This window comes from Vibrio sp. 10N.222.55.A1 (assembly GCF_041473835.1).
Lineage (GTDB): Bacteria > Pseudomonadota > Gammaproteobacteria > Enterobacterales > Vibrionaceae > Vibrio > Vibrio crassostreae_C.
Genome location: NZ_JBFRSX010000067.1, coordinates 87,196 through 141,197, shown reverse-complemented (window position 1 = coordinate 141,197; position 54,002 = coordinate 87,196). Strand labels below are relative to the sequence as shown.

General features: G+C 45.2%; 39 protein-coding genes. 14 read left to right on the top strand and 25 right to left on the bottom strand.

Going from position 1 to position 54,002, the window contains the following annotated elements:
- Positions 1-331 precede the first annotated feature (331 nt).
- The 7 genes from pheT to AB4493_RS19010 form a co-directional block, all read right to left on the bottom strand.
- Positions 332-2,755 carry a phenylalanine--tRNA ligase subunit beta gene (gene pheT / locus AB4493_RS19040; RefSeq protein ID WP_372155604.1) on the bottom strand — a complete coding sequence of 808 codons (2,424 nt, stop codon included), beginning with the start codon at positions 2,753-2,755 and terminating at the stop codon, positions 332-334.
- Positions 2,756-2,773: 18 nt separating this feature from the next.
- Positions 2,774-3,757 (bottom strand): phenylalanine--tRNA ligase subunit alpha, encoded by a 984-nt coding sequence (gene pheS, locus AB4493_RS19035; RefSeq protein WP_004734764.1) that lies wholly within the window; start codon positions 3,755-3,757, stop codon positions 2,774-2,776.
- A gap of 218 nt (positions 3,758-3,975) precedes the next feature.
- Entirely contained in the window at positions 3,976-5,085 is a 1,110-nt protein-coding gene (locus AB4493_RS19030) for a GGDEF domain-containing protein (protein WP_029236452.1), read from the bottom strand.
- A 202-nt stretch (positions 5,086-5,287) separates the two neighbouring features.
- On the bottom strand, positions 5,288-6,496 hold the full coding sequence (locus AB4493_RS19025) for a hypothetical protein (protein ID WP_017060449.1): 1,209 nt from the start codon (positions 6,494-6,496) through the stop codon (positions 5,288-5,290).
- Between the two features lie 9 nt (positions 6,497-6,505).
- Complete coding sequence (locus tag AB4493_RS19020) at positions 6,506-7,312, bottom strand: outer membrane lipoprotein-sorting protein (RefSeq protein ID WP_372112970.1); 807 nt, start codon at positions 7,310-7,312, stop codon at positions 6,506-6,508.
- Positions 7,313-7,356: 44 nt separating this feature from the next.
- Entirely contained in the window at positions 7,357-9,819 is a 2,463-nt protein-coding gene (locus AB4493_RS19015) for an RND family transporter (protein ID WP_372155603.1), read from the bottom strand.
- A 171-nt stretch (positions 9,820-9,990) separates the two neighbouring features.
- On the bottom strand, positions 9,991-10,776 hold the full coding sequence (locus tag AB4493_RS19010) for a TetR/AcrR family transcriptional regulator (protein WP_004741595.1): 786 nt from the start codon (positions 10,774-10,776) through the stop codon (positions 9,991-9,993).
- A 545-nt stretch (positions 10,777-11,321) separates the two neighbouring features.
- Between AB4493_RS19010 and AB4493_RS19005 the strand changes: the two genes are divergently transcribed.
- Positions 11,322-12,113, top strand: coding sequence for a hypothetical protein (locus AB4493_RS19005; RefSeq protein WP_102321034.1), 792 nt, complete (start codon positions 11,322-11,324; stop codon positions 12,111-12,113).
- Positions 12,034-12,816 (top strand): hypothetical protein, encoded by a 783-nt coding sequence (locus tag AB4493_RS19000; protein WP_136974838.1) that lies wholly within the window; start codon positions 12,034-12,036, stop codon positions 12,814-12,816. The genes AB4493_RS19005 and AB4493_RS19000 overlap by 80 nt, the downstream gene beginning before the upstream one ends.
- 154 nt (positions 12,817-12,970) lie before the next feature.
- On the opposite strand, the gene AB4493_RS18995 is transcribed toward AB4493_RS19000, so the two are convergent.
- The 3 genes from AB4493_RS18995 to AB4493_RS18985 all read right to left on the bottom strand — a co-directional run bounded on the left by AB4493_RS18995 (position 12,971) and on the right by AB4493_RS18985 (position 19,179).
- Positions 12,971-13,465 (bottom strand): outer membrane beta-barrel protein, encoded by a 495-nt coding sequence (locus tag AB4493_RS18995; protein WP_017060444.1) that lies wholly within the window; start codon positions 13,463-13,465, stop codon positions 12,971-12,973.
- Between the two features lie 143 nt (positions 13,466-13,608).
- A complete protein-coding gene (gene hrpA, locus AB4493_RS18990) occupies positions 13,609-17,652 on the bottom strand; it encodes an ATP-dependent RNA helicase HrpA (protein ID WP_136974815.1) in 4,044 nt (1,347 codons plus the stop codon).
- A gap of 198 nt (positions 17,653-17,850) precedes the next feature.
- The gene (locus tag AB4493_RS18985; protein WP_372155602.1) at positions 17,851-19,179 is read right to left on the bottom strand and encodes a MipA/OmpV family protein; all 1,329 of its coding nucleotides are present in this window, start codon (positions 19,177-19,179) and stop codon (positions 17,851-17,853) included.
- Positions 19,180-19,259: 80 nt separating this feature from the next.
- Here AB4493_RS18985 and AB4493_RS18980 point away from each other — a divergent pair, with 80 nt between their 5' ends.
- From AB4493_RS18980 to AB4493_RS18970, 3 genes are all read left to right on the top strand, one after another.
- A complete protein-coding gene (locus tag AB4493_RS18980; RefSeq protein ID WP_136974816.1) occupies positions 19,260-19,790 on the top strand; it encodes a hypothetical protein in 531 nt (176 codons plus the stop codon).
- A gap of 24 nt (positions 19,791-19,814) precedes the next feature.
- The gene (locus AB4493_RS18975) at positions 19,815-21,824 is read left to right on the top strand and encodes an alkaline phosphatase family protein (RefSeq protein WP_372155601.1); all 2,010 of its coding nucleotides are present in this window, start codon (positions 19,815-19,817) and stop codon (positions 21,822-21,824) included.
- Between the two features lie 153 nt (positions 21,825-21,977).
- Complete coding sequence (locus AB4493_RS18970) at positions 21,978-22,427, top strand: TerB family tellurite resistance protein (protein WP_017060439.1); 450 nt, start codon at positions 21,978-21,980, stop codon at positions 22,425-22,427.
- 122 nt (positions 22,428-22,549) lie between these two features.
- Here the strand turns inward: AB4493_RS18970 and AB4493_RS18965 are convergent, their stop codons facing one another.
- Together AB4493_RS18965 and AB4493_RS18960 are read right to left on the bottom strand one after the other, a co-directional pair.
- Entirely contained in the window at positions 22,550-23,080 is a 531-nt protein-coding gene (locus tag AB4493_RS18965) for a 3'-5' exonuclease (protein WP_017068784.1), read from the bottom strand.
- Between the two features lie 87 nt (positions 23,081-23,167).
- Positions 23,168-24,706 (bottom strand): sensor domain-containing diguanylate cyclase, encoded by a 1,539-nt coding sequence (locus tag AB4493_RS18960; protein ID WP_136974818.1) that lies wholly within the window; start codon positions 24,704-24,706, stop codon positions 23,168-23,170.
- A 348-nt stretch (positions 24,707-25,054) separates the two neighbouring features.
- Here AB4493_RS18960 and AB4493_RS18955 point away from each other — a divergent pair, with 348 nt between their 5' ends.
- The 3 genes from AB4493_RS18955 (at position 25,055) to AB4493_RS18945 (ending at position 30,648) form a co-directional block, all read left to right on the top strand.
- Positions 25,055-25,687, top strand: a complete 633-nt coding sequence (locus AB4493_RS18955; protein ID WP_017060436.1) for a DUF2760 domain-containing protein — start codon at positions 25,055-25,057, stop codon at positions 25,685-25,687.
- Positions 25,687-27,654 carry an Hsp70 family protein gene (locus AB4493_RS18950; protein WP_372155600.1) on the top strand — a complete coding sequence of 656 codons (1,968 nt, stop codon included), beginning with the start codon at positions 25,687-25,689 and terminating at the stop codon, positions 27,652-27,654. The genes AB4493_RS18955 and AB4493_RS18950 overlap by 1 nt, the downstream gene beginning before the upstream one ends.
- Positions 27,655-27,807: 153 nt before the next feature.
- Positions 27,808-30,648: an Hsp70 family protein gene (locus AB4493_RS18945; RefSeq protein ID WP_017067721.1), complete on the top strand. Its 2,841-nt coding sequence runs from the start codon at positions 27,808-27,810 to the stop codon at positions 30,646-30,648.
- A 171-nt stretch (positions 30,649-30,819) separates the two neighbouring features.
- Here the strand turns inward: AB4493_RS18945 and AB4493_RS18940 are convergent, their stop codons facing one another.
- The 8 genes from AB4493_RS18940 to AB4493_RS18905 all read right to left on the bottom strand — a co-directional run bounded on the left by AB4493_RS18940 (position 30,820) and on the right by AB4493_RS18905 (position 38,723).
- Positions 30,820-31,035, bottom strand: coding sequence for a hypothetical protein (locus AB4493_RS18940; RefSeq protein ID WP_012604204.1), 216 nt, complete (start codon positions 31,033-31,035; stop codon positions 30,820-30,822).
- A 268-nt stretch (positions 31,036-31,303) separates the two neighbouring features.
- Complete coding sequence (locus tag AB4493_RS18935) at positions 31,304-31,777, bottom strand: DUF2947 domain-containing protein (RefSeq protein ID WP_017060433.1); 474 nt, start codon at positions 31,775-31,777, stop codon at positions 31,304-31,306.
- Between the two features lie 164 nt (positions 31,778-31,941).
- Complete coding sequence (gene rimJ, locus AB4493_RS18930) at positions 31,942-32,529, bottom strand: ribosomal protein S5-alanine N-acetyltransferase (RefSeq protein ID WP_017065430.1); 588 nt, start codon at positions 32,527-32,529, stop codon at positions 31,942-31,944.
- An 18-nt stretch (positions 32,530-32,547) separates the two neighbouring features.
- Positions 32,548-34,092 (bottom strand): transcriptional regulator TyrR, encoded by a 1,545-nt coding sequence (gene tyrR, locus AB4493_RS18925; protein WP_229647229.1) that lies wholly within the window; start codon positions 34,090-34,092, stop codon positions 32,548-32,550.
- Positions 34,093-34,215: 123 nt separating this feature from the next.
- Positions 34,216-35,268: a YcjF family protein gene (locus AB4493_RS18920; RefSeq protein ID WP_372155599.1), complete on the bottom strand. Its 1,053-nt coding sequence runs from the start codon at positions 35,266-35,268 to the stop codon at positions 34,216-34,218.
- A gap of 14 nt (positions 35,269-35,282) precedes the next feature.
- Complete coding sequence (locus AB4493_RS18915) at positions 35,283-36,656, bottom strand: YcjX family protein (protein ID WP_017067718.1); 1,374 nt, start codon at positions 36,654-36,656, stop codon at positions 35,283-35,285.
- Positions 36,657-36,855: 199 nt separating this feature from the next.
- On the bottom strand, positions 36,856-37,041 hold the full coding sequence (locus AB4493_RS18910; RefSeq protein ID WP_004734731.1) for a hypothetical protein: 186 nt from the start codon (positions 37,039-37,041) through the stop codon (positions 36,856-36,858).
- Between the two features lie 164 nt (positions 37,042-37,205).
- The gene (locus AB4493_RS18905; protein WP_372155598.1) at positions 37,206-38,723 is read right to left on the bottom strand and encodes a fumarate hydratase; all 1,518 of its coding nucleotides are present in this window, start codon (positions 38,721-38,723) and stop codon (positions 37,206-37,208) included.
- A 254-nt stretch (positions 38,724-38,977) separates the two neighbouring features.
- Here AB4493_RS18905 and pabB point away from each other — a divergent pair, with 254 nt between their 5' ends.
- A complete protein-coding gene (gene pabB, locus AB4493_RS18900) occupies positions 38,978-40,357 on the top strand; it encodes an aminodeoxychorismate synthase component I (RefSeq protein ID WP_017065426.1) in 1,380 nt (459 codons plus the stop codon).
- Positions 40,358-40,519: 162 nt separating this feature from the next.
- On the opposite strand, the gene AB4493_RS18895 is transcribed toward pabB, so the two are convergent.
- Together AB4493_RS18895 and AB4493_RS18890 are read right to left on the bottom strand one after the other, a co-directional pair.
- Positions 40,520-42,238, bottom strand: a complete 1,719-nt coding sequence (locus AB4493_RS18895) for an ATP-binding protein (RefSeq protein WP_102428579.1) — start codon at positions 42,236-42,238, stop codon at positions 40,520-40,522.
- 1 nt (position 42,239) lies between these two features.
- Positions 42,240-42,782: a heme NO-binding domain-containing protein gene (locus tag AB4493_RS18890; protein WP_065584176.1), complete on the bottom strand. Its 543-nt coding sequence runs from the start codon at positions 42,780-42,782 to the stop codon at positions 42,240-42,242.
- A gap of 303 nt (positions 42,783-43,085) precedes the next feature.
- On the opposite strand from AB4493_RS18890, the gene AB4493_RS18885 reads away from it, so the two are divergent.
- The 3 genes from AB4493_RS18885 to AB4493_RS18875 all read left to right on the top strand — a co-directional run bounded on the left by AB4493_RS18885 (position 43,086) and on the right by AB4493_RS18875 (position 46,730).
- Positions 43,086-43,685, top strand: a complete 600-nt coding sequence (locus AB4493_RS18885; RefSeq protein ID WP_017060422.1) for a CoA pyrophosphatase — start codon at positions 43,086-43,088, stop codon at positions 43,683-43,685.
- Positions 43,686-43,994: 309 nt separating this feature from the next.
- Positions 43,995-45,248 (top strand): aromatic amino acid transport family protein, encoded by a 1,254-nt coding sequence (locus tag AB4493_RS18880; RefSeq protein ID WP_372155597.1) that lies wholly within the window; start codon positions 43,995-43,997, stop codon positions 45,246-45,248.
- 120 nt (positions 45,249-45,368) lie between these two features.
- Positions 45,369-46,730 (top strand): L-serine ammonia-lyase, encoded by a 1,362-nt coding sequence (locus AB4493_RS18875; RefSeq protein ID WP_017060420.1) that lies wholly within the window; start codon positions 45,369-45,371, stop codon positions 46,728-46,730.
- 118 nt (positions 46,731-46,848) lie between these two features.
- Here the strand turns inward: AB4493_RS18875 and AB4493_RS18870 are convergent, their stop codons facing one another.
- Positions 46,849-47,991: an amino acid permease gene (locus tag AB4493_RS18870; RefSeq protein WP_017065421.1), complete on the bottom strand. Its 1,143-nt coding sequence runs from the start codon at positions 47,989-47,991 to the stop codon at positions 46,849-46,851.
- Positions 47,992-48,072: 81 nt separating this feature from the next.
- Complete coding sequence (locus AB4493_RS18865) at positions 48,073-48,270, bottom strand: hypothetical protein (RefSeq protein WP_372155596.1); 198 nt, start codon at positions 48,268-48,270, stop codon at positions 48,073-48,075.
- A gap of 501 nt (positions 48,271-48,771) precedes the next feature.
- Here AB4493_RS18865 and AB4493_RS18860 point away from each other — a divergent pair.
- Positions 48,772-50,394 (top strand): methyl-accepting chemotaxis protein, encoded by a 1,623-nt coding sequence (locus AB4493_RS18860; protein WP_017068771.1) that lies wholly within the window; start codon positions 48,772-48,774, stop codon positions 50,392-50,394.
- A gap of 110 nt (positions 50,395-50,504) precedes the next feature.
- Here AB4493_RS18860 and AB4493_RS18855 read toward each other — a convergent pair whose 3' ends face one another.
- Entirely contained in the window at positions 50,505-51,995 is a 1,491-nt protein-coding gene (locus AB4493_RS18855; RefSeq protein ID WP_372155595.1) for a SulP family inorganic anion transporter, read from the bottom strand.
- A gap of 558 nt (positions 51,996-52,553) precedes the next feature.
- Between AB4493_RS18855 and asnS the strand changes: the two genes are divergently transcribed.
- Complete coding sequence (gene asnS / locus AB4493_RS18850; protein WP_017060416.1) at positions 52,554-53,954, top strand: asparagine--tRNA ligase; 1,401 nt, start codon at positions 52,554-52,556, stop codon at positions 53,952-53,954.
- The last annotated feature ends 48 nt before the right edge of the window (positions 53,955-54,002 follow it).

The following is a 54,002-nucleotide window of genomic DNA, read 5'->3' as shown; positions in this document are numbered from 1 at the left end:
AGGATAATATATTTTTGATTCTTACAGACTTAAGCGCCATCTCTACTTGATCTCAATTTTTTCAATAGTTTATTTTACAGTAAACAAGTCACCGTTAGAGTGTTATCTTTATTTTATTGTCATATACATAGAACCACTACCATTATCAGGTATTGAATCGATTAAAAACCAGCACAAACTAACATTTTGATAAGTTAATTGGCACATCTCTAATCTATCAAAGTTACCCATATATGAAATATTTGATAGACGACCAAATTAACAATGTTTCTAGAGACAAAAAAAAGGCCTCGCAATGCGAGGCCTTTGGTTTTCTATCTATCAGAAGAGATTAGTCGCGAAGTGCTGCGCCGAATTTCTCTGAAATTGAAGCTACGATAGCATCTACTGAACCAGCGATGTCTGCATCTTCAAGTGTGCGCTCTACAGACTGTAGGTTAAGCGCGATTGCTAGGCTCTTCTTACCTTCTTCAACGCCTTGACCAACGTATACGTCGAACAGTTTAGCGCCTGTTAGGAATTCGCCACCCGCTGCGATACACGCTTCTACGATGTCGCCAGAAGCTACTGCTTCGTCAACAACAACAGCGATATCACGACGGTTTGCAGGGAACTTAGATACTGCTACTGCTTCTGGAAGCACGCGAGTGTTGATAGCTGCCCATTCGATTTCGAATACGATAGTGCGGCCGTTAAGACCAAACTTACGCTCTAGTTCTGGGTGAACAGTACCAATGATACCCACTTCTTTACCGTTAGCCATAATCATTGCTGACTGACCTGGGTGAAGTGCTGGGTTGCGCTCTTTTGCTTCTGAAGAAAGAGATTTGAAGCTGTATGCGATTTCGTTTGCAGAAAGCTCAAGAACGGCTTCTAGGTCACCTTTAAGATCGAAGAAATCTACAGTGTTAGTTGCAATGTCCCAGTGCTCTTCGCCACGAGTACCAGAGATAACGCCCGCAAGCATCATTTCTTGGCGCATGCCGTTTTCAGCAGTTGCTTCAGGGATGAAACGTAGGCCTGATTCGAATAGACGAACGCGAGACTGTTGACGCTTCTGGTTGTGAACAACTGTGTTTAAAAGACCTTGGATTAGGCCAAGACGCATTGCTGACATGTCCGCAGAGATTGGGAATGGCAGGATTAGCGGCTCAACACCAGGTACAACAAGTTTTTGCTGTTCTGGTTCTACGAAGCTGTATGTGATTGCTTCGTGGTAGCCACGGTCTACAAGAAGGTCACGAACGCGCTTAAGCGGTTGGTTAGCTTCTTTGTGGTCATTCATTTTAAGTGCCGCTTTAGGCGCTTGGTTTGGAATGTTATCGTAACCGTAGATACGACCTACTTCTTCAATTAGGTCTTGCTCAATTGCGATATCAAAACGCCAAGATGGAGACGTTGCCGTCCAACCTGAATCAGTCGTTTCAACGTTACAACCTAGGCGAGTAAGAATTTCCACTACGTCTGTAGATGGGATTTCGTGACCTAGTAGGCTGTCTAGCTTAGCGCGACGTAGAGCAACTACGTTTGCTTTAGGAAGTGAGGCTTCAGATTCGCTGCCGTTTACTGGCGCAACTTCACCACCACAGATTTCAACTAGAAGCTGTGTTGCACGCTCCATTGCTGCTGCTTGAAGTGTTGAATCAACACCACGTTCGAAACGTAGAGAAGAATCAGTGTGAAGACCGTAAGCACGTGCGCGACCACGGATGTGATCCGGTGCGAAGAATGCTGCTTCAAGAAGTACGTCTGTTGTTTCAGTAGTAACACCTGAATCTTGACCGCCAAAGATACCAGCGATTGCTAGTGCTTTGTTTTGGTCAGCGATAACAAGCGTGTTGCTGTTTAGTTCAGCTTCGTTGCCATCTAGAAGTGTTAGCTTTTCGCCCTGCTCTGCTAGACGAACCACGATACCGCCTTCGATCTTAGCTAGATCAAATGCGTGCATTGGTTGGCCTTGCTCTAGCATCACGTAGTTTGTGATGTCTACAACTGGGTCGATTGAACGGATACCACAACGGCGCAGTTTTTCTTGCATCCAGATTGGAGATTCCGCTTTCACGTTTACGTTCTTAACCACACGGCCAAGGTAACGTGGACAAGCATCAGTTGCTTTGATTTCAACAGATACTGTGTCTTCAATGCTTGTTGCAACAGCGTCAACTGTTGGCTCTGTAACGTCTGCGCGGTTTAGTACGCCAACTTCACGAGCAAGGCCACGGATGCTGAAGCAGTCTGCGCGGTTTGCTGTTAGGTCTACGTCGATAGTTACGTCGTTAAGCTCAAGAAGCTCACGTACGTCCATGCCTAGCGTTGTGCCTTCTGGTAGCTCAAGGATGCCGTCAGACTCTACGTCGATACCTAGCTCAGAGAAAGAACAAAGCATGCCGTGCGATGGAACGCCACGTAGTTTTGCTTTCTTGATTTTGAAGTTACCAGGCAGTACTGCGCCAACTGTTGCTACTGCTACAGTTAGGCCAAGACGACAGTTAGATGCACCACATACGATGTCTAACAGCTGTTTATTTCCATCAAGATCGGCTTCACCGATATCAATTTTTGTAACTTGTAGTTTGTCTGCGTCTGGGTGCTGACCGCACTCAACCACTTTACCTACTTTAACGCCGGTGAAAACACCCGCAACAGGTTCTACATCGTCAACTTCCAAACCAGCCATAGTGATTTGGTGAGCTAGCTCTTCGCTGTTAATTGCAGGTTTAACCCACTCGCGTAGCCAAGATTCACTGAATTTCATAGTTTTGACTGCCCCGGATTACTTGAATTGTTTAAGGAAACGAAGGTCGTTCTCGAAGAACGCACGAAGGTCATTTACGCCGTAACGAAGCATCGTTAGACGCTCTACACCCATACCGAATGCAAAACCAGAGTATTTCTCAGGGTCGATGCCAACAGAGCGAAGTACGTTAGGGTGAACCATGCCACAGCCTAGAACTTCTAGCCATTTGCCATCTTTACGTTTCACGTCAACTTCAGCTGAAGGCTCTGTGAACGGGAAGAATGAAGGACGGAAACGCACTTCAACTTCTTCTTCAAAGAAGTTACAAAGGAAATCGTTAAGAATGCCTTTAAGTTGTGCGAAGTTTACGTTCTCATCAACTAACATACCTTCCACTTGGTGGAACATTGGCGTGTGAGTTTGATCGTAGTCGTTACGGTAAACACGACCCGGAGCAATGAAGCGGAATGGCGGTTTGCCGTTTTCCATCGTACGGATTTGAACACCAGAAGTGTGCGTACGTAGCATTAGATCAGGGTTGAAGAAGAAAGTATCGTGATCAGTACGAGCTGGGTGATCGTCTGCGATGTTTAGTGCATCAAAGTTGTGGAATGCATCTTCGATCTCAGGGCCAGACTCAGTGCTAAAGCCAAGCTCACCAAAGAACTGTTCGATACGCTCAACAGTGCGAGTAACTGGGTGAAGACCACCGTTCTCAATGCGACGACCTGGTAGGCTCACATCGATAGTTTCTTCAGCTAGTTTCGCTTCAAGCTCTGCACGTTGTAGTGCGTCTTTGCGAGCTGCGATCGCTTGTTGAACAGCACCTTTCGCTTTGTTGATCTCTTGACCAGCAGTGCGACGCTCTTCAGGTGGAAGTTTACCTAGGCTTTGTAGTTGAAGAGTTAGTTCACCCTTCTTACCTAAATACTGAACTCGCACTTCATCAAGTGCGACTAACGAATCTGCTGTATCAATAGCAGTCGTTGCATTAGCAATGATCTCTTCTAGATGTTGCATCATTTCCTCATCTACCATTTGGTAGTGTCCGTATCGGATGATTAGTTTTTTTAGATAGCTACACATAGTAATCAAACACGCAACCAATGCCAAATTGAATCGCTAAAAGAACAAGTTATTGCCTAAAAACACGGCAAATTTAACAGGATATTAATGAGGAGTAGGAAGAAGTGGAACAATTACAGGTTCCACTTCTTAATTTGGAAATGACCTGAAGGCTAGATCTGAATAGAACAAACGCTGTTCTTCCCTGCGTTTTTTGCTAAATAGACGGACTCATCCGCCGCTTTAATCAATTCGTTCATGGTTTCGAATTCTTGGGTCATTTCAGCGACACCGACACTAATACTGCCAATCCAAACTTGATGACTGGTTTCAACCTCTAATTCAGACACTTTCTGTCGAGCGGTTTCCGCGATGTACATCCCACCTTTAAGGTCGGTGTTTGGGCAAATAACCAAGAACTCATCGCCACCTAACCGGCAAACAATATCATCATTACGGAACGTGTTTTTCAGTTCACGCGAGAGGGTTTGTAGCACCAAGTCGCCTGCATCATGGCCGCTGGTGTCATTAATGCGCTTGAAGTGGTCGGCATCAATCATAATACACACTAAAGGCATGCCCAGTTCTTTGGAGTCTTGCCAATGCAGCGCTAACTGTTTAAAAGCACTACGACGGTTATGCAAATTAGTAAGAGAGTCGGTTAATGACAGTTCTTCAAGTCTCTTATTCGCTCGTTTTAATTCTGCCGTACGTTCCTCAACTTTATCTTCGAGTAACTGGTTGAAGCGTAACAACTGTTTGTTTCGTTCAGAGACTTGTTCAAACAGGCCGTTAAGCGCAGCCAACAGCGGGACAGTCGCAGAATCTTGCTGCTTTTCTTCCGCTTCAAAGGCTTGCAGAGGTGTCGCGCCCTCTTCTATCGCGGTCATTTGTCGCGCCATGTTTTGGTCGATGCCGAGGATGTGGTAAGCAAGCCAGTGGATCAATAAATCAAGTAACTGCCGTGCTGACGACTGTTCTTCTTCCATGATGAAAGCTTGCATACTGTAGATATCTTGCATAAATACACGATGCACTTTGATATGCTCTTCAATGTGTCGCTCATACACACCGCAATCTCTCATCAAAGATTCTTCTTCTTTAAAGTGAAATTCGGCATAGCATGTGAGATCGAGTAAAGCGACGTTTATGTCGTCGATAGAGATAGTGTTCTCTGACAACAGATTTCCGTAGTGGTTGATAATACCAACAAGATATTGATGCTGTTCATCTACAACACCAATGCCTGTTTCAAAGTTTTTATCCCAATTAAATGAATTCATAAATCCCTTAAGGCCGATACCACCAGCACGATTTACATGCATATTCGGAGGTTATAGATACTGAAAAAATATAACCATTTTACCTGTAGGTTTATTCGATTGTTTGATCCACTTTATAAAAAGACGACTTTGAACATTCTAAATATGGCTCATCTTAAATTTGAGACGTCCCCCCCAACAGGAACGCCCCACGAAGCTAACACTAGAAATAATATTCCAACGCCATCTCAACAAAGTCATCCTTGCGTGCGAAGAACAACAAGTCCTCTGGGGTTTCGTTCTCAAACAACCAAGCATTCAGTCGCCACTTGAGATTGTTGTTAATACGGCTCGATGCCTCTAGCTTGGCACTGTAGACATCACTGTTATCTAAGTCTTGAGTGATACCAGTAAGCACTTCGGTGCCGTCTTCATCGTTCAAAGCGAAACGGGCGCCAAGGAACACATCATTTTGGCCGATGGTTTGGGCATTGTTGCCTCGGCTGTCATACAGGTATTCAGCGATGAAGCCGATGTCCCAGTACGATTCAAGCGCCCCTACCCAAGTGTATTCAAAGCCTGTCGCCACGCCGGTATGGTTGTCGTAGCTGTCGCGATAAATGCTTTCCAGCTTCCATAACCAGTCACCGATAATGCCTTGAACATCCAATCCGAAGTGTTGCATTTGGGCGTAGTATGGCTTGAGTTGATTGCCTTCCACACGGTAATAAGGGTCGCGGTTTGTGCCGCCTAAGTAGCTTAAACCGACATCCCAATCACCGTACATTTGGCTGTAACGCAATGCCACATCAACGTGTTTTTCTTCTCGTGAAGATTCGTAAAGCGCATCGTCCGATACTGGCACGGTTGGCCTTAATCGACCGTCTTCGCCTGCGAAGGTACGCTCACGAAAATACGGCAGTAACATGGCGTCTATGGTGCCCCACTCTTTTATCGAGGTGAAGTGCACCATAGGCTGACCTAACTTGGATTCGCCATCGACCGATTCAATGGCATCGGTCTGGTTTACCACATCCACTAAATGCGCCGATTCGGTTACGCCCCAAAATACCTTTCCAACACCCGCTCGCAGTTCGTAATCATCCCAATAGGTTAAATACAAGGCTTCGCGAATATCACCATGAGTTCGTTCGTCGTCTTCACTGTCTAGGCGATAAAACGGGGTGAAGGTAATGCTGCCGTTGCCCTCTTGTTGCTCCCAGTAAAACTCTGGCTGCAACACCAGTGAGCTTTGTCCTTTGTCTTGCCCTTGTAAGCCGTCGCTAAAGAACTGCCTATGTTCAAGGTTAACCTGCCCTGCGATATCAGGACTAAAGCCTGCCGCCACACAAGGCAACGACACCTGCATAAGCCCGACGGTCGCCGCCAAGGTTAAGGATAATTGGGTTCCTGTTGCCACAATCCTTTTCATCTTCCTGCCTTATTTCGCACGTTTTAGTGTGTTCTTTTGGAAATCCTTGTCTTTAAGACCGGTCTGGAACACTAAATCTGTCGTGGTTAATACGGTGCTTTTGCCTGTTTGATGGTTTTGCATCGCCATGGTGTGTGCGCGCCAGTATTGGTTTAGGTACTGTTTGTAATCTTGGAACGATAGAGTTTTAAGCAGTGCGCCTTTGCGGTCGTAAAACTCGACTTTCATTGGGCGGTAGTGCTGTTGGTCTAGCCATACCTTTTGCATGGTGTAGCCTGAGTTTTTATCGGTCGGTACTTGCTCTAAAACAAAGGTGTCTACGCCTTCCAGTTTCGCGTCTTCAATGTAGTTGAAGGTGTACTTTTCAAGTTCAAACGAGCTTAAGTCCTCATACGCAAATTCACTGCCCATAAACGGGCCAGATTTGTTGCGTGAAGAGATGCGTTTTACACGCTTGAGTGCAGGAAGATACAACCACTGGTCATCGGATTTGGTGATGTGCGAATGGTTTAGGAAAGCCGTGCCTTTTACGTCGCGTGGTTCATCAAAAATGGTTAAGCCTTTGTCGCCATCGTCATCGACTTCCAAAGATTTCAATCGCATCAGACGTGTACTGCTTTCGCCCTGTTTGTTGCGAAGTAGCATTTCCATGGTTGCGACAGAATCGCCCCACCCGACATCGGCGGCTTTGCGTTGTTCGGCAATTTCTAAGCCTTTCGCTGGGTCTGCTAATGCTGGGAAAGCGGCGAATGTGCTCAGTGCCAACGAGCTAACAGTAAGTAATGTAGTAGCGAATGTTTGTTTAACGCTTTTCATAAATATCTCCTTGAGTCAGCCCACCGCAGCAGGCCGACGTTTCCTTATTTGGTCGAAGTAGTCAGTTCGGCTGTCGATCTAGGCTGCGACTTGGTATCTGGCTTTGATTCGTGCTGAGTTTTAGCTGAATAGTGGGTCTGTTTGTCGAAGATCATCAGTAAGCTTGGTAGCAAGATGAAATCGACCACCAGCGCAATGAAAATCACAATCGCGCTGAGTAAGCCCATGTCGGAGTTGAGTCTGAAGCTCGACATCGCCAGTACAGAGAAACCGGCCACTAGCACAACAGTGGTGATCCACAAAGCGCGACCTACGGTGTGGAAAGCGTATCGAACCGCTTCTTCTGCTGATTTCCCTTCGATTCTTGCGCGCTGGTATTTACTCAAGAAGTGCACCGCATCATCAACCACGATACCCAACGTGAGCGTGACCACGACTGACAAACCGAGGTTGATTTCACCTGAGATAAGCGCCCATAAACCAAAGCCAATGATCGCAGGCGCAATGTTGGGCACTAGGCTGATCATGCCTAAGCGAACCGAGCGCAATGCAAAGATCATCAAGCCAGAGATAAGCACTAGGGTGATAGGCAAAGTTGATAGCATGCTCGCCATGTTGGTTTCGCCAATATGAGCAAACATCAGTGACGGGCTCGAAGCCACCACTTCATATTGCGGTGCATTGGCTGCAAACCATGAGTAAATGCGCTCTTCGAGTTCGACTAGCTCAACGCTGCCAAGGTTATCGACGGTGAGTACCATTTTGATCGATGATTTATCGACATTGATTTGGTTGTTCAAGTCCAAACCGTACGGCAATGACATCTCGTAAAGCAGTAAGTATTGCGCGGCTAACTCTCGGTTAAGTGGCAGTTGGTAGTAACTGTTATCATCGCCGTGCATGTTCTTATTCAAACGCATGTAAACATCGGAAAGCGTGGCCACGTGGTCGGTTTCTGGTTGTACGCGTAGCCAATCAGTAAAGTCACCAATCGCTTGCAAGAACACAGGATCGGCAATCGCTTGAGACTCATTGGTTTTCACCGCAATACTGATGGTCGTCATGCCACTTACGGTCTGTTCCATGAAATCGGCTGCTTGTCTGAATTCGCTTGAGGTATCGAAATACTTCACCGATTCATCATTCACTTTGTTCAACGGAATTAACGCGGCTGCACCAACAATCACTAGAGTCGAAATAGGCAGCAGAGCTTTGCGGTTGGTCACCACAAAGTCGCCCAGTTTATCCATGAAGGTCACTTTGTTTTGTGCGGCCTCATTGGCTGGCAAGGTCTTCACTGGCAAGAGCTTTAACAGCGCAGGAAGCATGGTCACAGAGAGGAAACACGCGATGATCACGCCCAATGCCGACAAGTTACCGAAGTCTCGCAATACGGGAGAATCCGACATGTTCATCATCAAGAAGCCAATCGCGGTGGTGACAGAAGTAATCAGAATCGGCATCGCATTGAGCTTGATGCTGTATTGAATGGCTTGTGCTTTCTCCATACCGCGCTGCATCGCTTGTCTCATGGTCACAATCACGTGAACACAATCAGCCACCGCCAAAGTTAAAACCAAGGTTGGCACATTCACGGTTGCGGTACTCAAGAACATCCCTGCCCAACCAGACAATCCCATGGTGGCAACAATCGAAGAGATGATCACAATGAGCGTCGCCACCACACTAAAGAACGAGCGCAGCATAAAGGTCAGGAACACCAGTACCACCAACAGCATCAAGGGAACGAGCGTTGAGCTGTCTTCTTGAGCCGAAGTCATAAACGCGTTGTTCATGGCTATGATGCCCGCTTTAAGGAATTCGACATTAGGATACTGAGCTTGGTACTTGCCGATCATGGTATTGATTGCCGCAATCACCTCTTGCACTTCTGCGGTTTTGTCCACTTCTGGCAGTTGCACGGTGACGTTCACAATCGTCACATCGCCAGAGGCCGACACCAAGGCATTCTTAAGCAACGGTTCGTTAAGGGCGATCTGTTTTACTTTGGCGATGCGTTCTGGTGTGTGTTCGTACTCTTCATACAGCAAGTCTTCTACCAAAAGATCATCTTCAATGGCTTCGGTGTGCTGATAATTAGCAAGGGAATCGACACGGCTTGAATACGGGATCTGCCACGCATCAACCGTGAGATTTTGAATCAGGGTGAGAGTTTCAGGGGTGAAGACATTGCCATCTTCAGGTGCGACAACAATCGCAAGGTTGTCGGTTTTTGCAAAGGTGGTTTGGATTTCATCGAACGCCATCAACTGCTTGTTGGTGCCTTCGAAGAAGATGTTGTAGTCCCCTCTAAAGTAGAGGTTCTTAGCCCCTAATGCAGAGAGAATGATGATTGAAAACACCACCAGCAGAACGATAAACGAACGCTTGGTAGGTATTGAGTGCCAACTGTTTAGATCTGTGTTTGCGCTATCAGCATTAGGGTTATCTCGGTTTTGCTGATCGAACGTGGGCTTCTGGCTGTCATGTTTCATCACAGTCTCCATTTGTGACGATTCGTCATATTTGTGTCATAAAAAGCCTGCCGAAGCTGACAAAAGACACAATGCTTAGTCAAACACTCAAGAAAACAGCAACCACAGTCGGTCAGTCTCAAGTTTGTGACGAATCGTCAAAAATGGTTATTAATAAACCCACATGTGTGGGCTTAACGGAAGCTATCGACCTACAGACTCTAAGTAAGCGATCTCTTCACTGAACAGTTCTTGTTCTACACGACGCCAAGTTTTGCGGTAATCCCAGTCACTAGAAAGGGGCTGCCAATTGAGGCCGTCTAGAATCATGTTCGCGTTGTGTAATACTGAATACGGGTCTTGTAACCGCTTAATACAATGACTGTTTGATGCATTCTGTGACAAAGCATTTGAACCAAATGCGATTGACCAGTTAGCAAAAACGATGGCATCTGAGCCAACGCCAGAAGAGAACTTTAGGTCACCCGCTTCTACCGCTTGGTTAACCATAGAGTCGCATTGTTCAATCACCAACTCTTCCAGTTCATTCATCTCGGCGACGCGTGCACTAGACGCTTTCTCTAGTACCCACGGGCTTTTAGCCATGATCGCACAGGTTGATAGTACCGGTTCCATGCGAGCATAGATTCGGTAAGCAACGTGCAATGCGACGATCTTTTCACGTGTGTTGCCTTCAAACTCTCCAGAGCGAGCAAACATCATTGCTTCTGTCTTGAGAGAGTGAATACATAACGCTAAAACGACGTCTTCTTTGCTGCAAAAGTGATTGTATATCGTACCTTTAGAATAAGAGCTCGCTGCCGTTAGCTTGTCCATCGTGAGGTTTCCGAACCCTTGTTCTCGAACCAGATCTTTTGCTAACAACATCAACTCTACTTCTCGGTCTGCAATAGACTGCTGCTTTTTAGACAACACGCCTTTGCAACCAAAGATACCTTGTTTATCGCCTTTACAACCAAAGCCAAACATAATTTTTTAGTCCGTATATGAGCTTAGCCGTTATCTAAGCTTCGCCAGTATTTAAAACACTCCTATCCAATATATTAACACGAATAGTAAATTCATGTAGTTAACCATTTTGTGACGCTTCGTCATTTCTGACTTATCGTCATAATAGCGCAAATATTGATCATATCAAGGGGTTTTATAAATTAAATACATTTTGTGAATGGAAAGAGAATAAATGGGATATAGCTAAGAAAATCATCAATAGTTGACCTAAAGAGAAGACTTTAAAAGAAGACCTGTATTGTGACCAACAGAATGTGGACGCGAATTGGGCATTCTTAACCTAACAAAGAATGTCGGCACTTTAAGCTGCTATGCGTATTCATGCCCAATGATTCCTAGCTTAAACCACAAGAATGAATGACTGTAGGCTTACTTTATGGGGCAGACGTCTCCTTATGGTCAATATTTGGCTTACTAATGCCGTTTTCTGTTAAGTTGCTATAAATTCGGTAAGGGGTGACTTACAATAGTGACAACGACTTACCTTTTTTGAGAACACGATATTGAGCGCCAAATATTCTTATTTAGCTTGGCAAGTGAATACTTCTAGCCCTGCAGAAAAGCTGGTTTTATTGATGCTTGCAGACGGTGCTGACGAATTCGGCTACACCAATGTGTGCCTACAAACAGCAGGTCAACTTTGTGCTCTCTCTACGTTTGGTTTAGCCGACTGTCTTAAGTGTTTAGTCGACCAAGGTTTTCTCGATAAGGTAAAAGTAGATTATCGGGATAAAAAAGAGATTCACGTTTTCAAAATGCTCATTGAGCAAGAGCAAACTGCGGCGCACGTTGAGGTTCAACCGACCAATAGTATTCCGGTCTACTCTACGGCACCTGCACCTGCACCTGCACCTGCACCTGCACCTGCACCTAAGTTTCAGCCTGCTCCGGCACCAATGCAACATATGCAGCAGGCCCCTCGCCCACAAGGTCGAGGCTCAATGAACAGCAACACCGTCTCTACTCATGATCTCAACGAAGAAGAGATACCATCATGGGCAGAACGTGCGTTTAAATTCTCCGGTTTGACCGGTGACCATAGTTTAGTATGGAAGAAATTTGTCCTCTGGTATAAAGCCAAAGCCAATGAATTAATGCCATTATCTCGGATTGAATCCAAGCTGCAGTACTGGCTAGTTAACGAGAAGCAAAATGAAAGACAACAACAGCAGAAGACCTCTCAATATTCAGGAAATGCAGGACAAGCTCAAGGAAATGGGTATAGACAAAAGCTTAGCCCATCTGAACGCTTCAGGCAGCAGCTCATTCAAAAAGGCAAAAAGCCAACCTTCTGAGCCAGCTCAACCTGTTGTACCTGACGCTACAGGTCCATTAGTACCTGAAGTGATTGAAGCGCAAAGTACCGAAGTGAAAGTAGCGGCTGCACAAGCTGCGGATTCTGGTGCGTCTCAACAAGTACCTGTTGTTGATCAAGATCCTGCAGAGCTGGAACTAACCGATTGGTGTATTCACGTGTTCGGCTCTTTCTTGAGCGTGTACGAAACGCAGTGGGAATATCAGTACGGTAGTGAGCCAAGCGGTAAGTTCATTGAGTTTGCCAACTCTGTTGATTCAGACGGCCTTAACCGCGTTTTAATGCACTGCCACGAACGTATTCAGCTTGGCAACAGCTGGCCGCCGCAAATGGGTGAGCTGTGGATCCTGAAAGATTCTTTAACTGAAGAAGAGTTGCTGGATAGCCGTATCCGTGTGTTGTCTCGCACCGCTGCCAACAAAATTGAAAAATGGCTGATTCAGAACAAACTGTATGACTTGAAGCGTACGGCTGAAAACAAGCTGGATGGTCTGTTTAAGAAGTACTACTTGGAAGCAAAACGTTTAGATGAGAAAGGCATGCTGGAAACGGAGTTGCCGCAATTCCTGCTTGCCGCTAACTCAGTGAAAAACCTAAACGATTTAAAACGTGAAGAGTACGAAAGCCAGCACGGCAAAGCGATTAACCCAAGAATCCAGCGTATTCTGAACAGTAAAAAGTAACCGTCTACCCGCTGCCTGTTAGAAGAAAACAGAGTTGCAATTACACGGTTAACAGATACAAAAATGCCAGCTATTAAGCTGGCATTTTTTATTGAGTTCTTACGAACTCTTTAGCGACTAACCGACCGTTATTTACGATCGTCTTACTGATTAATTACAGTAGGTGGATAGTTGCGTTTAGAGAGAAAACGCCAGAGTCGTCATCTTTCATTTTGAAGTTTTGGTAGCTAGCGCCTACAGATAGTGGACCAAAGATAAAGTATTCAGCGCCTACAGCGTACATTACGTCTACATCGTCTTGCTTGAAGTTATCGCCTTTCACTTCGTATGAGTGAAGACCACCCTTCGCGTATACGTGAAGAGGACCGAAGTCGATGCTTGGTTTGATCGCTAGGTAAGCAGTGCTTACGTCAACACCTTGTTTAGCACGGTTGCCGTAGCTAACGTTGTCGAAAGAACCTAGATCCCAGTAACCCGCTTCAACACCGATTAGTGGAAGGATACCTGTACCTACGTGGATGCCCACCGCGTTTTCATCTTCACCAGCGAATGAGTTTTGACCACCCATTACACCGCCGTACAACCAAGAATCAGCCATTGCTGTTGAAGATGCACCTAGTAGTGCTAGTGCCAATAACGTTTTTTTCATATTCGACCTTTTTCGTCCTAGTGGCAGGCCTTGAGTGGTAATAAATTGCCACCAAGTCGCCCTGTATGTAATAACTATTCAATTAGTAATGCAATAAGCAAGATTTATACCCAAACCTTGCCATTGCGTCTAGCTTTATTCCTTTAGCAAGCATCAATCGCGTTTTTAACACGCTTATCTGATACTGGGTAAGGCGTACCGAGCTGCTGTGCGAAGAAGCTTACACGAAGCTCTTCTATCATCCAACGCACCTCTTTTACATTTTCTGGAACCGCGATCCCTTTTGGAATTTTATTCAGCAGTTCTTTGTAATCATTCATTACTGACTCAACTTTGATCATGTGAAGACGATCTTTGTTCGGGTCAATTGGCAGTTTTTCCATGCGGCGTTCAATCGCTCTCATATAGCGTAGAATATCCGGCAAGCGTTTCCACCCACATTCTGTGGCAAAACCCTTAAAAATCAAACCTTCTACTTGAGCTTTTATGTCAGAAAGTGCGAATGCCATAGAAAGATCCACGCGTCCTTTCAGCTTTTTACTGATGCTGAATGCCGTGGTTAGGATGGTTTCAACCTGTTGAGCAATCTCTACTACGGTATCACCCAGCTCTGCACGTACGTGTTCTTTCAGAGCTTCAAACTGCTCTGGTTCCCAAACCAAACCGCCCTTCTCTTCAATCAGCTTATCAATACCACAAGCGATACAGTCATCGATAAGATCGAGTACCTGTCCGTATGGGTTGAAGTACAAGCCAAGTTTCGATTTGTTCGGCAGGTTCGAGTGCAAGTATTTGATCGGTGATGGCACGTTCAACAAGATTAAACGACGCTGACCCGATTTCATTGCCGAGATTTGCTCTTGCTCGGTTTCGAACAGTTTGATCTCTACGCTGTCTTTAGAATCCACCAGCGCTGGGAAGGCTTTAACATCGTAGCCGCCGCGTTTCTGCTGATACACTTTTGGTAACTCACCAAAGCTCCAGGTATGCAGGTTCTGTTGTTCAATATCGTCGTCAGCAACCTTAGAAAGCGTTTCTTGAACCTTGTCTTTCAGACTTTCTTTTAGCTCATGCAGGTCTTTCTGTTCTTTCAGCTTACGCTTGCGATGATCTACAGCGCGGAATGTTACCTTTAAGTGCTCTGGAATCTGGTCTAACTTCCAGTCATCACGTACCACTTCCACACCCGTCATGCGGCGTAGCTCTTTCTCAAGAGAATCCAGTAACGGTGCTTCAAGCGGTGTCACACGTGCCAAGAATGCATCTGCGTAGTTTGGCGCAGGTACAAAGTTACGGCGTAGCGTTTTAGGTAGTGACTTAATTAGGCTAATCACCAGTTCCTGACGCAGGCCTGGGATCTGCCAATCAAAACCGTTTTGGTCAATTTGGTTCAAGATAGGCAGCGGAATGTGTACCGTTACACCATCGTTATCGTCGCCCGGCTCAAATTGGTAACTCAGCTTGAGCTTGATACCGTTTTGGTGCCAGAAGTTCGGGTAATCCAGATCGGTAACGTGGCTAGCATCACCGCGGAACAGCATCGATTTTTCAAAGTTAAGCAGCTCAGGGGTTTTCTGACTGGTCTTCTTCCACCATGTATCAAAGTGACGGCCAGAAACCGCCTCTTCACCAACACGCTGGTCATAGAAATCGAACAGTTCATCATCGTCGATCAAGATGTCACGACGACGCGATTTATGCTCGAGCTCTTCGACTTCTTGTAGAAGCTTACGGTTCTGCTTGAAGAAAGCGTGTTTGGTTTCCCACTCACCTTCTACTAATGCACTACGTACAAACAACTCACGGCTGACGGTGGCATCAATCGCGCCGTAGTTCACAAGGCGCTTAGGTACGATTGGGATTCCGTAAAGCATCACTTTTTCGTGTGCCATTACCGCTGCTTGTTTCTTCGACCAATGTGGTTCGCTGTAACTGCGTTTAATCAGGTGTTTCGCTAGCGGTTCAATCCATTCAGGTTGAATCTTCGCGATAACACGGCCCCAAAGTTTTGAGGTTTCTACCAGCTCCGCAGACATGATCCACTTAGGCTGTTTCTTAAATAGGCCAGACGCAGGGAAGATGTGGAAGCGTGCATTACGTGCACCTTGATACTCATTCTTCTCTTGGTCTTTCATACCGATGTGCGAAAGCAGACCTGATAGCAGTGACATGTGAATGCCATCGTAGCTGCCCGGTTCTGTATTCAACTTAGTATCTAGCTCACGCATTGCTTGGTGAATTTGGAAGTACACATCTTGCCATTCACGGATACGTAAATAGTTGAGGTAATCTTGCTTACACTGTTTGCGGAACTGGTTACTCGACAATGCTTTTTGCTGCTGCTTGATGTAATCCCATAAGTTCACAAACGTGATGAAGTCAGACTCTTTATCGAAGAAACGCTTGTGCTTGTCATCAGACGATTGTTGCTTATCTGATGGACGCTCACGCGGATCTTGAATCGACAACGCAGACGCGATCACCATCACTTCGTGTAGGCATCGGTTACGTGGCGCTTCAATTACCATACGCGCTAAACGTGGATCGATAGGCAGTTTTGCCAGCTTACGACCAATCGCGGTTAGCTTCTTCTTGTCGTCGCCGTGGTTCTTGTTTTTGTTCGCTGACGGTTCAACGGTGGCGATCGCACCAAGCTCTTCAAGCAGCCTTACACCATCTTGAATGTTGCGCTTATCGGGCGCTTCAACAAATGGGAACGCTTGAATGTCGCCTAGACCAAGCGCTGTCATCTGAAGAATTACAGACGCTAGGTTAGTACGAAGGATTTCTGGGTCAGTAAACTCTGGGCGTGATTCGAAATCTTCCTCTGAGTACAGACGAATACAGATACCTTCCGCAACACGACCACAACGACCTTTACGCTGGTTAGCACTCGCTTGAGATACTGGCTCAATCGGTAGACGTTGTACTTTAGTACGGTAGCTGTAGCGGCTGATACGCGCCGTACCCGGGTCGATAACATACTTGATGCCCGGAACGGTTAACGAGGTTTCTGCCACGTTGGTTGCCAGAACGATGCGTCGACCAGTATGAGACTGGAAGATACGGTTCTGCTCACCCGCCGATAGACGCGCGTAAAGCGGGACAATTTCGGTATCACGAAGGTTGCGTTTACTTAATGCATCTGCGGTATCACGAATTTCTCGCTCACCGTTCATGAAGATCAAGATATCGCCAAGGCCTTCATCACACAGCTCATCAACGGCTTCAAAGATGCCTTCGATTTGGTCGCGGTCTGAATCACTTTCATCACCACCTAATGGGCGGTAACGCGTATCAACTGGGTAAGTACGACCAGACACTTCAATGATCGGTGCATTGTTAAAGTGCTTAGAGAAACGCTCTGGATCGATGGTTGCCGACGTGATGATCACTTTCAGATCAGGACGCTTTGGCAGTAACTCTTTCAGGTAACCCATGATGAAATCGATGTTCAGGCTACGTTCGTGCGCTTCATCGATAATGATGGTGTCGTACTGATTTAAGAAACGGTCGTGTTGAATCTCCGCCAGTAGAATACCGTCGGTCATCAGTTTGATTTGGGTATTGTCAGAAATCTGGTCGTTGAATCGAACCTTATAACCAACGAACTCACCCAGCTGTGTTTCCATCTCTTCAGCAATACGGTTCGCAACCGAACGCGCCGCAAGACGACGGGGCTGAGTGTGACCAATTAAGCCAAAGCGGCCGCGGCCAAGCTCAGAACAGATTTTTGGTAGCTGAGTGGTTTTACCCGAACCCGTTTCACCCGCCACGATAACCACTTGGTTTTCAGCGATGGCTTTCGCGATGTCTTCGCGCTTTTGGCTAACCGGGAGAATTTCTGGGTATTCAATCGTTGGTTTCTGTGCCGCACGCTGAGTTGCCGTCATCATCGACTTAGCAATGTCTAACGCAATCTCATCAAAGACAGCGTGCTTAGCTTGTTCGTTCTTAATTTTGCTCGCACCAGCAATTCGCTTACTCAAACGGAAGCGATCGCGTATCATACATTCGTTGAGCGCTTTACGAAGAGAGGCTGGGCTATTCTGAGATGATTTGTTGTTTGTCGCTGATTGTTCAGCAGATTTTTTCGATGCAGCTTGGTTTGGCTTGGCTTTGCTCTGTGAAGAACTTGGCTGTGCTGCATTCTTGTTGTTATCTGCTTTTTCCGGAGACGAAGTCAAAGCGTGTCCTATTCTTGTACTTATTAAACTCGCGCGATTATATCACAAGTCTCAAACAAAAAAGCCTGACAGCAAAGGGAAAACCTTTAGCTATCAGGCTGATTAATCTCGCTAACACTCGCAGGAGCTATGAAAGCGCGGTCAAATGTAATTCGTACTTAGTCAACTCTGGTTTAAAGCTAACGTTAAAAACTGCGCTTAAAACTCGTACTGGAAGTAAACCGTGTTGTAGTTACTACCGCCTTTGATACGACCATACTGAGAGGATTTTTCAAAGATTGCAGAACGGTGATGCAATGAATAACCGAACCATAAGTTGTTCAAGTCATTCTTACCAATCAAGTCGCCAACGTTGACATCGAATGAGAAGTCTAAGTAGTTCAATAGATGGCTTGCGGTGTAACCTTTACGGTCCATCTCAGAGCCTTCGATATAGGTAATCGAATCGATGTAAGACATACCTTCTGCCACACCAACACGCCACTGAGTTGGCCAATCAAAGGTGTAGTACGCCTTGATTGCGATAATGTATTCGGTGCTGCTCGATTGAACGTCTGAACTCCAGTGGTGCGCAATACCTGGGGTTAAATAGATATCCAGTGGCAAACCGAAGATCTCATCGGTTAACGGGTGTCCATAGAAGAACGAGGTCAACTGGTTGTTGTATTCGTCTTTCTCTCGATTGAACTTCATGATGTCGCCAATATTGGATGGCGTTCCCCAGCCGTGTGCGACACGTAAGTACGGCGCATTGCTCAGTTTAGGTTTTGGCGCTTTCTCTTTGTCGTTAAAGAAACCAAAGCCAAGGTACAATTCCCCCTGATAACGGTCTTCAACAATCGAAGAATCGTAAGCGTTATCGTCCAATCGAGTCACACTGGTTGAACCCAATAAGTACAAATTAGAAACCACATGGTAACGCGTTTCAACACCAACATTTAAGTCAACACCAGCACCAATGGTTTCATTAGATGCGGAGTAATACTCACTGTTGAAATCAGCACTTTTATAACGCAGCGTCGCGCTCGGGTAAAACTCCCAATCTCCAGTTTCATACTTGGCTTTAGCTCGTAAGTTACCGTGGAAGTTGTATTCACTGTCGCTCATTAACTCCGTCTCGACAGACCAAGAATCATCAAGTTGGTAGGTCAGTTGAGCACCAAAGTCCGCCGTATCGCCTTCAATCGCGTTCTGCTCAGATGCAGGAATATCAATAAAGCGTATGCGAGAGATAGCATTGAAAGACCACTTCTCATCGTCAGTTTGATAGAGGTATGCCCCCATCTCAGTACCGTCAATAAACACATAATCGTTCTTGAAAAACAGCATCGGTACGAATGAGCTAACCGATTGGTCGCCACCAGACGTGTCATAAGGGATGCTTGCTGTACGGAACATTGCAGCGATGCCCCACTCTTGCTCTTCAGCGGCCCACGCATTAGCACTTACGAAAATGCCACTTAGGAAAGCGCTACCTAGTAAAACCAATCCAGATGAAGGAAGAGTCGGTAAATATTTGAGCTTCATTCTTGTGTAATTACTCTTTGAAAAAATATTGTGTTACTGATTAGACATTTATTAACCATGACGGCTAACTATTTTTAGGTTTGCTCGGCATTGACCGTTACAATGTAGAATATTCTCGGTTAAATGAAAGTATTGTGAAAGTCTCCGAATTACAAAACATTATAGATCACTTACCCAAAGATTCCGATCCAGATATTGTTATGGGTGAGGCGTGGTTGCCTGAGCGTTTGGTGGATACCAACCTAGACGGTGACATGCTATTTCTTGAATTCGATAATGCCCCTGAAGACAATCAAGGGGATGAAGAAGGCCGTGGCTTTGTTGAGCACGAGATTGCTATGATTCGAGAAAAGCTCGAACTGTTATTAGACGAGCCTTCCGATACCAAGACCAAAGCCGATGCCCTATTGGCAATATTTCTAATGGGCCATGAACTTTCTAGCTCAGAAGTTATCGAAGTTCTTGAATCAACAGAATCTGAAACGACAGAGCCTGAGATTGCAGAGTTTAAAACAACAGAATCTGACTCAGTAGAACTTGAAGCATCAACGCTTGAAACCACAAAGCCAGACACAAATAAGATCGAAACAAAAGAACACCACGACGACTAGCCACCAACGATTTTAGGTACCGTATTGAAACCCTCTACGACATCATCTCTTCCCCTGTTACTCGCCGGACCCATTTTAAGAAAAACCACCGCGACTGAAGTGGTACTTTGGTTAGCCACCAGCTCGCCTCTTACAGGCAGAGCCGAGCTTCATACTCAAGAAATAGACGATTCTGAAGCAGCACAAGACCAGCCGTTTTATACCTCATCGCTTGAAGAACATGATTCGATTCAAATCGGTACACATGCGTGGGTAACGCTAATTCGCTTACAAGGTGAGTTTCCGACTAATACGCTTCTTGAATATGACATTCACACAGAGTCAGGTTCACTAAAAGAGCTCGCCCCTCACCTTGTTTACAACGGTAAATCTCGCGTTGAGTTTAAGATATCGACCTCGGCTGATTACATTCTTCATGGCTCTTGCCGTAACCCGCATCATCCAAGCAAAGACAGCTTAGTCGCAGCCGATAACAAGATAGCCGATCAAAGCGTCGCTGAAAGACCTGACATGCTGATGATGAGCGGCGACCAGATTTACGCCGACCATGTGGCAGGGCCAACACTTGATGCTATTCAGCAGGTGATTCAACTGCTTGGCCTTGTAGGTGAGAGCTTACCGACTGACTCGCAAATTAAGCAAATCAACAGCAGTGACGCGCTGTATAGCAGTGAATATCACTTATATCAGCGTCATCACTATTTACCGCACCACACCGCTTCAGAATCCACGCTCGATAAGTTCTTCCTGAATCGTGGCGTGCCGATATTTAGTTCTACCGATTGTGAAAACCACTTGGTCACGCTGTCTGAGTTTATCGCGATGTACTTGTTGGTTTGGTCTCCAACACTGTGGCAATGCGTCAATCGAGAGCGTTTAATTGAGAATAACTTCACGCAAGGTGGACGCCAATTAACACCGACTGAGCAGCAACAGTGGCGGGATGAAAGCGTCATTATGGATGATTTCATTGCTGGCTTACCGCAAGTACAACGTCTGTTCGCGCATATTCCAACTTACATGATCTTCGATGATCACGATGTTACCGATGATTGGAACCTTACTGTGGGTTGGGAGCATGCTGTCGACCAAAACCAGTTCGCCACTCAAGTGATAGGTAACGGCCTTGCGGCTTACTGGATGTGTCAGGGTTGGGGTAACAAACCGGAGAGCTTCGACGAAACGTTTATCGAGCAAGCAAAACAGCTTTTTGTCGCTCAACCGCGCATTACTAAACAAGCGCATAATGAAGCCGATGATAGCAATACTATTCACTCTGTTAGCAATATCGAGCCAGATAAGCATCAAGCCTTTATTGAGATGCTGAGTCGCTTTGAAGAGTGGCATTACACAATAGATACTTCACCCAAAGTCATTGTGTTAGATACTCGAACGCGTCGTTGGCGTTCCGAGTCGCGCATGAATAAGCCTTCAGGTTTGATGGACTGGGAAGCCTTGATTGAGTTTCAGCACCAGTTACTGCATCAAGATAAAGTAGTGATCGTTTCTGCTGCACCGATGTTTGGCGTGAAGTTTATTGAAACACTGCAAAAAATGGCGACCACAATCGGTAAGCCATTGGTGATTGACGCTGAAAACTGGATGGCGCATCCGGGCAGTGCTAATACGCTGATCAGCATCTTTACCCATACCAAAACACCGACCAATTTCGTGGTGCTTTCTGGTGACGTTCACTACTCCTTTGCTTACGATATCAAGCTTAGGTATCGTCGCAACAGCCCGAACATCTATCAAATCACCTGCAGTGGTATTAAAAATCAGTTCCCTGCTCCGCTGCTTAAATTCTGCGATGTATGGGACCGTCTGTTATACAGCCCTCGCTCAGTTTTGAACTACTTCACCAAGCGTAAACGCTTGAAGATCGAAAAGCGAAGCCCCGACAATCAGACCTTCTATCGCCTTTCAAACCGCAGTGCGATTGGAGAATTGAGGCTAGACACTGATGGGAAACCGCAATCGATCACGACACTCAGTGGCGACGGTAAAATTACCCGTTTCCCAGAGCCCGATTGATAAAATGCTCCTTATCGCTCGCGTATCCGTAATGTCAGTTTTTAGTAAAGACGCTTGCGATCACACTCTGTAGACCCAATAGTTATGCTTATGGTTATAGTTGATAGCTATCAGCGTTACGGAACTCGATACAAATTTTAACTGGAGCTCGTTATGTTCAATTCTCTCACATCAATGTTTAAACAATTGATTGAAGGCCAGGACCTAAGCAAAAACCAAGGCACATCACCTAATATCGCCATCGCGAGTTTGTTGTGTGAAGTCGCGGGTGCCGACCATCAGATCAATGAATCAGAAAGAGTCGCTAAGCTACAGCTTCTGCAGCGTTTGCTGGATTTAGATGAAGAACAAGCAAAGGTACTGCTCGCGCAAGCAGAGCCGAAAGTAGAGCAATCAGTATCGCTGTATGACTTTACATCGCAACTCAGAGACCTATCTCAGCCAGTGCGAATCGACTTAATCAAAGCGATGTGGGAAGTAGCGCATGCCGACGGGGAAATTGACCCTATCGAAGATTCTGTGATCCGCAAAACAGCAGAACTGCTCTACGTCGACCACTGTGACTTCATCAAGAGTAAGTTAAGTGTTTTAGGCGAAAATTAGTGCCTGAAATAATGAATTGGAAACTGAAATAAATAAAAGCGACGGGTTAAGAAACCGGTCGCTTTTTTGAATCGGTAAACTGAAAGCTGACTAAACAGGGCTGAGAGGAGCTAAAAATTTAGCTACAACATAGTTAATGTGAGTTTCGCAAGATTATAAGCATCGACATAACCCGAGTGCTGACGACCTTCCCACTCAATATTTTTGGCTTCTTGAGCAGCGCGGTGACCAATGCGTTTGTCTTTCAAGCGATTCTGAACACGGTAAAGCGTTGCGATGTTTAAGAACTCGCTAAACGGAGGCTCGATGCCTTTTTCAATACACTCTTTGTGTAAGATAAGGTCGTCACGTCCCCACGCTGCGTAGATTTTTTTGGGACCACCAAAGTTCTTAATCATCGACTTGATGACAGACTCTAATGGGCGACCCTGCTTTTCGATTTTACGAGGTGTAATGCCCGTTAACTCGGCACAGAATAGAGAGACTTCGTCTTTCTCTGGCTTAACGTAGTATTGTGCTCGCTTCACGATAGTACCGGATGCTAGATCAATCTCAGCAAGACCAACTTCAATGATCTCTCCTGTTGTTCCCACACCGTCTTCGCTCCAACAGCACATTTCCAAATCGAAACACACAACTCGATTGTGATTCATACGTCGCCTAATTCTCTCGTCAAAAATTTTGTGAAATTGTACATGAGCCCAATACAGAACTCGACCCTAGTTGTATCAAGTGCTCATTTAGCCTGCAATTGTCACTCGATTTCGGCCATTCGACTTACTTTGATAGAGCATACTGTCTGTTTTTTGCAGAATCTCTTCCGTGTTTTCATTAGCGTAAATAGCAGCACCAATACTCAAAGTACAACTGAGCTGTCGACCTTTGTGCTCAAAATGAGACTGGCTCACTGTTCTTAGAATACATTGTAAGTATCGTTCTAGGGCTTCATGGTTTGTAATACTAGAAATGATACAGAACTCATCTCCACCTATACGAAACAGGTTATCCCCCTCTTTCAAGCTCACTGAAATCAATTTAATTACATGAATGAGTAAAGCATCCCCTGCAGGGTGACCGAATTGGTCGTTAATGCCTTTGAACTTGTCGACATCAAATCCGATGAGACTAAAGGGTTCATTTCGCTGTATCGCTTTATCTAACATCTTATTGAAAGCACGTCGGTTATAAACCTCGGTCAGGCTGTCGTGGTTGGCTAGAAAACGAAGCTCTTCTGTTCTTTTATCAAGCATTTGATACAAGCGCTCTTTCTCTCGGATTTGCATATTAACGATATACGCCAACAGCAATGAGATAGTTGTTCCGACTAACGCGATTCCGGTTAACACCAGATAACCATAGAAAGAGATGCATGAATCTATTTTGTAATCGACCTTCCAATCTCGATTGGTCAGTGAGATTGTTTTGGTAATGTGGTGCCCAGATACCGCTTCATAACCCTCGGTTTCAAACAATATTGGGGAGTTTTCTGCTTCGAAACCCGTATCGGTAACACGAATATAGACATCCATGTCTCCCACTGCCGAAGCCAGTAGATTTTCAAAGTAGTAAGTCGTTCGAACCACACCAATCACAACGCCAAGTAGATTATCGCTTTCGCCTTCAAACACAGGGTGATAAACCAACATGCCGGTCTTTAGTGTATTTTGATCTAAGCCGTCTTGAAGCAAGCGAACTTTGTCTGAAATATTCGCTTTACGTGTCTGTTTAATATTATCTAAAACCAGCTTGAAGCGCTCACGAGAAAAATAAAAGCCAAGTACATTGTCGTTTGCTTGTGTGTTGGGATACAGGTCACTAGCAATGAACGCCGGCTCACCATCTAAGATGTAACCAAAGACTTTGGCTTCGTGTTTTGGAATAGTGAACAGCTCGTAAGACGGGTATTTTTCTTTCATCTTAGCGGTATGCTCGGCAATCTCGTCTGCTGCCACTTTTTGCATCCACTGCAAGCCAATTAGACTTTTTGAAACATTAATCGTTTGTTGTGCAAAACGATCAAACTTATCCCAGTTTTCAGGATCATTTGCGTAGAAAAAATTAGCACCAGAACCAATGTAAGCCACGTCATTAGCGATAAACGCTTCCAAACTCAGTGTCTGGTGAGTAGTAAAGCTATCCAAATTCATATTTAACGCGCGGTTTTGGTTTAACGCGACTAATATAAAACACAACACAGTAATCAAAAAACTGACCAAAAATACGACCAATGGGAGAGTTCGTCTCTTCAACCCTGTAAGTGGGTCGGTAGTGTGCGGCATGTGGCTTCCAAATAGTCTCTAATGAGTTAAAAGTATATAACGGAAGGGAATCATGCTCTATTTCTGTTTAGTCTTAAAACTGACATAAAACGGGCATTGTTTACCTTGCCCTCACATCGACGACCAATATTCGACCGAATCTCGACTAAATTTCAAGCTAACACACCAAAAACCCACTTGATTAAAAACATTAAATACCACTCTTAAGCCTTGAATATGCTAGTATCCATCCATATTTATAGCTTGAAAGTGACCGTTTCGGCTTAGTGCCAATGAGTTTCTTTCCAACCTGTATATTCCTTTGAACCGACGAATATACCGTTAAATCAATTTTAAAGAGAAATCACTATGATCGTTGATTTGAACCTAATCCCACAAACGTTTGATATGCTTCACGCAGGCCTAACTGCATCAAGCGTTTTACTACTGTTAATTGCCGTTTCTCGTAAAACCAAAGTGGTTGAGAAAGTCGTAGAAAAACCAGTAGAAAAGGTCGTTGAAGTTGAAAAGCCAGTTGAGAAAATTGTCGAAGTAGAGAAAGTAGTAGAAGTTGAACGTGTGATCGAAAAAGTAGTAGAAGTTGAATCTAAGCTTGCTACAGCACCAACAGACTCTGCAATGCAGCTACTGTCTATCATGCAGCAAGAAGCGCGCCTTATCGACTTCTTAAAAGAAGACCTAACGTCATTCTCTGATGAAGAAGTTGGCGCAGCAGCTCGTGTTATTCACACTGGCGGTCAAAAAGTATTGGCTGATTACGTAACGCTGTCTCACATCCGCACTGAAGATGAAGAAACACGTATCACTATCGCTGAAGGTTTCAACCCTCAAGAAATTCGCCTAACTGGCAACGTAACGGGCAATGCACCATTCAACGGCACACTAGTTCACAAAGGTTGGAAAGCAACTGACATGAACCTGCCTAAGCTTGCTGAAAACTACGATGCATCTGTAATTGCACCGGCAGAGGTGGAGCTATAATGGAACACCAAAATCATTCAGCTCAAGAGCCATCTTCTCAAGAGCAAAACCAGGTACCCAAGTTCAGTGTTGGTATCGATTTAGGTACTACACATTGCGTTTTGTCTTACATAGACACAAGCAATGAAGACGCTCGCGTTGAGGTGATGCAAATCCCTCAACTGACGGCGCCAGGTACAGTAGAAACTCGCAGCCAACTTGGCTCGTTCCTATACCAACCGCACGAACATGAAATGAATGCGGGCTCTCGCGTTCTTCCTTGGTCTTCAGAGCCAAAAGCGCTAGTGGGTGCAATTGCTCGTAACCTTGGTTCTAAAACCCCTATCCGTTTGGTAGCAAGTGCAAAATCTTGGTTATGCCACGGTGGTGTTAACCGTCGCGATGCTTTCCTTCCTGCAGGCAGCCCTGAAGAAGTTGAAAAAGTATCTCCGCTTAAGACAACTGAATTGTACCTTGAGCATCTTAAAGACGCATGGAACCACGCAAACCCAGAACACAAACTGGCAGACCAAGATGTAACGATCACGGTTCCAGCTTCGTTTGATCCTGCGGCTCGTGACCTAACAGCAGAAGCTGCACGTAATGTCGGTTTCACTCACCTAACGCTTCTTGAAGAGCCACAAGCGGCTCTTTACAGCTGGATTGATAACAGCAACGACACATGGCGTGATGAAGTAAACGTTGGTGACATCGTTCTTGTTGTCGATATCGGTGGTGGTACAACCGACCTTTCGTTAGTTGAAGTAACACAAGATGACGGTAACCTAAGCCTGAACCGTATCGCAGTAGGTGAACACATCCTACTTGGCGGCGACAACATGGACTTAGCACTGGCTTACCGTCTGAAAATGAAACTGGCGCAAGAAGGCAAAGAACTGGCTCCTTGGCAGGTTCAAGCGATGACTCACGCATGTCGTGATGCGAAAGAAGCACTGCTTAACGATGCTGAACTGCAATCTGTGCCTATCGTTGTTCCAAGCCGTGGTTCTAAACTGCTTGGCGCAACACTGAAAACAGAACTGACTCAGCAAGAAGTACAACAAACATTGGTTGATGGCTTCTTCCCGAAAGTAGCCGTGACTGAGCATCCAGTACAAAAGACACGTGGCGCACTGACTCAAATGGGTCTGCCTTACGCTCAAGACGCAGGTATCACTCGTCACATTGCCGCATTCCTTTCTAAGCAAGCGAACGCGCTTTCTGGAAATAGCGAAACGGCTCAGCAAGATTTCAACCCGTTTGCAAACATGCCCGGTATGCCCGGTATGCCCGGTACGCAAGGGTCAGAAGCGCCAGCGGCAGACTTCATCAAGCCAACAGCAATCCTGTTCAATGGTGGTGTTCTAAAATCGAACCTACTTGCTGATCGTCTTTCAGATACGATCAACGAATGGTTGATCAATGCTGACGAAGAGTTCGCAAAACAGCTTTCAGGTTTAGATTTAGACCTAGCGGTTGCAAGTGGCGCTTCATACTACGGCGCAGTTCGTCGTGGCCAAGGCGTTCGTATCCGCGGTGGTATCGCTTCTTCTTACTACGTAGGAATTGAAAGCGCGATGCCAGCTATCCCAGGTATGGCTCCTCCGATGGAAGCTTTGTGTGTTGCACCATTTGGTATGGAAGAAGGTTCAAGCGTACAAGTACCTAGCCAAGAATTCGGTCTAGTGATTGGTCAGCCAGTACACTTCCAGTTCTTCGGTTCAACCATTCGTCGTGAAGATGAAGCGGGTACGCACCTTGATCACTGGGCGCCTGAAGAGCTTGATGAGCTTCCTGAAATCCAAGTGACATTGCCGGTTTCTGAAGGCCGTCGCGAAGGTGAAGTGGTTCCAGTGACTTTGGCTTCTCGCGTTACTGAGCTAGGCACCTTACACCTAGAAGCGATTGCTACTGACAACGGTCAGAAGTGGCACGTTGAGTTCGATGTTCGTGAAGACTCGAATAACGACTCAAACGAACAAGCATAATGAATCAACGGCACCTTAGCGGGTGCCGTTACTTTATCAATGCATTTCTCAATCTAGTCCTGCCTGTTTGTCAGGAATGACGTTTACGAATAACAACAATAAGACCAAAGCTATCAAAAAACTGGTCATCACTCTGGAAGAATAAGGTTTTGTATGGCAACTCCTCGTTTTTTAGTCGGCATTGACTTAGGTACAACCAATACGGTTGTCGCTTACTGTGAAATCAACGACGACCTACAACATGCTCCCGTTTCTCTTTTCGATATTGACCAACTCATCGGCCCCGGTGAAGTGGTTCGCAAGCCCCTACTTCCATCCTTTCGTTACCACCCAGCACAAGGTCAAATCTCCCCTTCTGACCTGACGATGCCGTGGGAACCAAGCCCCGTTGAAGGCGATATTAAGAACGTTATCGTCGGTGAATGGGCTCGTGAATTAGGCGCTAAGGTTGAAGGCCGCCAAGTATCGAGTGCTAAGAGTTGGCTATCACACCAAGCGGTTGATCGTAACTCCGACATTCTGCCTTGGGCTGGCGCAGCTGATGTCGATAAAGTCTCGCCAGTTGTGGCGAGTGCAAGCTACCTCAACCACATTCGCCAAGCATGGAACTACCGTAACCCGAGCAACAAGCTGGAAGACCAAGATGTTGTGGTTACCGTTCCTGCTTCCTTCGATGAGACAGCACGTAAGCTAACACTCGAAGCCGCAGAACTGGCGGGCTTAGGTAAGATTCTATTACTCGAAGAGCCGCAAGCCGTTTGTTATGACTGGTATGCCCGTCACCAACAAACCGCAGCAGATGAACTTCAACAAATCCCACTGATTCTAGTGTGTGATGTTGGAGGTGGTACCACCGATTTAAGCTTAATTGAAGCCAAATTCGATGCGAACAGCGACGGTAATAACGAGCTCGCACTCGACCGTATTGGTGTTGGTGAACACTTGATGCTCGGTGGTGACAACCTCGATTTAGCGCTTGCTCACCTCGCTGAGCAACGCTTCAATCAAAACAAAAAGCTCAATGCCTCTAGCCTAACCAAACTGATTCAACAGACTCGCGCCGCAAAAGAGAGCCTGCTTTCTGCCAATGCGCCCGATGATGTAAAGATCACCATGCTGGGCAGCGGTTCAAAACTGCTTGGCGGTACTAAGAGTATTGGTTTAACCAAACAAGAAGTCCATCAAATCGCATTGGAAGGTTTCTTCCCGCTTTCTGAGTTTACTGAAACACCCGACAAACGCCGCAGTGCTGTGGTTGAGTTTGGTCTGCCTTACGTGGCTGACCCTGCGGTGAGTAAGCACGTTGCAGAATTCCTAGCAACGCACCAACAAGTGTCTAAAGCCGCATTGGAAAACTCAGACTCTATTGAGTTCGATGACACCAAACCTGCAATTCCAGTTGGCGTGCTGCTCAATGGTGGTGTGTTTAACAGTGAACTGGTAACAGAGCGAATTACTCAGCTACTGGGCAACTGGAACGGTTCTCCTATCACAGTGCTTGATAACCCTCATCCAGATTGGTCTGTTGCCCTTGGCGCGGTTGCCTTTGGTAAAGCACGCCGCGGTGCACAGCTGAAAATCGGTGGCGGTGCTGCCCGTTCTTACTTCTTGCATCTGCAAGAGAAAAACAAGATGGGTAAAGCGCTTTGTCTGCTTGCCAAAGGAACCGAAGAAGGCCAAGAGATACGCTTGAACAGCCGTCGTTTCTCGCTGACTTTAGGTGAGCCAGTACGATTTAATCTTCTGACTTCAACACACGATCAAATTGCTCATGACACCGCCATTCAAAACGGTGTGATGGTCAATGTGGATGCCGACTTGTTCTCCCCTCTTCCACCTTATATTTCTACGCTGGAAGGGTCTGGTACTGCAGAGCTTCAAGCCAACCAAAAAGAGCGTGTTGAAGTACTGCTCGCTTGTCAGTTAACCGAAGTCGGCACATTGAAAATGGAGTGTGTGAGTATAGAAGATGACTCTAAGCGTTGGTTGCTTGAGTTTGAAGTAAGAAACAAGCAAGGCGATGAATCTGATACCTCCGCGCTTCACCCAAGATTGGAAGAGTGTAAGGAGTTGATTTCTCGCCTGTACAGCGGCAACAAGAAGAGTGCTGAATCGAAAGAGATCAAAACACTATCGAAAGATCTTGAGAAGCGACTAGGTAAACGCGATGAATGGGACTTCACGACCCTTCGTCATCTATTTGATACCTTCTCATTAGGTCGTAAACGTCGTCGCCGCTCAGAAGCACACGAGAAGAACTGGCTACGTTTGGCGGGATACTCGCTACGTCCTGGCTTTGGCGATCCGACTGACTCATGGCGTATCGAACAGATTTGGGGCCTTTACCAACAGAACATTCAGTTCAAGAACCACCAAGGCTGGACAGACTGGTGGGTATTCTGGCGTCGTGTCGCTGGTGGGCTAAACCAAGAGCAGCAAGAGAGTATCTTGGCTGACATCGCTAAATACCTTCACCCAGGTGCAATGAAGAACCCTAAGACAGCCAAAGATGCGCAAGATAATGGTTATGAAGCCATGGTCCGTTTAGCGGCGTCACTTGAGCAACTTGAGGTTGAAGACAAAGTGCTGCTGGCAAGTTGGTTCTTAAGCAAAGCGATCAACCATAACCAATTTGAACAGGCTCACTGGTGGGCGCTAGGACGATTAGCATCAAGAACGCCTTTGTATGGCAGCCAACACAGCGTAATTCCTAGAGAGCAAGCTGAACAGTGGTTACCAAAACTGCTTGAACAGAACTGGCAGAAAGAGCAGATGATCGCCTTCGCAGCGGTGATGATTTGTCGAAAAACCGGTGACCGTCAGTTTGATATCTCTGACGACTATCGCAATCAAGTGATTGAGAAGCTTAAGCAAAGCAAGGTACCTGACTCATGGTTAACACTAGTGAGTGAAGTGACTGAGCTTTCTGAGAGTGAATCTAAGCGTGTGTTTGGTGATGCGTTACCAAGCGGATTAAGCCTAATCAATAACTAGGTTTGAAAACGATTAGCTTTCGTTGCTAATGGTAAAGAAGCTAGCAAGAAAAGAAAAAGCCACTTTCGATTCGTTGAAAGTGGCTTTTTTATTGGTGGCTTAAGGCTGGTATGTGTAATCGACTTATAGCTTTTTGGTTAAGAGCCTTAGCCGTGTTGCAGTTCATCATTGTTAATGTTTGGTTCCAGTTGGGTTGATAGGAAAATCCGTATTTTCATAAATGTCAGATAGTTTTTTCGGTTTCTTCTCTTTTGCTCCTTTGTTCGATTGATTATGAGTTTCGCTTAAAAGCCATTCCTCATGCATTTTTGCTGAATCCAAAAACTCTGGATCCTCCATTGCTTCCTTGCGAAGTTTATTTACACGTTCGAGAGTATCCCAAATCATAATACTTCACCTCCACTAAGGCAGTAATATAAAGATAGCTCAACCCCATGAAACTTCAACTAACCCAATGAGATAGCGATCTCAATTTCGTAATTCACTCGCTTTAAATGAGTGGATATGGTCACCTTTAGTTGGGCTCAAATAGTGGGTCTTTCCCCATGATCTTCGAAGATCATTAGGCACAAAAAAAGCGAGCTCGATGCTCGCTTTTTGTTTATCTATCTGTTGCTCGGATTACCAGCACTAGCTCGATTAAATCACACCGAGGTTAAGCACGGTTACCAATTTTCACCTTGCCATTGGTAGCAAACCAAAGGGCTTCTGAACGACGACGACCGATTAGAATCGGGCCATCATCGTAGAACAAGAAGTTCTTCCAATGCTTCTTGAAAATCGCCCATTTGGTTTCAAGAACATTGTACTTTTCGTAACAAAAATAAACAGTTACGTCATCTTGCCAATCAATAAAGTTAAGAATCTCTTCTGGCATTTCAGGCTCATCCGCTTCCCAATGCGCCATCCAACTGATCTCTTCATTCCAGTTCGATGCTTTGCTTGGCCAGTCTTGCGAGCTCAGTCGTTCTGCGTCTGGGCTTTGAGGGCTCACGTTCTCTTTCCAGAACTGAGATGCTCTCGCCTGTGTCATTGGCTTAATCTTTTCCAAGTCCTCTGCCGGAAGCGGCATTGACTGGTGTGTGAAAATCCATTTTCTTTGGTATTCGTCCAAAGTTGTGTATGACATCAAAATTCCTCAAATATCTGCTCAGGCTGATGGATTTACCATGCCTATCTGTTCTTTTTGATGCAGCGGCGATTAGCAAAGCTTGATATACGCTGCGTCTAAATTTTGTTTACGTTTAAAAGCTATTTGCCTTTAACTAGTACTACGTCTTAGCAATATTGCCGCTAAATAACGCGTCTATCTTCCCAATTTGGGTTAACTAATGCTGTCAGTATATGGTCTTCCCATTTACCGTTAATCTGTAGGTAGTCTTTAGCAAAACCTTCTCGGACAAAACCAAGATGTTCTAATACGCCAGCACTGCGTTCGTTGTGAGGCATGTAGCCCGCCATTAAGCGGTGCATGTTCTGCACATCAAACATGTAGTCTTTGGCCATGTTCAAACCTCTGCGCATGTAACCGTGGCCCTGTGCACTTTGCGCCAATGAGTAACCGACATTACAAGCGTAGAACGGGAAACGAGACAAATTACTGAACGATATGGTGCCTAACATTTCATTAGAGTCAGCGTTAATCAGTAAACAGTAATAGCCTAGCCCCATTTTATGAAGCTCGTTTAACTTGATCAGTCGCTGCGCCCAACTCGCTCTATCAAAGAACGCGTCTTCGCGAATCGGTTCCCAAGGTTTCAGATACTCTCTGTTAACCTGAAAGTACTCGCTGATCATGCCAGCATCATCGATTTCAGCCGTGCGTAGAATCAGATTACCATCATGCTTATAAATGCGCTCTGGTGTACTCAAATCTTCCATAATCTTGTTCTTATTCGATCAGTTCTTTCTGATACCGTAATCACGAAGCTTATTCGCAATTGAGGTATGAGATACATTCAAACGTTTTGCTAGCTTACGGCTTGATGGGAAAGACTGATAAAGCTTCTCTAGAATCTGAGATTCATAGTCTTTCATGATTTCATCGAGCGAACCATCTAAGCTCAGGTTCGCCATTCCTGCCGTCAATGTTTCAAGCTGTGGCAAGTGGAATTGCTCAACCGTTAGCGTGTCTGAATCCAACTCTGTTAGTGCGCGTAGAACCATGTTGTCTAACTGACGAATGTTGCCCGGCCATTGGTAATTACCAAGCTGGTCGACTAACTCTTGAGTCAATTTTGGTTTTAACATACCTAACTGCTGCGCGTACTTTGCAACGAACAGTTCCAATAGCGGTGCTACGTCGTTTGAGCGTTCACGCAATGCAGGGATAGACAGAGTCAGTACATTCAAACGGTAAAACAAATCTTCACGGAACGAACCCGAGTCGGCTAATTCAGAAAGACGGTGGCGCGTTGATGCAATAATACGAACATCAGCGTGCATCTCTTCTTCTTCACCAACACGACGGAATGAACCATCTTGTAGGAAACGCAGCAATTTGATTTGTAGATGCGGGCTCATCTCGCCAATTTCATCTAAAAATACGGTACCGCCATTCGCTTGTTCGAAAATACCTTTATGACCTTGCTCATGGTTGAATGAACCCGGCGCATGACCAAACAATTCCGTTTCCGCTACGTCATCAGGCATCGATGCACAGCTTAGAATCAAGAATGGGAAAGACGATCGATTTGAACGGTTATGACACGCTTTTGCCAACATCTCTTTGCCTGTCCCTGTATCGCCTTCAATTAATAGAGGCTGATCCAGCATAGCCAATTTCTTAGCTTGGCTGATCAAGGCTTTATGGCGATTAGAGACACCAACAAAGTGTTCGAAACCTAGGTTGTTCTGTTCTGGGATTGAATCTGGCGAGTTCATCTCTTGATTACAAGAACGAATCGTCATTACTGCGCTTGCCAGTACCGCTTCGTTGACATCACCACCAAGGTAAATCGGCAGGATCTCAATAGAGAAATCTAAACCATCTAACACGACAACTTCACGATGACGCGTTACATCGCCTTCGATCCAGCGAGCAAAGTTAAAGCTAGGAACAAACGTCGCTAGCGGTTCACCGATGACTGCGTCTTCTTGCTTATTAAAAAGGTTCAATGCAGCGTGGTTAGCCATATCGACTGAGCCTTTAAGGTCAATCGCAATAACAGGATCAGGTAGGTTTGCCAGCAGAGCAATCAGCTCTGTGTTATGCCTTTCGCTTGGCATAAATTGGATTTTACGTACATCCTTCACACCTGAAATTCGGCGAATTTCAGCCATAAGTTCACTAAAAGCATCAAAATCAATATCAGGGCAGTTTAGATAAATAATACCTTTAACATCAATTTCGATTCCTCTTAAATCAATGCTTTTTGAGGCCAAGATATCGAGCAACTCACGCGTTAAGCCGAGTCTGTCTTCACACAATACTTCGAGACGCACAAATAGTCCTATTATAGGTGTCAGGATAAGTTGACAGTAGTGTGGATTAAGCTCTGAGTTCAGTCAAGAAGAAGAGTAAACATATGTTTACTCTTCCTCTCAAACTATTGAGCTTCAAATGCTTTATTTAAGAGTGATACGCTTTATTTCAGAAAGGACGGCTTTGCGGAGGTCTGCCAGTTTTACTTTTCGTTCGTTATGCCAAGGCATAGGACGCAGCAATGTCATGGCTTTTAAGCCCAGTCTTGCAGTAAGGATACCGACACCTAGCCCCTGCCCTGCTCGAGCTGAGACTTTGCCTGCAAGATCCATCGAGACGAGATCCATACTTGCATCAATCGCGAGCTCACTTGCTCCTGCAGCGGCCATGTTGATTAACACCAGTTTAAATAGCTTAATGCGAGACCAGTAGCCAAGCTCAATGCCATACACATCAGCAAGCTTGTCTATCATGGTGAAATTTCGCCAAGCCACCAACAACATATCAGCCGCCGCCAATGGACTCACCGCGACCAAAGCCGCCGATTCGGTCGAAAACTTAGTGACGATTTGAGTCGCTACTTTGTCTTGTTGACTCACGACTAACGCATCGTACATATCCAACACTTCTGCATCACTGTGTGCTGGGTTAATGCTGTTTCGCCACTTATCGTACGAAGGAGACTCAGCGATAATGCCACCTTGCTTGGCGATGTTTTCACAGAACGCTTTGCCCTTGCCGACACTTTGACTTTGGAGTAGCTCTTCACTCTGCTCTTGCACACTAAAGTGATCTTTAAGTGAACGCAGTTTCCACAGCTCTTTGCCTATTGCGCCTAAACCCAATGAAGCAATGGCAGCAATGAAGCCTGCCCAACCTAACGCCAGCCAGTCAGCCGATTGAATCGCGGTAATGACCGAATCAATTGCCTGCCATCCAACTAGGCCAGAGAAAGCGACCAATAAACCCGTTCCAAACCACTTCTTCTTTTTGCTCGGTCGAATCACTTGTTCCAATTGCTGCTCAGCTTCACCATCAAGATCAGCTTTCACTTGCGGTGCGACAGGGACAAATTTCTCTTGCTCTGTGAACAGTTGTTGAGCGCCTAAATCCGGGCCAACGTCACTCTTGTCTTGCTCATCAAAAGAGGTCTTCAACGGTTCGTTAAAGACCTGCTTTATTTTTAATTCACTCATTTTGATTGCCTCAATTACTTCAACTTGTCGCCAATGAGATACTCTAAAACCTTGTCGACTCTTAGATGTTGGCAAGGCTCATCGGAATGTTGCTCCATCGGTCTAAAGCTCGTGAAATCAAACTGGTTGGTTTCCCAATACTGTTTATTAGGTAACTTACGCGGCACCTCTCCCGGATACATGGTTTGAGGGACATTATCCAAAGTCACACCTTGCAACGCCGGAACATTGTCTGAACCCGACGAGATATAACCCGCGCTGGTCGCTTGAATAGACGCGATACTCATACAACTCATGTCGATGTGTTCAAACGCCGCCTGCTGCCAAGCTGGATGCACCATCTGTTGTAACAGTGACACCAAGTTCGGATGTTGATCCGGTGTCACGTGGTCAGCTTTTGTGGCTGCAAACAAGATCTTGTCGATCTTCGGCGCGAATAAACGTCTTAAGATATTGCTTCGACCGTACTTAAAGCTCTTAAGTAACTGTTCTAACGCGCCACGCATGTCCATGAAAGAGTCATAGCCCGCATTAAGTGGCTGTAAGCAATCCACTAGCACGATTTGTCTGTCGAACGTCGCGAAGTGATTCTTGTAGAACGCTTTGACGACCTTCTGTTGATACTCTTCATAACGCGCTTTAAGTACCGCATAGTTACTTGTTTTTGAGAACTTACCCTCAGGTGCGATGCACGGGAAGAATTGCAACACAGGCGCGCCTTCAAGCTCACCGGGTAATACGAATCGACCCGGTTGTACCCAATGCAGCCCGTTACTTTTACAAGTATGAAGGTACTGAGTGTAGCTATCGGCAATCGCGACCAGTTTCTTTTCGTCCGCTTCTGCTAGCAAATCGATATCACCACGCATGGCGTTCCACTGTTGCGAGTAAGTTTCTCTGTCGCCTTTCAATGCGGCAAACTGAGATTGGCTCCAGGTATCGAAGTCCATATCCAGTAACGGCAAATCAAGCAGCCATTCACCTGGATAATCGACAATATCGAGATAAAGGGTGCTGTTTTTACTCAGTAGCTTTTTCGCGCCCTTCGCAGGCTTATATTTGATTGCTAGACGAATCTCACTGACATCACGCGTTGGCACTGGCCATTCTGGTGGCTGTGCATTCAACGACTCCATCGCTTCATCATAAGAGAAGCGTGGAATCATCATGTTGTGTTGCGGGATACGCTTTGCGCCAATAATTCTTCCATCTCTCGCCGATGCAAGCAGTGGCAAGTTTTTGTGGGTAGACGTATGAAGAAGCTGATTAACCAGCGAAGTAATGAATGCTGTCTTACCCGCACGAGAGAGCCCCGTGACCGCTACTCGAATATGAGAATCCGTTCCTCTGCTTATAAAGTCACTCATTTCTTGAGTTAGGTGTTTCATTAGAACGACTCCGTGATAGTTAGGCTAGCTGGTTATGATAATAGAAAGGCAAGCCTATGTTCTTTCCCCGTTGGGATAGTTTGTATGCTTTTGCTTATGTTGATGAGTATGCAATACACATTCTTAATGCTAGATGAATAAAAGCCCCTGACTACATTCATAATCAGGGGCTTTAGAATTTTTGCACGATATCCGACGTCTAATCGTCTTCAATCAACTTGTAGATAACAAACAGTGCAATCTCTGCAATTAGCCAAAGCGCACATGTAATCGTCACGTATTTATTATCAAAGATACTGATCCCTTTCAAGATCAGGTCGTAGCCAACAAAAGCACCAATCACCACTGCCAAGATAATCTGTAGGATCTGAATAAAACGAGGCATTCCTCTCTCCTATGTTCTTATATCAAACTATGTGTTTATCACTATATCATTGATAATAAGACAAAAGTGCAGATAATGCTGCACTTTTGTCTTTAACTTTCTGTCAAAAATTGCAATTCAAACGCTGAAGTTAGCGACAATTACGATTTTTTGGCGTCGATTAATTACGCTTTCTCAGCTTCAGCAATCTTCACTTTCCACGTGTCAGGGCCGATCTGGTGTGCGTTCACGCCGTTAGAGTCAACCGCTACCGTTACAGGCATATCTTCAACTTCAAACTCGTAAATCGCTTCCATACCGAGATCTTCAAACGCAACAACGCGTGCTTTTTTAATTGCTTTTGCGACTAAATAAGCTGCACCACCAACCGCCATTAGGTAAACCGCTTTGTGCTCTTTGATTGATTCAACCGTTGCAGGGCCACGTTCCGCTTTACCGATCATGCCCATAATGCCAGTTTCGTTCAGCATCATGTCAGTGAACTTATCCATACGTGTTGAAGTTGTTGGGCCCGCAGGACCTACCGCTTCATCACCTACAGCATCAACAGGACCCACGTAGTAAATGAACTTGCCTTTGAAATCAACGCCGGCTGGTAAGCCTTCGCCGCTTTCTAGCATGCCTTGAATACGTTTATGAGCAGCATCACGACCGGTTAAGATCTTACCTGACAGAAGAACCGTTTCGCCGGTCTTCCACTCTTGTACGTCTTCTTTAGTCACTTCATCAAGGTTAACACGACGTGTATTTACGCCCGCTTCCCAAGTGATGTCTGGCCACTCTTCTAACTTAGGTGGCGTTAGCTCTGCTGGGCCGCTGCCATCTAGTGTGAAGTGAACGTGACGCGTTGCTGCACAGTTCGGGATCAAACATACAGGCTTAGAAGCAGCATGAGTTGGTGCTGTTTTGATTTTTACATCAACCACAGTAGTGAGACCGCCAAGACCTTGTGCACCAATGCCAAGCTTGTTTACACGGTTGAAGATGTCTAAACGAAGCTCTTCTTCTGCGTTCTCAGGACCTTTCTCGATAAGCTCTTGGATATCGATGTGTTCCATCAAAGATTCTTTCGCTAGCACAGCTGCTTTCTCAGCCGTACCGCCGATGCCTATACCTAGCATACCCGGTGGACACCAGCCTGCACCCATTGTTGGCAGCGTCTTCTCTACCCATTCTGCAATATCATCAGAAGGGTTCAGCATAACCATCTTGGTTTTGTTCTCAGAACCGCCGCCCTTAGCCGCGATTTGAATTTCAACTTTGTTGCCTGGAACCATATTAATGTGGACAACCGCTGGTGTGTTGTCTTTGGTATTAATACGCTTACCTACAGGGTCCATTAGGACAGATGCACGCAATGGGTTATCTGGGTTGTTGTAAGCTTGACGAACGCCTTCATCAACCATCTGTTGTACTGTTTGATCCGTTTCCCACCTAACATCCATACCGATGTTCACGAAACAAGTAACAATACCCGTATCCTGACAAATTGGACGATGGCCTTCCGCAGACATGCGCGAGTTGATAAGAATCTGAGCGATCGCATCTTTAGCTGCTTGGCTCTCTTCTTTCTCGTACGCTTTTTCTAGGGCTTGGACAAAGTCTAAAGGGTGATAATAAGAAATGTACTGAAGTGCGTCAGCGACACTGCTGATCACATCTTGCTTACGAATAACCGTCATTGCATGCCTCTTTATTGTTCTGGTTCCATGTGGGTTCACAGTTTGACTATATGTGCCAAATCGAATTAGGTGGTTTAGCTTTTTATTGTGTTGAGCTGTATTTAGTTGCTTTAGCAATCGCTTGCATAGCTTTAAACTAAACCACTTGGATTACTCCGTTCTAATCAAGAACCCATTTTATTTTCAATTTATGATACTCTTGCTTCCTCTCACACGCCATGCAGTGATCGAACTCTTTGTCACAAATTAAACAAATGAATAACAACGAATTTCGCTCTATCCAAATCAAGCCGCTTGAATATCAATCAACTTTAGCTAAACAGCTGTTTTCCCATATTGAAAACCTGCCGTGGGCAATGCTATTACGCTCCGCTTCAGAAAGCCACGTTGATAGTCGATACGATATTTTAGTTGCTCAACCCATCGCCACCTTCGAGACAATCGGTGCAGAAACGACCGTTAATGTTAATGAGACGTGCGAGGTTTCAGACTCTGATCCTTTCGAACTACTCGACCAATATCAGCAACAATTATTGCCTGCGACTAAAGAGCACACTCAGTTGCCATTCGTTGGCGGCGCTTTAGGCTATTTTAGCTATGATTTAGGGCGCAGAGTCGAGACACTTCCATCACTCGCAAAGCGTGATATTGAAGCACCTGACATGGCAGTTGGCTTGTATGAATGGGCTGTTATCGTTGACCACCAATTGAAAACGGCGTGTATTGTCGGTAGCAATATCGATGAACATCATGATTGGCTAATGCAGCAGATGGCTCAATCACACCTATCACATGCGCCCTTTGGGTTAACCACACCGTGGCAATCCAATATGAGCGAAGAGAGCTACGCCACTAAGTTCGATAGTGTTCAAGAGTACCTGTTATCCGGGGACTGCTATCAGATTAACTTAGCTCAGCGCTTCAATGCCCAATACCAAGGTAGTGAATGGCTGGCTTATGACAAGTTAGAACAGTACAACTCAGCGCCCTTTTCGGGTTTTATCCGTTTGGCCGACTGCGCAATCATCAGTGTTTCGCCAGAGCGTTTCTTAGAACTCAAAGACAACGTCATTGAAACCAAGCCAATCAAAGGCACACGACCTCGTTCTGAGGACCCGATGATTGATAATGCCAACGCGCAAGACCTAGCAAGCGCCGATAAAGATCAGGCGGAAAACTTGATGATCGTCGACCTACTTCGTAATGACATTGGCCGAGTAGCAAAACCGGGCACAGTGCATGTACCAAAGCTCTTCGATATTGAAAGCTTCCCTGCCGTGCACCACTTAGTGAGCACGATACGAGCGGACCTTGATGACCAATACTCTGCAACTGACCTTCTGAGAGCCTGTTTCCCTGGAGGATCGATTACTGGCGCACCAAAAGTTCGCGCGATGCAGATCATTGAAGAGTTAGAACCGCATCGACGTTCAGCGTACTGCGGCAGTATTGGCTACATCAGCCGAAATGGCAGAATGGATACCAGTATTACCATTCGTACATTAGTCGCCGAGAACAACACGCTTTATGCTTGGGCTGGCGGTGGCGTGGTATTTGATAGTGATTGTGCTTCTGAATACCAAGAAACACTGGATAAGCTGAGTCGAATTCTACCGGTACTTGAAGATTGCTAAACCTAGTGTCATTAACTGCGAGTTCCGCGACTTAATGACGAGTTCCTTAGCTTAACGGCTAGCAAAAGTTCGATATAAAAAGAAACCGAAGGATCGTAAGATCACTTCGGTTTTTTAGTCTGTAAGTTAGAGTACATAACTCACAACGCTTTATTCGCGTGTTTAAGCGACCTTCACCGCTGAGACACCCCACTTCTTGAGCATCTCTTTCAGATCGTTGGCGGTGTAAGGCTTACTCAAAATGTCATCCATTCCACACTGAATACAACGTTCGCGTTCTTCCAATGTCGTTCCGGCGGTCAGTGCCACAATAGATTTAACGTAACCCTTCTCTCTTAGCTTCTCTGTTGCTTCAAACCCGTCCATAACAGGCATTCTGCAATCCATGAATACAATGTCGTATTCGTTGTCTGACGCGAGCTCAAACCCTTCGACACCATTGCTTGCGATAGCTGGTTCAATCTCATGTTTACGAAGCATCTGTTGGATGATGATCTGGTTCATCTTAATATCATCAACCACCAGCACTTTAAGTAGTGACAATTCCGCCTCATACTCAAAGCCCTTGGCGACACTATCACTCTCTGCCGGAACATCGACAACTTGAAGAGGAATCGAGATGGTAAACGTCGTGCCTGAACCAACGACACTGGTCACCCCAATATCACCATTCATCAGAGCCACCAGTTTGCGACAAATCGCTAACCCAAGTCCTGTACCCTCATAGTTCCGACTACTTGAGTTATCTGCCTGCGTAAAAGGTTCAAACAGCGTCTTATGCGCCGATTCAGCGATTCCGACTCCGGTATCTTCTACAGAGAAAACAAATTGGTTTTTGTCCCACTCAATATCAACATTCACATGCCCTTCTTCTGTAAATTTAATCGCATTACCTATTAAGTTCACAAACAGTTGTGTGATGCGCTCTAAATCGCCTTGGAAATGGGAGGGAACGTTTGACGTAACACTGATATTGAATTCGAGCTGCTTCTCAATTGCTCGATTGACGAAGATGCTTTCAATCGTGTTTCTCAAATCACGTAGGGCAAATTTCTTTGGAATAAGCTCTAACATCCCTGCGTTAATTTTGCTGTAATCCAATAGATCATTAATGATGGTTCGGAGAAACTCTCCAGATTGGCTCAGGTTGTTCACTATCTCACGCTGAGAGCTATTCAGTTCGGTATCACTGATCAACTCGGCACTGCCTAGTAAGCCATTAAGTGGAGTTCTTAACTCATGATTAATCATGGCCACAAAGTCACGCGTTGCCCTTTCGGACTCTTCCGCTCGTTTACGTGATTCAATATTTCGGTTGATTGCTAGTTGATGGGTTAAGGCACTGCAGATAAGGTCCGTGACCAACAACAGTTGGCTTTGGATAAACTCGTAGTCTTGGTCTAACAACCTGACTCTGACGATTAACGCACCAACTATGACTTTTTCAACCTCTAAGGGCACGGTCAGTAGGTTGTCTTGCCAATGAGGTTCTTGAATGTCTTGCTCTAACACCTCGACAGTCTCATCGCCATAATCATAGGTCTGTAACTGAGGGATGAGCTTGGGAGGTAGAATCAAACGACTGGCTTCGATTAAGTAACTGTTAGTCACGTTGGTCGTTAGTTCAGATAGCATGACATCATCGAGATCATTTCTTAGAAACGCGCGCCCAAAATCAATCAACAGGTTGTCGATTTGTTCTTGGAATTCAATGCGGCGTATATTCGCGTTGGAGCGCTTTTCTAACTGACGCAAAGCAAGCTCAAGCTGTTGGTTAGCCTCGAACAGTTCGAGGCTCTTCTGTTCCAACAATCCTTCAGCCGCTTTCCTTGCCGCGATTTGACGCTTAAGCTTCTTCTCTAGGGCAGATGCCAGATCCATATTACTTTTCTACTTTGAGATTAAACCTAACCACGCTTTGGTCATCATTTTGTGGCGTCATCTCCACCGCGATAGATTCACCGTGGTATTCAGCACATCCTTCAATAAGCCCTAAGCAAACATGAGACATACACCTTGCGCTTTTGTAGTCAAAAACAAGTTGTGCTTCGTTCGTGGTGATAAAACTGAATTCAGGTGGCTCAGCATCTGGATAGAGCTTCTTCACTTCAACATGAATGTAACGCTCTACGTGCTGAATAAATTGAAAGGTGGTATTGCTGTGAGCAAGGCTCGCTTTATTCGGTAATGAGGCCAGTAAGTTCTTAAATACAGACTGCCCAAACACGCGTTGCAAGCTTGCCGCATCAATATCGGTTTTCTTACTCAAGTTGATAATCAACCTGACAAGGTCTTTGTGGTCGTAACTGCCGACCGACGTATAGATCCCTTCATCTTCTGACATTTCTAGAACTTCTTCCAAAAGCTCTAGCCCAAACTTGTCTTCAACAAGCTCTAAAAATTCGGTGAATATGATTCCTTTCATCTCATACCTTTTCTTCTATTTCTTTTTAGAATGGTCCACTAAGTTATTGTTATCAAATTCTTAAACAAAAAATCTACGTTTCGTCACCCAATTTTATGACATGGGTAACGCTTACTCGCCTGTATGCACATATTGAATATAGCAAAAATCGTCATTTTGAGGAGATTCATCGGTAAACAGCCTCTCATGACGCCCAATTGATAACTAAAAGAGGGAAAGTGAATGAAGAAAAACTCGATATTGGTAATCAACCCACGGTTATGTCTATACTTAAAATCATAATAATCAATATATTGGCTTGATATGAATAAAGAAAACTTCCTTCAGCAATTCCAACTTAACCCTACCGTTGGCTATCATCCTGAGTCAGTAGAGCGTGTTTCGCACATCAGTGGCGAGCAATTACGTAAAGCGGCAGTGGTGGTAGGTTTAGTTGAAAGAGAAGATGGTTTACATGTCATTTTTACTAAAAGAGCGGCTCATTTAAAGCATCACCCCGGCCAAGTCAGCTTTCCTGGTGGTAAACACGAACTTTCTGACCCTTCTATGCAATTCACTGCACTCAGAGAGCTCCATGAGGAGGTGGGAATTCGATCGGATCAAGTTAAAATTATTGGGCAATTACCAGCATTGAGTACTATTAGTAAATTTTCTGTGACGCCGATTATTGCCATGGTCGATCCTGACTATGAAGCCATCATTGATGAGAACGAAGTTGCCTCAATTTTTGAGGTACCCGCTACCTATGTTTTAGACCAAGCCAAGTTACACAGCCACACTGTTAACTTTAAACAAATCAAGCATCGGGTTTTTGCGATGCCTTTCCAAGAGCACCTAATTTGGGGCGTTACGGCGCAAATTATCCATTCACTGCAGCAACATGTAGTGCAACAAATCACATAGCAACTACGTTTTGTTTAATCTCTGTTAACAAAATCCAGACTTTCTATGGAACAGATTTATTAATGCAATTTTACGCAAACGTTTCCCTGGTATAAATCTATACAACCCCGCCTTTCGCATAAATAAAAGTAATACCAAGCATAAACATAAATCACCTGTGGCACGCTATTTTCGTGATCAAAAATCCGTTTTTCGCATATCATGTGACACGCCGTTTCATTACATGATTTAGATCTATTTTTTGCAGAAGAAAATTCTGCAGAATTAGCCCCGACTTATTTCCTGTTCCCAAAAAATGAGTAATTTAACATGAACACAACAACTTCTTCGGCAAATGCCGTTAAAGATTCAAGCAAGTTTAACTATAAAGATTTTACCTGGTGTTTATCACTATTCGGTACAGCAGTTGGTGCTGGCGTACTATTCCTTCCAATCAAAGCTGGTGCGGGTGGTTTTTGGCCATTAGTTATCCTAGCTCTAATTGCGGCACCAATGACTTGGTTCGCACACAAATCTCTAGCTCGTTTCGTACTGTCTGCTAAAAACCCTGAAGCTGATATTACAGACACAGTTGAAGAGCACTTCGGTAAGACTGGCGCAAACATTATTACTTTTGCTTACTTCTTCGCTATCTACCCGATCGTTCTTATCTACGGTGTTGGTATCACAAACACAGTTGATTCTTTCCTAGTAAACCAAATGGGTATGGAATCTATTCCACGTCCTCTTCTTTCTGGTGCACTTATCCTTGCTATGACAGCAGGTGTTGTATTCGGTAAAGAGCTGATGCTTAAAGCAACTTCAGCAATGGTTTACCCACTAGTATTCATCCTACTAGCGCTATCTTTTTACCTAGTTCCTGATTGGAACACTTCAATGATGGACGTAAGCCCAGAATGGTCAACAATGCCTTCTATTATCTGGCTTGCTATTCCAATCATCGTGTTCTCTTTCAACCACAGCCCAATCATTTCACAGTTCTCTAAAGAGCAACGTCGTGTATACGGTGATGACGCAGTTAAGAAAACTGACGCGATCACTGGTGGCGCAGCAATGATGCTGATGGGTTTTGTAATGTTCTTCGTATTCTCTGTAGTGCTTTCTCTATCTCCAGAGCAACTAGCAACAGCGCAAGCACAGAACATCTCTGTTCTTTCTTACCTAGCTAACGTTCACGAGTCTCCACTTATCTCTTACATGGGTCCTCTTGTAGCATTCGCAGCGATTACTTCTAGCTACTTCGGTCACTTCCTAGGTGCTCACGAAGGTCTTGTTGGTCTAATCAAGTCTCGCTCTGGTTCTTCAATCTCTAAGATTGAAAAAGCATCTCTAGCGTTCATCGTTGTTACAACTTGGATTGTTGCGATAGTTAACCCAAGTATCCTAGGTATGATTGAAACAATGGGTGCTCCAATGATTGCAGCTATCCTGTTCCTAATGCCTGTGTTCGCGATGCAGAAAGTACCAGCTATGGCTAAGTACAAAACTTCAGCACCTGTGCAAATCTTTACAGCTTTATGTGGTCTAGCGGCTATTAGTTCTGTAATCTACGGCGCTCTTTAATCTCAAGCCCTTTTTATAAGATGGCATCCATCTTATATCGCGAGATTAGACAAAAAATATAATGATAATAAATGAGCCTCCCTACTCCCCTTGGGAGGCTCTCTTTTTGAGGTAATCGCTATGATTAGTGTATTTGATATCTATAAAATCGGTGTTGGTCCATCGAGCTCACACACAGTTGGACCAATGAAAGCGGGTAAAGAATTTATTGATGACCTACGTTCAATGGGAAAATTGCGCGACATCACTAAAATCACCGTGGACGTTTATGGATCACTATCACTGACAGGGAAAGGTCACCACACAGATATCGCAATCATCATGGGTCTTGCTGGCAATACTCCTGAGCGTGTTGATATCGATTCTATTGCTGGCTTCATTGCTCGCGTAGAAGAAACTGAGCGCCTTCCTGTTGGCATGCACTGTCATACAGTATCGTTCCCACGCGATGGCGGTATGAACTTCCACACTAGCAACCTTTCTCTACACGAGAACGGCATGAGCATTCATGCATGGGTTGGTGACGAAGTTGCATACTCAAAAACGTACTACTCAATTGGCGGCGGTTTCATCGTTGACGAAGAGAACTTCGGCAAAGAAGAAGAAAACCCAATCAAAGCACCTTACGAATTCACAACAGCTGAAGAGCTGGTTAATCAGTGCAAAGAAAGCGGTCTTTCTATCAGTACACTGGTTATGAAAAACCAAGCAGCGTTCCACTCAGACGAAGAGTCTCGCACTTACTTCGCTAACATCTGGAAAACTATGCGTGAGTGTATGGATCGCGGTATGAATACTGAAGGTATCCTGCCTGGTCCACTACGTGTTCCTCGCCGTGCAGCAGCACTTCGCCAACAGCTAATGACTTCAGAAAAAACAACCAATGATCCAATGTCGGTTGTTGACTGGGTAAACATGTTTGCTTTCGCAGTAAACGAAGAAAATGCAGCTGGCGGCCGTGTAGTAACGGCACCAACAAACGGCGCATGTGGCATCATCCCTGCTGTATTGGCTTACTACGATAAGTTCATCCAAACAGTGACAGAGAAAGATTACATCCGTTACTTCGCAGCTTCTGGCGCGATCGGTGGTCTTTACAAGCGTAACGCTTCAATCTCTGGTGCTGAAGTTGGCTGTCAGGGTGAAGTTGGTGTGGCATGCTCTATGGCTGCTGCTGGTCTTGCTGAGCTTATGGGTGGTAGCCCTGAGCAAGTATGTATGGCTGCAGAAATCGGCATGGAGCACAACCTAGGTCTAACATGTGACCCAGTTGCTGGCCAAGTACAAGTACCATGTATCGAGCGTAACGGTATTGCTGCAGTTAAAGCAATCAACTCGACTCGTATGGCGCTTCGTCGCTCTTCTGCTCCTACTGTTTCTCTAGATAAAGTTATCGAAACAATGCTAGAAACAGGTAAAGACATGAACGCTAAATACCGTGAGACATCTCAAGGTGGTTTGGCTGTTAAGGTTGTTTGTTAATCATTCTGAATTAATAAACCGATAATAAAAAGGAACGCCGATGCGTTCCTTTTTTGTATCTGAAGCTTTTGGAGCTAAAGCTTGGTGACTGATTGATTCAACCGACCAAATTGTTTTGTTAAATCACTTGCGAGATAAGCAGGAAACAACCAAACAGCAGTGAGAACAACATCATTGCGCTGCCACCTTCTGCTCGGTATCGGTCATCAGCAACTTTCATGAAGCGCTGCTTGTGAACCATAACCAGAGGAACAAACACCGCTAGGAACACCAAGATGATACCTGCGTAATTCAGTACTTGTAGGAACTTGTCTGCAGCAAGCAATGAACCAGCCAACGGCAAGATAAAGCTAATGCAGTACGTTACCGCTGTATTTTGGTTGAACATGTCTTTGTTCTGGTTGAACAACGCCATCGCCACACCAAAGAAAGAGGTCAACAACGCCAAGCCCGTGAAGGTAGACAGAACGTTACCCACCCAAGGAGACTGAGCCTCAAACGCCGCCATCAAATCTGATACGTTCTCAAAGCTTCTGAATTGATCTTCACTCAAGTTGCCCACTACCGCAAACAACCAACACAAGTAACACACTAATGGGATCAGAGAACCGATGATCACCATGTTACGCAGCTGTTTATCTGTCGCTTCGTGGTTGTAAGAAACCAAGGTTGGAATCACCACCATAAAGCCAAAGCTCGTAAACAGGATGGCACTGGTTTTGATTAGATCAACGTGGTCATGGCTGGTTACCTGCATCAAGTTTTCTTGAGTCATGCTCGGCGCTAAGAACGCCATGGTGGCAAACAAACTAGCAAGCATCACGAAGAACAATGCTCGATTGAGCTTATCAATCACACCAGTACCACTTGCGACTACTGCGCCAGCAAGCAAGGTAAACACGGTTTGGCTGGTAGTCGCGGTAATTTCGACGCCAAAGTTAGACAGTAACTTACTCAGCAAGTCACCTGCGCCCAGAATGTAAGCCATTAATAGGCAAATCAACAACGCGTATAGCAAGCCGTTGGTAAGCAACTGACCTTGTTTACCCAAGGTTTTTCGGGCAATAGAGTTTAATCCTAGACCGCCACCCGCTTTGATGGTCGCTTCTAGAAGTAGTAATGCTGCGTAAGTCGTACCGAAGCAGATCAGTACCATAAGCAGTGTGCCGTAAAGCAATCCGAATTGAGCTAATACCATTGGGATCGCAAGCATACCAGCACCGAGAGCGGTACCAGCGATAATTAGGGAGCTACCCATCATTTTAATATTCATTGTTTTTAACTTATTTGTTTAGTTTTTATAGATGTGAGTCTTCGTTCATCGAGCGGATGACAAAGGAGTTCAGATAGAAATAAAGTTATAAAACGAATAACAATAGGGGCGATAAGCGGTAAAGAAGCGTGCAGAGACGTTGTCGAACAGGGCGTTCAAAGGGGAGCTTGTCTTAAAAGAGGTAAAACGAGAAGCGTGAGTAAGCATTAACTGATGTGGTGAACCTTCCGTAGGTTCAATAATCGGTGATGTAATCTTGAATTTCATGTATGTGTCCAATAAGTCACATTCCATAGTATTTGAAGCAGCGTATCCGTTGCTGCCCTACCTCTATCATAGAGGTCTTTTCATCTTATCGAATGAGCCTCGAAACACAACGCTATAACCACAATTTTTGCTATTAAATTGAACAAAACAACCATTTGGATATAAATTGACCACTAAGTCGTCTAAAACAATAGTCTTTATTGATAAAAGACAAGCGGACAAATACATCGAGCTAATTAACAACCTAGGCTTTTCTAATTATCAGCACAATCAAAACAAGATGCTGCACTTCAATTTTCCCAAAACAACAGTCTGTTTTAAGAACAGCGAGGAGCTTGAAGCGCGTTCCATTTCAACACTAGGTTCCGCACAAACTTGCTACATCACAGAAGCATAACCACAACCGGAGTGTGGTCACACAATTCGTTATACCCCATAGGTGGTAGGGATTCTTACTAGTACAGTATTTGCGTCATTATAATTAATAAAAACAAACACCTTATGCGCTCAACAATCACCTTCAAAATCCTAGTGGCTCTCGCCATCGTGTTCACTTTTTTGCTAGCAATATCGACCTATTTCCAATATTCGCAGCAAAAGCAACTTGTAAACTCAGTGTTAAGTGAGCAGCTTCACGACAAAGCAAGTAACTACTTCGATAGCCTCAACATGATGATGCTCACCGGCACCATGGCACAGAAAGAGACCCTTCGTCAGAAAGCACTGGCTCAAGAAGGCATTGAAGACGTTCGTGTTTTACGCGCCGACGCTGTCAGCAAGTTATATGGCCCAGGTAATGACAACCAAACACCGGTTGACGATATTGATAAACGAGCGCTAGCGGGCGAAACCGTTATCGAACCTTTTTCTGCTGATTGGGGCAAAGGCTTGGTTATTGCTCTGCCAATGAAGTCGAGTGAAGATTACCGAGGAACCAATTGTGTCGCCTGTCATATGGCACCAGAAGGTGAAGTCTTGGGTGCGATTCGTCTCGAATATAACCTTAACCATGTTAACTCGCTGATTAACACTCAAACCATGGCTGCTATTGGCATTATGGCAGTGATCTCGTTTGCCGGATTTGTCCTTACGATGGGATTAATTCGTAAGATTATCGTGCGCCCGCTGCAACAGACTTCTCGCTTTATGACCCAAGTCAGCAACGATAAAAACCTATCCACTCGCCTGCCGGAACAAAGCAAGGATGAGATTGGCACGCTGGCTAACTCCATCAACTCGTTCATGGGAACCGTATCCGACAGCTTAGAAAAGGTACAAAACACCTCGCACAAACTGAATGCGTCTGCCAACCAACTGACTAGTGTCGCGCAAATTACCGAGCAAGCCGCCAGTGACCAGCAAAGCGAAACCGCCGAAGTGCAACATAATGTCGAAGGAATACAGGCACAGCAAGTCAATGTAGAACAAGCGACTTTAACGGCTTCAGAGCTTATTAATCACACCGCAGATGTGGCATGTAAGAGTGCCAACCAAGCACACGACGCAAGCAGTGAGATAAAAAACCTCGTTAGCAGCATAGAAGAAGTGAAACACAAAATACTGACACTCAATGAGCAAACCGGAGAGGTCTCTTCAATATTGAGTGTGATTCGTGGCATTGCTGACCAAACCAATCTTCTGGCCTTGAATGCAGCAATTGAAGCGGCACGTGCGGGAGAACAAGGTCGTGGGTTTGCGGTGGTGGCTGATGAAGTTCGCCATCTTGCATCACGAACCGCTGAAGCAACAGGCAGTATTGAGTCAATCATTCATCAGTTCCAGCAAGGCAGCGAAGAGTCGCTGACTTCTGCCGATCGCGTTTGCGAACAAGCCCATCAAAGCTCAACCGATATCGACGCACTTTCAATTGAAATGAATGGTGTGGTCGAAGAGATGAAACAGGTGCTGGCTCACGCACAGAATATTCAGCAGCAAACGCAATCCACCACACAAGCGACTCAAGATGTTCAACAAAAGGTTGAGACCATCACCTCTCACGCCAACAACACGTCGCAATCTGCGGCTGAAACTCGCAACATCAGCAATGACTTAGAAGAGCTGTCTGATCACCTTGAGTCACTGATTAATCAGTTTACTTTGTCGAGTACAAAGAAGAAGTCATAGATCGCCAACAAAAAAGCGCTCAACAATGAGCGCTTTAACTTCATAACAATGTCTAGTTCAGGCTTTCAGGCTTTCAGGCTTTCAGGCTTTAAAAGTACCTTAAGCCAAGATTAGTGCGTAATGGAAACCGCGGTTAAGTCTTTATGCTTGTGATACATCGCGTGTTTGACTATCAGATTCGCACTCACGCTATCCATTCCTGACACTTCAACGTAAGCCCCTTTTTTACGGAACTTGAACACAACCTTATCAAGCGCCTCGACCGAGGTATTATCTAAGAATGACGCATCCGATATATCGATGGTCACTAAAGAGGTCGCGTTGTCATAATCAAATAAGTCGACAAACGCATCTGACGAAGCAAAGAAGACATGGCCTTTTACTCGGTGAATGGTGTGCATTTCGTTTGTCACGACTTCATCGGATATAAACACCATGGATTTGCTGGCATGTGCATAAAACAGAGCCGACAGCACCACGCCAACCGCAATACCTATCGCTAAGTTATGAGTAAACACCACCACCGCCACGGTTGCTAGCATGGTTACATTGGTTGGCAGTGTGTGATCTTTAAGCTCAACAATAGAACGCCATGAGAATGTGCCGATTGAAACCATGATCATCACAGACACTAAAGCCGCCATCGGTATAAGCTTCAACCAATCAGAAACAAACACCACCATTAGCAACAAAACAACCCCTGCGATCATGCTGGATAATCGGGTTAAGCCGCCTGATTTGATGTTGATGATCGACTGACCGATCATTGCGCAGCCCGCCATTCCACCAAATAATGAAGCAACGATGTTCGCAACGCCCTGCCCTTTACACTCATTGTTTTTATTGCTTTCAGTATCAGTCAGGTCATCGACTATGGTCGCTGTCATCAAGGATTCCAACAAGCCAACCAGAGACAGAGCAATCGAATATGGCAGGATGGTTGCAAGCGTCTCAAACGTGAATGGAATATTAGGAATCAAGAACACAGGCAGTGAATCGGGAAGCTTGCCCATATCGCCAATCGTTCTCACATCTAAGCCGAAGAGCAAACTAATGATTGTCAGAGCAACAATCGCGACCAGTGGGGAAGGTATTGCACGACCAAACTTGGGAAAATAAGGAAGCAGATAAATGATCGCCAAACCCAAAGCGACTAACACGTAAACGCTTGACGGGAAGTTGATTAATTCAGGAAGTTGAGCCATGAAAATTAGAATGGCGAGCGCGTTAACAAATCCAGTAATCACCGATTTGGAAACGAAATTCATCAGGTTACCAAGCTTGAGATACCCAGCTGCGATCTGAATGACGCCAGCTAGGAATGAAGCGGCGAGTAGATATTCTAATCCGTGCTCTCTCACTAAAGTGACCATTAGTAGCGCCATAGCGCCTGTTGCACCAGAAATCATTCCCGGACGACTGCCAACCAAAGCAGTGACGACACAAATACAGAACGAGGCATAGAGCCCTACTTTATGGTCAACGCCTGCAATAATTGAAAATGCGATGGCTTCAGGGATCAATGCGAGTGCAACCACAATCCCAGATAATGAATCTCCTTTAACGTTTGATAACCAGTGTTTTTTTAAATAATTAAGCATGTAATTCTCTTTTACTTGTACAGCCAGTCCTGCCTTGTTGAGACATAATTTGATCGACTGTTTTTCTTGAATGAGCGAGCGCTCGAAAAGTGCGGGTGTAGAGAGAATGCAGGGGTTAAGGCGGCGTAATTAACACGTAGATATTAAACTCCTCTTGTTGCTTTAGTGGGAAATTAAGAAGGTGATCAAGTCCAAAATGACTGAATCCGCGCCAATGTAGAGTGAGTCTCAACACAATCACACTCCCATTATTGAAAACAAAGGTTTCGATTACGCCATGCTCGTTCAGCAGCTCACATAGGGTGAAAGGTAAGGCTGACGCTAAGATCGAACAAAAAACACACCCTCAAACCTATTTATCGTCAGTAGACACAATATTTCTTTCACCAAGCAAGAATAAAGGTTGAAGCTGTCGGTATGACAGGTAATATGTTCAATCGATTTAAAAAGTTTATACAACTTAATGTTTCGGCTAATTATTGTGCAAATGTATATTTATTTGCAGCAATGCCAGAGACTTTGAGTTGAATTTGTCCCTCAATGGAGAATGAAATCAACATGACTTACGCGCCTGTAACAGACGTACTTGGCGGCAAGCTAGCGGTAGACAGTGAAGTAACTGTTCGCGGCTGGATCCGTTCACGTCGTGATTCCAAAGCTGGAATCTCTTTCCTTGCCATTTATGACGGCTCTTGTTTCGACCCGATTCAGGCCGTGGTTCCTAATAATCTTAATAATTACGAAAACGAAGTATTAAAGCTAACAACTGGCTGCTCTGTTGAAGTAACGGGTAAGATTGTTGAGTCTCCTGCGAAAGGTCAAGACTTCGAACTAGCAGCAACTGACGTTAAAGTTGTAGGCTGGGTTGAAGACGCTGACACTTACCCAATGGCTAAGACACGTCACTCTATCGAATACCTTCGTGAAGTTGCTCACCTACGTCCACGTACAAACGTGATTGGCGCAGTAGCACGTGTACGTAACTGTCTATCTCAAGCGATTCACCGTTTCTACCACGAGCAAGGCTTCTTCTGGACTTCTGCTCCGCTTATCACTGCATCTGATGCAGAAGGCGCTGGTGAAATGTTCCGTGTTTCTACGCTAGACATGGAAAACCTACCACGCACTGAAAAAGGCGACGTAGACTTCAACGAAGATTTTTTCGGTAAAGAGACGTTCCTAACAGTATCTGGCCAACTTAATGCTGAAGCTTATGCTTGTGCACTAAGCAAGGTTTACACGTTCGGTCCTACGTTCCGTGCTGAAAACTCAAACACAAGCCGCCACCTAGCTGAGTTCTGGATGGTTGAGCCTGAAGTTGCGTTTGCAGACCTTAACGATGTAGCGAAACTGGCTGAAGACATGCTTAAGTACGTTTTCGCTGCTGTTCTTGAAGAGCGCCGCGACGACCTTGAGTTCTTCGCTTCTCGCATCGACAAGCAAGCAATTACTCGTCTAGAGCAATTCGTAGACGCTGATTTCGCACAAGTTGACTACACTGACGCAATCCAAATCCTACTAGACTCTGGTAAGAAATTTGAGTTTGACGTTGAGTGGGGCATCGACATGTCTTCTGAGCATGAGCGTTACCTAGCTGAAGAGCACTTCAAAGCACCTGTTATCGTTAAGAACTACCCGAAAGACATCAAAGCTTTCTACATGCGCTTAAACGACGACGGCAAAACAGTTGCAGCAATGGACGTACTTGCACCAGGCATCGGTGAAATCATCGGTGGTGCACAACGTGAAGAGCGTCTAGACATTCTAGACGAGCGTATGATTGCTATGGGTATCGACCCTGAGCACATGAGCTGGTACCGCGACCTACGTAAATACGGTACAGTGCCACACGCTGGTTTCGGTCTTGGTTTCGAGCGTCTAGTATCTTACGTAACAGGTATGGGTAACGTTCGTGACGTGATTCCATTCCCACGTACACCACGCTCTGCAAACTTCTAATTCGAAACCTATTCGATATTAAAAGTTAAGAACATAAAAAAACCTCCG

Bases quoted from the DNA above. Each gene is read 5' to 3' on its own strand.
- pheT (WP_372155604.1), bottom strand. From the start codon at position 2,755: ATGAAATTCAGTGAATCTTGGCTACGCGAGTGGGTTAAACCTGCAATT.
- pheS (WP_004734764.1), bottom strand. From the start codon at position 3,757: ATGCAACATCTAGAAGAGATCATTGCTAATGCAACGACTGCTATTGAT.
- AB4493_RS19030 (WP_029236452.1), bottom strand. From the start codon at position 5,085: ATGAATTCATTTAATTGGGATAAAAACTTTGAAACAGGCATTGGTGTT.
- AB4493_RS19025 (WP_017060449.1), bottom strand. From the start codon at position 6,496: ATGAAAAGGATTGTGGCAACAGGAACCCAATTATCCTTAACCTTGGCG.
- AB4493_RS19020 (WP_372112970.1), bottom strand. From the start codon at position 7,312: ATGAAAAGCGTTAAACAAACATTCGCTACTACATTACTTACTGTTAGC.
- AB4493_RS19015 (WP_372155603.1), bottom strand. From the start codon at position 9,819: ATGGAGACTGTGATGAAACATGACAGCCAGAAGCCCACGTTCGATCAG.
- AB4493_RS19010 (WP_004741595.1), bottom strand. From the start codon at position 10,776: ATGTTTGGCTTTGGTTGTAAAGGCGATAAACAAGGTATCTTTGGTTGC.
- AB4493_RS19000 (WP_136974838.1), top strand. From the start codon at position 12,034: ATGGGTATAGACAAAAGCTTAGCCCATCTGAACGCTTCAGGCAGCAGC.
- AB4493_RS18995 (WP_017060444.1), bottom strand. From the start codon at position 13,465: ATGAAAAAAACGTTATTGGCACTAGCACTACTAGGTGCATCTTCAACA.
- AB4493_RS18985 (WP_372155602.1), bottom strand. From the start codon at position 19,179: ATGAAGCTCAAATATTTACCGACTCTTCCTTCATCTGGATTGGTTTTA.
- AB4493_RS18970 (WP_017060439.1), top strand. From the start codon at position 21,978: ATGTTCAATTCTCTCACATCAATGTTTAAACAATTGATTGAAGGCCAG.
- AB4493_RS18965 (WP_017068784.1), bottom strand. From the start codon at position 23,080: ATGAATCACAATCGAGTTGTGTGTTTCGATTTGGAAATGTGCTGTTGG.
- AB4493_RS18960 (WP_136974818.1), bottom strand. From the start codon at position 24,706: ATGCCGCACACTACCGACCCACTTACAGGGTTGAAGAGACGAACTCTC.
- AB4493_RS18955 (WP_017060436.1), top strand. From the start codon at position 25,055: ATGATCGTTGATTTGAACCTAATCCCACAAACGTTTGATATGCTTCAC.
- AB4493_RS18950 (WP_372155600.1), top strand. From the start codon at position 25,687: ATGGAACACCAAAATCATTCAGCTCAAGAGCCATCTTCTCAAGAGCAA.
- AB4493_RS18945 (WP_017067721.1), top strand. From the start codon at position 27,808: ATGGCAACTCCTCGTTTTTTAGTCGGCATTGACTTAGGTACAACCAAT.
- AB4493_RS18940 (WP_012604204.1), bottom strand. From the start codon at position 31,035: ATGATTTGGGATACTCTCGAACGTGTAAATAAACTTCGCAAGGAAGCA.
- AB4493_RS18935 (WP_017060433.1), bottom strand. From the start codon at position 31,777: ATGTCATACACAACTTTGGACGAATACCAAAGAAAATGGATTTTCACA.
- rimJ (WP_017065430.1), bottom strand. From the start codon at position 32,529: ATGGAAGATTTGAGTACACCAGAGCGCATTTATAAGCATGATGGTAAT.
- AB4493_RS18920 (WP_372155599.1), bottom strand. From the start codon at position 35,268: ATGAGTGAATTAAAAATAAAGCAGGTCTTTAACGAACCGTTGAAGACC.
- AB4493_RS18915 (WP_017067718.1), bottom strand. From the start codon at position 36,656: ATGAAACACCTAACTCAAGAAATGAGTGACTTTATAAGCAGAGGAACG.
- AB4493_RS18910 (WP_004734731.1), bottom strand. From the start codon at position 37,041: ATGCCTCGTTTTATTCAGATCCTACAGATTATCTTGGCAGTGGTGATT.
- AB4493_RS18905 (WP_372155598.1), bottom strand. From the start codon at position 38,723: ATGACGGTTATTCGTAAGCAAGATGTGATCAGCAGTGTCGCTGACGCA.
- pabB (WP_017065426.1), top strand. From the start codon at position 38,978: ATGAATAACAACGAATTTCGCTCTATCCAAATCAAGCCGCTTGAATAT.
- AB4493_RS18895 (WP_102428579.1), bottom strand. From the start codon at position 42,238: ATGGATCTGGCATCTGCCCTAGAGAAGAAGCTTAAGCGTCAAATCGCG.
- AB4493_RS18890 (WP_065584176.1), bottom strand. From the start codon at position 42,782: ATGAAAGGAATCATATTCACCGAATTTTTAGAGCTTGTTGAAGACAAG.
- AB4493_RS18885 (WP_017060422.1), top strand. From the start codon at position 43,086: ATGAATAAAGAAAACTTCCTTCAGCAATTCCAACTTAACCCTACCGTT.
- AB4493_RS18880 (WP_372155597.1), top strand. From the start codon at position 43,995: ATGAACACAACAACTTCTTCGGCAAATGCCGTTAAAGATTCAAGCAAG.
- AB4493_RS18875 (WP_017060420.1), top strand. From the start codon at position 45,369: ATGATTAGTGTATTTGATATCTATAAAATCGGTGTTGGTCCATCGAGC.
- AB4493_RS18870 (WP_017065421.1), bottom strand. From the start codon at position 47,991: ATGATGGGTAGCTCCCTAATTATCGCTGGTACCGCTCTCGGTGCTGGT.
- AB4493_RS18865 (WP_372155596.1), bottom strand. From the start codon at position 48,270: ATGAAATTCAAGATTACATCACCGATTATTGAACCTACGGAAGGTTCA.
- AB4493_RS18860 (WP_017068771.1), top strand. From the start codon at position 48,772: ATGCGCTCAACAATCACCTTCAAAATCCTAGTGGCTCTCGCCATCGTG.
- AB4493_RS18855 (WP_372155595.1), bottom strand. From the start codon at position 51,995: ATGCTTAATTATTTAAAAAAACACTGGTTATCAAACGTTAAAGGAGAT.
- asnS (WP_017060416.1), top strand. From the start codon at position 52,554: ATGACTTACGCGCCTGTAACAGACGTACTTGGCGGCAAGCTAGCGGTA.